Here is a 57,068-nt window from a genome sequence, read left to right as displayed (position 1 = left end):
GAGCAGGTGCAGCCGCGCGCCGGGCAGGTGGTGCAGCGCCGCGGCGAGCGTGTCGACGCCCTTGTAGGGCATGAACGAGCCCATGTAGACGAGCTCGATGCTCTCGGGACGGGTGCGCGGAGCGACGAATGCCGGCCGGTCTGCGGCGTTCGGTACGACCGTGATCGAGCGACGGGTGAGCCGGTGCTGCCGCATGAGCGCGCGCGTTGTCTCGCTCACCGTGACGACGGCGTCGGCGCGGTTCAGCAGCAGCCGCTGCGGCCACCACGCCAGGTGGTACAGCCGCCACCCGAGGCGCACGGCCCAGGGCAGATCGCGCGGCGGCGTGGGATGCGCGTAGTAGATGAGGTCGTGCAGCGTCAGCACGAGCGGGTAGCGCCGCCCCAGCGCCCCCATGGTCTGCATGGGGCTGAAGACGATGTCGGGGCGCACGCGATTGACCTGGCGGGCCACGAAGGGCTCACGCGGGCTCGTGGGGCCGCTCACGCGGTGCCAGGGCACCCCAGCGGGCAGCATGGCGAGCTGCCGCTCATCGCTGATCAGCAGCTCGAGCGACTCGCCGGGAGCGAGCAGCGGGCGCAGGGCATCCACGAGGCCCGCCGTGAATCGGCTGATGCCGTCGTGGCGCGGAAACCGCACGTAGCGGCAATCGACGACGATCTTCACGCGCTAGGCCAGGAACTCTCGAATGGCGGCGGCCGCCTCGACCGGCTTCTCGTAGTGCACGAGGTGGCCGACGCCCTCGATGATCTCGAGGCGGGCATCCGGGAACAGCGTCACGAGGTGCCGCTGCGCCTCCAGCGGCGTGATGTCGTCCTCGTCGGCGACGATCAGCAGTGTGCTCGGGGCGACGTCGGCGGCGTACTCCGAGACATCGTGCGAGACGGATGCCCGGAACGCCTCGAGCAGGCTGTCGCGATTCGCGAAGGCCGAGAAGTAGCGATCGTGCTCCTCGTGGATCCAGCGCAGCAGAGCCTTGTCGTCGGTCTTCGCCATCGTCACGCTCATGATGCGCGTGACCAGGCGGCTGCGCAGCACCGCGAAGCCGAGCGCCTCGGGCAGGGCGGCGCCCGCGCGGTAGAAGCCGACGGCGAGGCGCGTGAGCACCCCGCGCGGCCCCGCGAGCGCGTTCTGGCCGATGGGGTTCACGAGCACGACGCGCGGCGTCGGAACCCCGCTCGCCACGGCCGCTGCGACGACGATCGAGCCGAAGGAGTGGCCCAGCAGCACGGCCGTGCCGTGCACGCCCGCCGCGTGCAGGAAGGCGTCGAGCCAGGCGACGTAGCCCTCGATGTCGTGCGGCCGGTCGGCGAGCGGCTCGCTCGTGCCGAAACCGGGCAGGTCGGGAGCGAGAAAGCGGATGCCCGGCAACTGCGCCACGACCGGCCCCAGCCCGTGGTGGTCGCCCCGGAATCCGTGCACGAGAACGACCGTGCGGTCGGCGTCGAGCGGCCCGTACTCGACCAGGTGGGTCGAGACCCCGAGCACCTCGAGCGTGCGGTCGCGGGCGGGGATGCGCGCGAGGGCGTCGGCGTACGGAGAGGGGGCGGTCATCGTGATTAGTCTAGGCAGGTGTCGTTCACCGCCCCCATCACCCTGCCCGGACTCGCCCTCGACCCGCAGTGGCATCGCCGCAGCGTCTTCTACGAGGTCATGGTGCGCTCGTTCATGGATTCGAACGGCGACGGCATCGGCGATCTCGCCGGGTTGATCAGCAAGCTCGACTACCTGCAGTGGCTCGGCGTCGACGCCCTCTGGCTTCCGCCGTTCTTCCAGAGCCCGCTGCGCGACGGCGGCTATGATGTCGCCGACTACACGGCCGTGCTGCCCGAGTTCGGCACGGTCGAGCAGTTCCGCGAACTCGTGACGAAGGCGCACGAGCGCAACATGCGCATCGTCATCGACCTCGTCATCAATCACACGAGCGATCAGCACCCCTGGTTCCAGGCCTCGCGCGAAGACCCCGAGGGGCCCTACGGCGACTACTACGTGTGGAGCGACACCGACGAGAAGTACGAGAACGTGCGCATCATCTTCGTCGACACGGAGGAGTCGAACTGGGCGTTCGACCCCGTGCGCCGGCAGTTCTACTGGCACCGCTTCTTCTCGCACCAGCCCGACCTGAACTTCGAGAACCCGAAGGTGCACGACGAGATCTTCGACGTCGTGCGGTTCTGGGCCGACCTCGGCGTCGACGGCTTCCGGCTCGACGCGATCCCCTACCTCTACGAGTCCGACGGCGGTTCGGGCGAGAGCGAGCCCCCGACGCACCACTTCATCGCGAAGCTGCGGGCGATGATGGACCGCGAGTACCCCGGCCGTGTGCTCATCGCCGAGGCGAACCAGTGGCCCAATGAGGTGGCCGAGTTCTTCGGCACCGACGAGAGACCTGAATGCCACATGGCCTTCGACTTTCCCGTCATGCCCCGCATCTTCTACGCCCTCCGCTCGCAGCAGGCGACCGAGCTGCAGCGCCAGTTGAGCGAAGAAGTCGCGGCCCCCGAGGGCAGCGCGTGGGGCGTATTCTTGCGCAACCACGATGAGCTCACGCTCGAGATGGTGAGCGAGGAGTACCGGCAGGCGATGTACGGCTGGTACGCCTACGACCCGCGCATGCGCGCCAATATCGGCATCCGCCGCCGTCTCGCTCCGTTGCTCGACAACTCGCGGGCCGAGCTCGAGCTCGCACACGCGCTGCTGTTCAGCCTGCCCGGCAGCCCGTTCCTCTACTACGGCGACGAGATCGGCATGGGCGACAACATCTGGCTGCCCGACCGCGACAGCTCGCGCACGCCCATGCAGTGGACCCCCGACCGCAACGCCGGCTTCTCGCACGCCGACCCCGGCAAGCTCTACCTGCCGGTCGTGCAATCGCTCGTCTACCACTACAACCAGATCAACGTCGAGAGCCAGCTTGCCCAGTCGCGCTCGCTGCTGCACTGGATCCGCAATGTCATCCACGTGCGCAAGGCCCACCCGACCTTCGGGCTCGGCACGATGCGCGTGCTCGAGACCGACAACGAGTCGGTGCTGGCCTTCGTGCGCGAGTACAGCGGCACCGGCACCCACCTCGGCGATGCGCCCGAGCGCATCCTGTGCGTGTTCTCGTTCGCCCACAACCCGGTCGCCGCCCGCATCATCGCTCCCGGCCTCGAGGGCGCCGAGCTCCGCGACCTGTTCGGGGGCGCGCCGTTCCCGTCGGTCAACGACGACGGCAGTGTGACGCTCACGATGGGCACGCAGAGCTTCTACTGGCTGCACGTCGGCGACAGCGTCGTCGGGGCTGAGGCCTAGGCTGGCACGCGTGACCCTGCTGCAGCGCGACCTGGCCGTCTTCGACCTCGAGACGACGGGGGTGGATGTTCGCACCGCGCGCATCGTCACCGCCTGCATCGCCGTGCTCGACGCCTCCGGCGCGTTGGTATCTCGCCGTGACTGGCTCGCCGACCCCGGGGTCGAGATCCCGGAGGGTGCCGCGGCGATCCACGGCATCACGACGGAGCGCGCGCGGGCCGAGGGCCGCCCGGCCGCCGAGGTCGTGGCCGAGATCGTCGCCGAGCTCCGTGCCCAGTTGAGCGCGGGGCTCCCCCTCGTCGTCTACAACGCCCCCTACGACCTGTCGCTGCTGCGGTTCGAGGCCGAGCGGCACGCGGTCGCGCCTCTCGTCGACCCGGCTCCCGTCGTCGACCCGCTCGTCATCGACAAGGCCGTCGACCGCTACCGCAAGGGCAAGCGCACGCTCGAGGCCGCCGCCGCCCACTACGGGGTCGCCCTCGACGGCGCGCACGACGCGGGCGTCGACGCGATCGCGGCCGGCCACGTGGCCCGTGCGATCGTCGAGGCGCACGCCACGAAGGTGCCCGCGACGCTCGACGAGCTGCACTCCCAGCAGGCGGCGTGGCACGAGCAGCAGGCCAGCAGCTTCGAGGACTACATGCGCACCCAGCACGACCAGCACTTCACGGCCGATCGCGGTTGGCCCGTTCGGCACTGACGCAACGACCTCGAGGTCTGCCACACTGCCTGCATGACCGGCACGGCATCCATCTCGGTGAGTGGGCTCACGAAGCGCTACGGCGACCTTCTCGCCGTCGACGAGGTGTCGTTCGATGTGCAGGCTGGCAGCGTGTTCGCGTTTCTCGGCACGAACGGAGCGGGCAAGTCGACGACCATCGGGTGCATCACGACCCTGCTGTCCTACGACGCCGGAGTGATCGTCGTCGACGGTTACGACGCACGCCGAGACCCCGACTCTGTGCGGGAGCACATCGGCGTGGTCTTTCAAGACTCGATGCTCGACGCGCCCCTGACAGCTCGCGAGAACCTCACCACCCGAGCCCGCTTCTCCCTCGTCGATCGTTCGCAGATCGCGGCTCGCGTCGCCGAGCTGTCCGCTCTCATCGGCCTCGACGACTTTCTCGACCGCCGGTACGGATCCCTCTCGGGCGGTCAGCGCCGACGGGTCGACATCGCGCGTGCGCTCCTCCACTCGCCCTCGATCCTCTTCCTCGACGAACCGACGGCGGGTCTCGATCCCGCGAGCCGGGCGATCGTGTGGTCGACCATCAATGACCTGCGCGACGCGCACGGCTTGACGGTGTTCCTGACGACGCACTACATGGAGGAGACCGAGAACGCCGACCAGGTGAGCATCATCGAGCGCGGTCGGGTCATCGCGCACGGCTCCCCCGCACTGTTGCGGGCGCGGCACAGTTCGAGCGTGCTCTCAGTCGTCACGCGCGATCGGGCGGCGTTCGCAGCCCTGGCGTCGACGCGCGGGTTCAAGGTGCGCGAGCGCGGCGAGCCGCTCGAGGTGCGGGTGCCTGACGCTGCGGCCGCCCGAGGCCTGATCGTCGACCACGCCGACGACCTGCTCGACTTCGAGTTCCGACACGGATCGATGGACGACGTCTTCATCGCGCTCACGGGGCGCGAACCCGATCGAGGGAACGGCTGATGCGTCTCGTCCTCACGATCACGGCCCGCAACCTGCGTCTGTTCTTCCGTGACCGGGCCGGAGTCGTCTTCTCGCTGATGGGGGCGCTCATTGTCTTCCTTCTCTACGCGCTGTTCCTCTCCGACCTCCAGGTGCGCTCGATTGCGGCGTCCTTCCCTGACGCCGATCCCTCCGACGTCCGCGCATTCGTCGACACCTGGATGTTCGCGGGCATCATCGCCATGACATCGATCACGACGTCTCTCGGTGCGCTGGCGGTGTTCGTGGAGGATGTCGCGTCCGGCCGGTTCCGCGACTTCATGGTCTCGCCGATCCGCCGGTGGCAGCTCGTGCTCGGCTACCTGCTGGCCACCGTGGTCGTCGCACTCGCGATGACGACGGTGGTTCTCGTGGTGAGTATCGCGTACCTGTTCCTGCTCGACGGCGTGGTGATCGGCGTGCTCCCGCTCGCCATAACGATGGTCTGGATCGCCGTCTCGTGCGTCGCTTTCGCAGCGCTCTGGGCATTCGTCGTCTCGTTCATCCGAACGACGGCGGCGTTCTCGGCCCTCGCGACGGTCATCGGCACGCTGATCGGCTTCCTCGCCGGCGCGTTCATCGCCATCGGGCTGTTTCCGGCGGTCGTTCGCGACGTCGTCAATGCGCTGCCGTTCGCGCAGTCCGCGATGCTCATGCGGCAGCAGTTCACGGAAGAGAGCCTCCGTGCCCTCGTCGGCGATCAATTCGAGGCGATCGCACCGCTCAGCGAGTTCTACGGCATCACCGCCGTCGTCGGGGGCACTGTCGTTCCCGTGCCCCTCGCCGTCGCGCTTCTGCTCGTCTACGCCCTCGCGTTCACGGCGCTCGCGTCCTGGCGCATCCGTTCGCGGCTCGAATAGCGCGCCCGAGACGACGAAAGGCCCCGCTGATCAGCGGGGCCTTTCGTCGTGGCGCAGGGTTACTGGCCGAAGTTCTTGAAGCGCTGGTTGAACTTCTCGACGCGACCGGCCGAGTCCATGATGCGCTGCTTGCCCGTGTAGAACGGGTGCGAGGCCGACGAGATCTCGACGTCGATGACGGGGTAGGTCGTGCCGTCGAGCTCGATGGTCTTGTCGCTCGTGACGGTGGAGCGGGTGAGGAAGGTCTCGCCCGAGGCCAGGTCGCGGAACACGACGGCGGCGTACTCGGGGTGGATGTCAGTCTTCATGAGCGGATTCCTTGAAAGTTCGTGATGGGCGCACGTCACGCGTGCGCGACGAAGGGCCACGAGGCCCAGCGGTCAAGAATAGCAGAGGCCGGCCGAGTCGAGCGGCTCAGGCCGCCCGTGCGGCGAAGCGGTCGCCGTCGCGGGCGACCACGAGGTCGAGGCCGAATGCGTCGGTCAGATGCTCGCTCGTGATGACCTCGCCGAGCGCACCCGACGCGGCGATCTCGCCGCCCCGCAGCAGGAGGGCGTGGGTGAAACCGGCCGGGATCTCTTCGACGTGGTGCGTGACCATGACCATCGCGGGAGAGCTCGGCTCGCTCGCGTAGGCGCCGAGCAGCTGCAGCAGCTCTTCGCGCGCGCCGAGGTCGAGACTGGCAGCGGGCTCGTCGAGCAGCAGCAGCTCGGGGTCGGTCATGATCGCTCGGGCGATCTGCGCGCGCTTCTGCTCGCCGTCGCTCAGCGTGCCGAAGAGGCGGTCTTCGAAACCATCGAGGTGCCACTCGCGCAGCACGCGCTGCGCGCGGCGGACATCCACTTCGTCGTACTCCTCGTTCCAGCGCCCGGTGACCGAGTAGGAGGCCGTCATCACGACGTCGAGCACGCGCTCATTGCCGGGGATGCGGCGCGCGAGAGCGGTCGAGGCGAAACCGATGCGCGGCCGCAGCTCGAACACGTCCGTCGCCCCCAGCTGCTCGTCGAGCACGACCGCGCGACCCGAGCTGGGGTGCAGGAACGAGGCGGCGACCTGCAGCATGGTCGTCTTGCCGGCCCCGTTGGGCCCGAGCACGACCCAGCGCTGGTCGGAGTTCACCTGCCAGGTGACATGGCTGAGGATGGCCGAGCCATCGCGGGTCAGAGAGACATCGTCGAACTCGAGAAGACTGGCCATGGTCCCTCCAGCCTAGAGCACCGGCGCGGTGCCGATCAGAGCAGGAGACCCCGATAGAGCTCCGTCGTGCGGGCGGCGATGCGATCCCACGAGAACATCTGCTCGGCGCGAGCACGACCTGCGGCGCCCATGGAGAGGGCCGCATCGCGGTCGCTGACGACCTCGGTGAGGATCGCGGCGAGATCGGCGATGAAGCGCTCCGGGTCGAGGGGCGTGCCTGAGCCATCGTGCACCTGGTCGATCGGCACGAGGCGGCCCGTGACGCCGTCCTCCACCACCTCGGGGATACCGCCCGTGTCGGTGCCGACGACCGCCACTCCGCACGCCATGGCCTCGAGGTTCACGATGCCGAGCGGCTCGTAGACGCTCGGGCACACGAACGTGGTCGCGGCCGAGAGCACGGCCGACAGCTCGAGGGGCGAGAGCATGCGCTCGATCCAGACGACGCCCGTGCGCTCGGTCTGCAGGGCTGCGACGCCGTTCTGCACCTCGCGCAGGATCTCCGGCGTGTCGGGGGCGCCGGCGCACAGCACGAGCTGCACCTCGGGCGGCAGACGGCGGGCCGCCTGCAGCAGGTACGGCAGGCCCTTCTGCCGCGTGATGCGGCCGACGAACACGACCGAGGGCCGATCGGGGTCGATGCCGAGTGCGCGCACGGCATCGTGATCGATCGTGCGCTGCCAGCGCTCGAGGTCGATGCCGTTGTGGATGACGGTCACCCGCGACTCGTCGATCTCGGGGTAGTAGCGCAGAATGTCGCGCCGCATGCCGTCGCTCACGGCGATCACGGCATCCGCCGATTCGAACGCGTTCTTCTCGATCCAGCGCGAGACGCGGTAGCCGCCTCCGAGCTGCTCGGCCTTCCACGGGCGCAGCGGCTCGAGGCTGTGCGCCGTCACGACGTGTGGGATGCCGTGCAGCAGCTGGGCGAGCTGCCCCGCGGCGTTCGCATACCAGGTGTGCGAGTGCACGATGTCAGCGCCGTCGACGTCGTCCGCGATCGCAAGGTCGACGCCGAGGGTCGCGAGGGCGGGATTCGCCGAGCTCAGCGTGCCCGGCACGAGGTACGCGTGCGTGTCGGCCTCGTTGCGCGGGGCGCCGAAGCAGCGCACCCGCACGTCGAGATCGTTGCGCAGCGCACGCACCAGTTCGGCGACGTGCACCCCCGCTCCCCCGTAGACCTCGGGCGGATACTCACGGCTGATCACGTCGACGCGCATGCGCACGACGCTAGTACAGGCGAGCCTCTATCACCCCACCGGCTGCTCGCCTAGTGTGGGGCCATGTCGACTCCCAAGATCTTCGGAATCGTGCTCGCCGGCGGTGAAGGCAAGCGGCTCATGCCCCTCACGGTCGACCGGGCGAAGCCCGCGGTGCCTTTCGCCGGCGGCTACCGGTTGATCGACTTCGCCCTCTCGAACCTCATCAACTCGGGGCTGCGGCAGCTCGTCGTGCTCACGCAGTACAAGAGCCACTCGCTCGACCGGCACGTGTCGCAGACGTGGCGCCTGAGCGGCATGCTCAACGCCTACGTCGCCTCGGTTCCCGCCCAGCAGCGCCTCGGCAAGCGGTGGTTCTCCGGCTCGGCCGACGCCATCTTGCAGAGCCTCAACCTGATCCGCGACGAGAAGCCCGACATCGTCGTCGTGGTCGGCGCCGACCACGTCTACCGCATGGACTTCCGGCAGATGATCGACGCGCACATCGCCAACGGCGCCGGCGTGACCGTCGCGGGCATCCGGCAGCCGATCGGGCTCGCCGATCAGTTCGGCGTCATCGAGACCGACCCCGCCAATCGCCAGCGCATCGCCGCGTTCCACGAGAAGCCCACGAACGCGGTCGGTCTGGCGGATGCTCCGCACGAGATCCTCGCCTCGATGGGCAACTACGTGTTCGATGCCGATGTGCTCGTCGACGCCGTGACGCGCGACGGCGACGACCCCGACAGCGACCACGACATGGGCGGCGACATCGTTCCCGCCTTCGTCCGCGAGGGCAAGGCCTTCGTCTACGACCTCAACCTCAACGAGGTGCCCGGATCCACCGAGCGCGACCGCTTCTACTGGCGCGACGTGGGCACGATCGAGTCGTTCTTCGATGCTCACCAAGACCTCATCTCGGCCCTGCCCGTGTTTAACCTGTACAACACCGAGTGGCCGATCTACTCGCAGCAGCTCAACTCGCCGCCGGCCAAGTTCGTGCGCGACGCGGCAGGGGTGACCGGCAACGTCATCGATTCGATCGTCTCGCTCGGCACGGTGATCTCGGGCTCGCACATCGAGCGCAGCGTGCTGGGGCCGTGGGTCACCATCGAGTCGGCGACGATCACCGACACCGTCGTCTTCGAGCGCACCGTCATCGGCGCGGGCGCGGTCGTGCGCAGGGCTATTCTCGACAAGGAGGTCGTCGTGGCCCCCGGCGCCCAGGTCGGCGTCGACCACGACGCCGACCGTGCTCGCGGCCTGACGGTCACCGAGACGGGCATCGTGGTCGCCGGCAAGGGCGTCCGCATCGAATAGTCGTGCGGCTGAGGTCGCCCCGAGCAGCGCAGGAGCATCCCCGCCCATGGCCGCCGTTCTCGTCGTGCTCGACGTCGACTCCACGCTCATCGAGAACGAGGCCATCGAGCTGCTCGCCGACGAGGCGGGCTCCCTCGAACAGGTCGCGGCGATCACCGAGCGGGCCATGGCGGGCGAGCTCGACTTCGCGGACTCGCTCGCCCAGCGCGTCGCGACCCTCGCAGGGCTCGATACCGCAGCCGTGCAGCGTGTCGCGCCGCGCATCGAGTTGACGCGCGGCGCGCGCGAGCTCGTGGCGGGCATCCACGCCGCCGGCGGGCGGGTGGGTGTCGTGTCCGGGGGCTTCCACGAGCTGCTCGACCCGATCGCGGCCGACCTGCGGCTCGATGCCCACCGTGCGAACCGGCTCACCGTCGCCGACGGCCGCTTCACAGGAACCACGACCGGACCGGTCATCGATGCGGCCGCGAAGGCGGATGCCCTGCGCGAGTGGGCGCACCACTTCGACGTGCCCCTGCATCGCACGGTCGCGGTCGGCGACGGGGCGAACGACCTCGCCATGATGGCGACCGCCGGGCTGGCGATCGCGTTCGACGCGAAGCCCGTCGTGCGCGCGGCGGCGCACGTGAGCCTGCCCGAGCGCGACCTCTCGGCCGTGCTGTCGGTGCTGGGACTGCGCTGACCCGACGGCCGGGACGGCCGTCGGCGCTGGCGTCGCGGCGACGGCCAGAAATGGCCGTCGCTGTCAGCTCCAGCGCGGGTTAGTGCCCCATGCCGAGGCCGCCGTCGACGGGGATGACGGCGCCGCTGATGTACGCCGCGTCGTCGCTCGCGATCCACGTGACGACCCGCGCGACCTCGAGCGGCGTCGCGAAGCGGCCCGCGGGGATCGACTGCTGGTAGGCCTTCTGCTGGTCCTCGGGAAGCGACGCGGTCATGTCGGTCTCGATGAAGCCGGGAGCCACGACGTTGGCCGTTATGCCGCGCCCGCCGAGCTCGCGCGTGAGCGAGCGCGCCATGCCGACGAGGCCCGACTTCGACGCGCTGTAGTTGACCTGGCCGGCCGAGCCGTAGAGCCCGACGACGCTCGAGATCAGGATGATGCGGCCGAACCGCGCCTTCAGCATGCCCTTCGAGGCGCGCTTCACGGTGCGGAACGCCCCCGTCAGGTTCGTGTCGATGACGTCGGTGAAGTCGTCCTCCGACATGCGCAGCAGCAGGGTGTCGCGGGTGATGCCGGCGTTCGCCACGACCACCTCGACCGGGCCGAGCTCGGCCTCGACAGTCGTGAAGGCCGCGTCGAGCGATGCCGCATCGGTGACATCGGCGATGACGGTGAGCGCGCCCGCCGGCCCGGAGCCGGAACGGGCGGTGACGGCCACCTTGTGGCCCTGGGCCACGAACTCCTCGGCGATCGAGAAGCCGATGCCGCGGTTGCCGCCGGTGACGAGAACAGTGCGCTGAGAGGTCATGGCTCCCCAGCATATGCGCAACGTCGCGGGCTACCATCGCCCTGTGTCGAAGCCGCAATCCAGCGCCATCACGAGCCTGCCGACGTCTCCCGATGAGGAGCGCCGGGCTCGCATGGTGAAGTACGCCGCCGCGATGGGCGTGCGCATGGTGTGCATCGTCGCGTGCTTCTTCACCCCCGGCTGGTGGCTGCTCGTGCCCGCGCTCGGCGCGATCGCGTTGCCGTACTTCGCGGTCATCGCCGCCAATACCGTGGTGAACAAGGGCGGTTCCCGGGTCGAGCGGCCCGGAGCGCTGCTGCCGTACCGCACCGAGCCCTTCTCGAAAGACTCCGTGTGATCGACCTCCCGGGTTCGATCTCGAGCGTTCGCTGCTCGCGGGCAGGATGCCGCGCGGAGGCGACGTGGGCCGTCAACTGGCGCAACCCCCGCATCCACACGCCTGATCGTGTGAAGGTGTGGCTCGCGTGCGATGAGCATCGCGACTACCTGTACGACTACGTCGACGCCCGCGGGTTCCCCGTCACGATCACCCCGGCCGGCGTGGTCGTCGAGCGGGTGCCCGAGCCGGGAGAATAGCTCCTCGTGAGCATCCTCTCGCTGGCCCTCACGCGTCGCTGGCTCGGCTGGCTCGCGTTCACCACGCTCTTCGCGGTTGTCTGCGTCGGGCTCGCCCAGTGGCAGTGGGCCCGCCGTGTCGAGGCGGTCGCTGAGATCCGCGTCGTCGCCCAGAACTGGGATGCGGCCCCGGTCGCCCTGCGCGAGGTGCTGCCGGGCGACGCCCCGCTCGCCCCCGAGGCGGAGTGGACGCCCGTCGTGCTCGAGGGCGAGTACCTGCTCGACGAGCAGCTGCTCGTCCGCAACCGCCCGCTCACCGGCCGCCCGGGGTTCGAGGTGCTCACGCCGCTGCTGCTCGACACCGGCGAGGTGTTCATCGTCGATCGCGGGTGGGTGCCGACCGGCGAGGCCCAGGACTCCCCCGACGTCGTCCCCGCGGCGCCGCGCGGGCCCGTCGAGGTGATCGTGCGGCTCAAGCCCGGCGAGCCGACGATCGCCGGGCGCGGCGCGCCCGAGGGGCAGATCGCGACCATCCACCTGCCCGAGCTCGCGGAGCGCGTCGAGGGCGGGCCGGTCATCACCGGCGCGTACGGTCTGCTCGACTCCGAGTCCCCGGCGCCGGCCGAGCGCCCCACCGCGGCACTCCGGCCTGCGCCCGACGAGGGGCCGCACCTGAGCTACACGTTCCAGTGGTACCTCTTCGCCCTCCTGGGCTTCATCGGCTACGGCTGGGCGCTGCGGCAGGAGCACCGGAGCCTGCGCGAAGACGAATCCGGCGAGCCCGCGCGCCGGCGCGAGCGCCGGTCAGGGCCGACCGACGACGAGGTGGAGGACGCGATCGTCGAGCGTCAGGCGAGCGAGATCAGTTCGGCGTAGTCGGCCGTCCAGAGGTCTTCGACACCGTCGGGCATGATGAGCACGCGCTCGGGGTTGAGCGCTTCGACCGCGCCCTCGTCGTGGCTCACGAGAATCACGGCGCCGGCGTAGTTGGCGAGCGCACCCAGGATCTCCTCCCGGCTCGCCGGGTCGAGGTTGTTGGTGGGTTCGTCGAGCAGCAGGAGGTTGGCTTTCGAGACGACGAGGGTCGCGAGCGACAGGCGCGTCTTCTCGCCGCCGGAGAGCACGCCGGCGGGCTTCTGAACGTCGTCGCCCACGAACAGGAACGAGCCGAGAACGCTCCGGGCTTCGCGCTCGGTGATCGCCTCGCTCGCGCTCATCATGTTCTCGAGCACCGAGCGCTTCACATCGAGTGTCTCGTGCTCCTGGGCGTAGTATCCGATCCGGAGCCCGTGGCCGGGCTCGATGATGCCGGTGTCGGGCTGGTCGACTCCGGCGAGGATGCGCAGCAGCGTGGTCTTGCCCGCTCCGTTGAGCCCCAGGATGACGACGCGCGACCCGCGGTCGACGGCGAGGTCCACGGCCGTGAAGATCTCGAGCGAGCCGTAGCTCTTCGAGAGGTTGTGCGCCTGCAACGGGGTCTTGCCGACCGGAGCCGGCTCGGGGAACCGCAGCTTGGCGACCCGATCGACCGACCGCACCTCTTCGAGACCGGCGAGCATCCGCTCGGCGCGCGCGACCATCTGGTGCGCGGCGGCCGCCTTCGAGGCCTTCGCACCGAACCGGGCCGCCTGCAGTTGCAGCGAGGTCGCCTTCTTCTCGACGTTGACGCGCTCCTTCTTCCGGCGCTCCTCGTCGGCCTCGCGCTGCCGCAGGTAGTTCTTCCAGCCCATGTTGTAGATATCGATGACGGTTCGGTTGGCATCGAGGTAGAACACGCGGTTAACGGTCTCCTCGACGAGCTGCACATCGTGACTGATGACGATGAAGCCGCCCTGGTAGGCCTTCAAGAAGTCGCGCAGCCACACCACCGAGTCGGCGTCGAGGTGGTTGGTCGGCTCGTCGAGGATCATCGTCTCGGCATCGCTGAACAGGATGCGGGCCAGCTCGATGCGGCGCCGCTGACCGCCCGAGAGCGTGCTCAGCGGCTGGCTGAGGATGCGGTCGGGAAGGCTCAGGTTGCTCGCGATCGCGGCCGCCTCGGCCTCGGCGGCGTATCCGCCGAGCGCGTGGAACCGGTCGGTGAGCCGCCCGTACGCCGTCATCGCCTTCTCGGCGACAGCCGGGTCGGTGCTGCCCATGTCGATCGAGGCGCGCTCCATGTCGATGACGATCTGGCCGAGCCCCCGAGCGTCGAGGATGCGGGTGCGCGCGAGCTGCTCGGGGTCACCGGCGCGAGGGTCTTGCGGCAGGTACCCGATCTCACCCGTGCGCGTGATCGTGCCGCCCGTGGGCTGCCCCTCGCCCGCGAGCGCGCGGGTCATCGTCGTCTTGCCGGCGCCGTTGCGGCCGACGAGGCCCACCTTGTCGCCCTTGTCGACGCGGAACGCGACGTTCTCCATGAGCAGGCGCGCCCCGACGCGGATCTCGAGGTCTTGCACAGCGAGCACAGCGATCGTCCGTTTCTTTGGTGGGTTTCGACCAGCCCGGTGACGGGGGGCCAGCCCGATAGTCTAACGCTGTCCCCCGCACCCGACTTCTCGTGAGGAAGCCACCGTGTCGATCGCCACCACTCCCCTCGTCCGCCCCACTCTCGTCGACCGCGTCGTCACCCGCACGTGGGCGAGCGACATCGCCCTCGTCGTTGCCGGCACCGCCCTCGTCGCTGTGCTCGCGCAGGTCGCCATTCCGCTGTGGCCGGTACCCGTCACGGGCCAGACCCTCGCGGTGCTGCTCGTCGGCGCGGGTCTCGGCGCGGCGCGCGGTGCCGCATCGCTCTCGCTCTACGCCCTGCTCGGAGCGATCGGGCTGCCGATCTACAGCGACGCGTCGTCGGGGTGGTCTGTGCTGCTGGGCCCGACGGGTGGGTACATCATCGGCTTCATCGCCTCCGCCGCGATCGTCGGCTGGGCCGCCGAGCGTGCGTGGGATCGCGGCTGGTACAAGCCCATCATCACCTTCGTGGGTGGCTCGCTCGTGGTCTTCGCCTTCGGGCTCCCCTGGCTCGCCGTCTCGCTCGGTCAGCTCGGCCTTCCGAACGACCTGCAGTCAGTGCTCGTGGCGGGCTTCTACCCGTTCATCATCGGCGGGCTCATCAAGGCGGCGATCGCGGCGGCGCTGCTTCCGGCCCTGTGGGCCGCGGCCGAGCGCTCTCAGCGCGGAAAGTAGCGCATGAACGACGAAGGGCCCCTGCCGGATGGCGGGGGCCCTTCGTCGTAGAACTTCTCAGATGCTGAAGCCCAATGCGCGCATCATGTCGCGACCGTCGTCGGTGATGCGCTCGGGGCCCCACGGCGGCATCCACACCCAGTTGATGCGGAACTGCTCGACGATGCCGTCGAGCGCGTTGGCGATCGACTCCTCGATGACGTCAGTCAGCGGGCAGCCGGCCGACGTGAGGGTCATGGAGATGATCAGCGCGTCGCTCTCCTCGTCCCAGGCGAGGTCGTAGACGAGACCCAGGTCGACGATGTTGACCCCCAGCTCGGGGTCGACGACGTCCTTGAGGCCTTCCTCGACCTGGTCGAAGAGCTTCGGCTCGAGTGCGGTGGGCATGCGACTAGCCTACGGTCGTGCCGGTCAGGTAGCGGTCGTAGCCCTCGTTCTCCAAGCGTTCCGCCAGCTCGGGGCCGCCCTCCTCGGCGACGCGGCCGTCGACGAACACGTGCACGAAGTCGGGCGTGATGTACCGCAGGATGCGCGTGTAGTGCGTGATCAGCAGCACGCCGAGACCGGTGTTCTCCTTCACTCGGTTGACGCCCTCCGACACGATCTTGAGCGCGTCGACGTCGAGGCCTGAGTCGGTCTCGTCGAGCACGGCGATCGTCGGCTTGAGCAGCTCGAGCTGCACGATCTCGTGCCGCTTCTTCTCGCCACCCGAGAAGCCCTCGTTGACATTGCGCTCGGCGAACGACGAGTCCATGCGCAGGGCCTCCATCGAGCCGCGCAGATCCTTGATCCACGACCGCAGGGCCGGAGCCTCGCCATCGAGGGCGGTCTTCGCCGTGCGGAGGAAGTTCGAGACCGTGACGCCCGGGATCTCGACCGGGTACTGCATGGCGAGGAAGAGGCCGGCGCGGGCGCGCTCGTCGATGCTCATCTCGAGCACGTCGGCGCCGTCGAGCGTGATCGAACCGCTGTCGACGGTGTACCGGGGATGCCCGGCGATCGTGTAGGCGAGCGTCGACTTCCCCGAGCCGTTCGGCCCCATGATGGCGTGGGTCTCGCCCGAGTTGATGGTCAGGTTGACGCCGCGCAGGATCTGCTTGGTGCCCTGATCGGTCTCGATGCTGACGTGCAGGTCACGGATCTCAAGAGTGGACATTGTGCGGTTCTTCCTTAGGAGGCGGTCGCCGGGTCGGCGATGTTCTGGGTCACGTCGACGAGCACGTCGGTGCCCTCGATCGTCACGGCGTAGACGGGAACCGGCTCGTAGGCCGGGAAGTTGCGGGGCTTGCCGGTGTCGAGGGCGAACTTCGAGCCGTGCGCCCAGCACTCGATGGCGTCGTCCTCGACGAAGCCCTCGCTGAGCGAGATCTCGCCGTGGGTGCAGGTGTCGCCGAGGGCGTGCACCGCGCCGGAGGAGTCCATGACGACGGCGATGGCCTTCCCCTCGACGACGACCTTCTTGGCCGAGGCGGGGCTGAGCTCGTCGAGAGCGCAGACGCGGGTCGCCGACATCTCACACCACCTCCACGGCGTCGAGCTCTGCCTCGATCGCGGCGATCAGGCGCTGCTCGAGCTCGGGTGCGCCGATCTTCTGCACGACGTCGATCAAGAAGCCGAGCACGACGAGGCGCCGCGCCTCCTGCTCGTCGATGCCCCGCGAGCGAAGGTAGAACAGCTGCTCGTCGTCGAAACGCCCCGTCGCGCTCGCGTGACCGGCGCCGGCGATGTCGCCCGTCTCGATCTCGAGGTTGGGGATGGAGTCGGCGCGGGTGCCGTCGCTGAGCACGAGGTTGCGGTTCTGCTCGTAGGAGTCGGTGCCCGTCGCCTCACGGCCGATGAGCACGTCGCCCACCCACACGGTGCGAGCCCCGACGCCGTTCAGCGCACCCTTGTAGGTCACGCGACTGATGGTCTGCGGGGCGATGTGGTGCACGTAGACGCGCTGCTCGAGGTGCTGGCCGGCGTCGGCGAAGTAGAGGCCGAGCAGCTGGCCGTCGGCACCCGTTCCCGCCAGGTGCACGGAGGGGTTCACCCGCACGATCGCACCGCCGAGCGAGACGACGACGTGCTTCAGTCGAGCATCCTTGTCGACGCGCGCGAACTGGCTGGAGAGGTGCACCGACTCGTCGTCCCACTCCTGCAGGCTCACCATGGTGATGTCGCTGCCCGACTGGGCGACGATCTCGACGTTCTCGGTCAGCCGTGCGCTGCCCCGGTTGTCGATGACGACGAGCCCGCGGGCGTTCGGGGCGGCGGTGATGACGGTGTGCGCGGCGCGCTGCGCTCGATCGGCGCCGGTGCGGTCGATCGTGACCGTCACGGCCTCCTCGCTCGTGAGCGTGACAGCGAGCGCCTGCGCCGTGCTCGACCATGCATTGGCGGCGGCGCGCTCCTCGGCCAGGCCGGCGGAGCCGACGCGCGGGTCGTCGAGGGCGACCCACTCGACAGTCACGCCGGGTGCGCTCGACACCTCGGCCGGGAACGCCGAGCCGTCGAGCTCACCGTCGATGAGGTCGCGGATCTTCTCGACCGGCGTGAGCTTCCACTCGAGCTCGCGGCCCGTGACGGCCGGGAAGTCGTCGTGCGCGGCCGACGCGAAGCGCTCATTGCGCGTCTGCACGGGCACGGGCGAACCGGGGCCGTGCGCGTGCTGCTGGGTCTCGACCGTCGGTGCGTGCGGTGCGGGGGCGGAACTCATCTAGCCGACGCTGCCTTCCATGCTCATCTCGATGAGCTTGTTCAGCTCAAGGGCGTACTCCATGGGCAGCTCGCGCGCGATGGGCTCGATGAAGCCCCGCACGATCATGGCCATGGCCTCGTCTTCGGGCAGCCCGCGCGACTGCAGGTAGAACAGCTGCTCCTCGCTCACGCGCGAGACCGTCGCCTCGTGCCCCAGCTGCACGTCGTCGACGCGGATGTCGATCGCCGGATAGGTGTCGGAGCGCGAGATCGTGTCGACGAGCAGCGCGTCGCAGCGCACCGTGTTGGCCGAGTGGTGGGCGTTCGCGTCGACGCGCACCTCACCGCGGTAGCCCGCACGGCCGCCTCCACGGGCGATCGACTTCGAGACGATCGACGACGTCGTGTACGGCGCCATGTGGATCATCTTCGCGCCCGCGTCCTGGTGCTGACCAGGGCCGGCGAAGGCCACCGACAGGGTCTCGCCCTTGGCGTGCTCGCCCATGAGGAAGATCGAGGGGTACTTCATCGTCACCTTCGAGCCGATGTTGCCGTCGATCCATTCCATGGTGGCGCCCTCGTGCGCGACCGCGCGCTTGGTCACGAGGTTGTAGACGTTGTTCGACCAGTTCTGGATGGTCGTGTAGCGCACGCGGGCATTCTTCTTGACGATGATCTCGACGACGGCCGAGTGCAGCGAGTCGCTCTTGTAGATCGGCGCCGTGCAGCCCTCGATGTAGTGCACGTACGAGCCCTCGTCGGCGATGATGAGCGTGCGCTCGAACTGGCCCATGTTCTCGGTGTTGATGCGGAAGTAGGCCTGCAGGGGGATCTCGACGTGCACGCCCGGCGGCACGTAGACGAACGACCCGCCCGACCACACGGCGGTGTTGAGGGCCGCGAACTTGTTGTCGCCGGCCGGGATCACGGTGCCGAAGTACTCGGTGAAGAATTCGGGATGCTCGCGCAGGGCCGTATCGGTGTCCATGAAGATGACGCCCTGGGCCTCGAGGTCTTCGCGGATCTGGTGGTAGACGACCTCGGACTCGTACTGCGCGGCGACGCCCGCGACGAGGCGCTGGCGCTCGGCCTCAGGGATGCCGAGCTTCTCGTAGGTGTTCTTGATCTCCTCCGGCAGCTCCTCCCACGTGGTGGCCTGCTTCTCGGTGGAGCGGACGAAGTACTTGATGTTGTCGAAGTCGATGCCCGACAGGTCGGCGCCCCAGAGCGGCATGGGCTTCTGGCCGAAGAGCTTGAGGCCCTTCAAGCGCAGGTCGAGCATCCACTGCGGTTCGTCCTTGAGAGCCGAGATGTTGCGCACGACGCTGTCGTCGATGCCACGGCGAGCGGTCGCGCCCGCGGCGTCGGAGTCGGACCAGCCGAACTCGTATTGGCCGAGGCCTTCGAGCTCCGGGCGGTCGATGAGCACGTCAGACATGCGTTTCCTCTTCTCTACTTCCGAACCCAACCGTGGCGGGTGCGGGGACATTCCGGCGACATCGTCCGGTGCGGCGACCTTCGGCAGACGCTCAACGAGCGTGAATACACTGTGGCCGAACGAGATGTCGTGAGCTCGTGCCACCCAGCAGCTCTGCGCGGGGTAGCCCGCGGTCGACACTGACGATGAGCTGCCGTGATTCTACCGTGCGCAGCCTGAAAGAGGAGGAAGCAGACCGTGAATCGGCTGTGGCAGTGGCTGCCCGTCTCGACCGCCGACCGTCGTGTGCGCGTCATCGCGTGGGCGTCCCTCGTCAGCCAGACCCTCATCGTGGGCACCGGCGGCGCCGTGCGGCTCACGGGTTCAGGGCTCGGATGCCCCACCTGGCCGCGGTGCACGGAGGACTCGTTCGTCGCGACACCCGAGATGGGCATCCACGGCATCGTCGAGTTCGGCAACCGCCTGCTCACGTTCGTTCTCGTCATCATCGCGATCCTCGCGTTCCTGGCGGTGGTGCGGATGCGCCGCGAGCGCCCGGAACTGCTGCGCCTCACCGTCGCGCTCGGTCTCGGTATCCCGGCCCAGGCGGTGATCGGGGGCATCACGGTGCTCACCGAGCTGAACCCGTGGGTCGTCGGGTTCCACTTCGTGGTGTCGGCGGTGCTCGTCGCCCTCGCCGTGGTGTTCGTGCAGCGGGTGTACCGCGGACGGACCACCGGAGAACTCGCGGTACCCCCGCCGGTGCGCGCGCTCGCGCTCACCATGGCAGTCGGCGCGTGGATCACGGTGCTCGTCGGCATCGTCGTGACCGGCTCCGGACCGCACGCGGGTGACGGCGGCGCCGCGAGGAACGGGCTCGACAGCGAGCTGCTGCAGCACGTGCACTCCTGGCCCGCCTACATCACCTTCGGTCTCAGCGTGCTGCTGCTCGTCGTAGCCATCCGCATCGGTCGTGCCCCGTTGCGCCGGGCACTCGTGGGGCTGCTGGCCGTCGAGGTCGTGCAGATCGCGGTCGGCATCGTGCAGGCCCGCCTGGGGCTGCCCGAGATTCTGGTCGGCATCCACATGGTGCTCGCGTGCGTGCTCATCGCGCTCGTGACGCTCGTGCTGCTCGCCCTGCGTCGCAGCGAGAGCGAGGCTCTCTCGTCGGTCGATCACGACGAGCGCGCAGTCGTCGCCGCCTGACGGGGCGCATCGCGGCGCGACTAGAACGGCAGCAGCGGATCGATGCCGACGGCTACGAAGAGCAGCGTCAGATACGTGATGCTCGCGTGGAACACGCGCATCGGAGCCGCCTCGAGACCGCGCACGGCGCGGCCGTACAGTCGGTGGCTCTCGACGATGAACCAGCCGCCAGACAGCAGCGCGACCGCGGTGTAGAGCGCGCCCATGGGGGCGACGGGGATGAGGATCAGCGAGGCGACGACGGTCGCCCACGCATAGAGCACCACCTGCACGCCGACCGTCGCCCGGTCGCGCATGACGGCGAGCATCGGCACCTCGGCGGCGGCGTAGTCGTCGCGGTACTTCATCGACAGCGGCCAGTAGTGCGGCGGGGTCCAGAGGAAGACGACGAGGAAGAGGATGAACGGCGGCCAATCGAGCGAGCCCGTGACGGCGGTCCAGCCGATGAGCACCGGGAAGCAGCCGGCGATGCCGCCCCAGATGATGTTCTGCTCCGTGCGCCGCTTCAGCACGAGCGTGTAGATGACGACGTAGAACAGGATGGCGCCGAGCGAGAGTGACGCGGCGAGCCAGTTGGTCGTGAGGCCGAGCCACACGATCGAGATAACGCCGATCGTGTAGGCGAACACGAGCGCCGCGCGATCCGAGACCTCTCCGGTCACGAGGGGCCGGTTCTGCGTGCGGTTCATGAGGCGATCGATGTCGCGGTCGATGTACATGTTGAACGCGCCGGCGGAGCCGGCCGACAGCGCTCCGCCCACGAGGGTCGCGAGAACCAGGCCGATGCTCGGCAGCCCGTCGGCAGCGAGGATCATGACCGGTGCGGTCGTGACGAGCAGCAGCTCGATGACGCGCGGCTTGGTCAGTGCGATATAGGCCGAGAGGGTGCGTCGGATGCTTCGCGGTCGCGTCGTGACGGCGTGATCGAGAGCAGTATCCATGGCTCCTTCTTCGTGGCGCGGGAATGGCGTCAGTCTACGGGAGCGTTGTTGTGCACGAGCCCGTGCGCACCCGCCGCGGCATACGAGCCTCTCTATACTGGCGAGGGCCGACGACGCCCTGCACGCAGACGTTCGTGCAGGACCGGGCGAGGCCCGCATCCGTCTGAAGAAAGGGCAGTACCGACGCCATGACCGACCTGACCTGGGATGACCTGGACCGCCGTGCCGTCGATACCGCCCGGTTGCTCGCCGCCGACGCTGTCGAGAAGGTCGGCAACGGCCATCCCGGCACGGCGATGTCGCTGGCGCCCGTCGCGTACCTTCTGCACCAGAAGGTCATGCAGCACGACCCGAGCGATCCGCACTGGCTGGGACGCGACCGCTTCATCCTGTCGGCAGGCCACAGCTCGCTGACGCAGTACGTGCAGCTGTACCTGGGCGGATACGGGCTCGAACTCGACGACCTCAAGGCGCTGCGCACCTGGGGTTCGAAGACTCCCGGCCACCCCGAGTACGGCCACACCGACGGGGTCGAGATCACCACCGGCCCCCTCGGCCAGGGTCTTGCGTCGGCCGTCGGCTTCGCCTACGCCGCCCGCTTCGAGCGCGGCCTGCTCGACCCCGGCACCCCCGCGGGCGAGAGCGTCTTCGACCACCACGTCTACGTGATCGCGGGCGACGGCGACATCCAGGAGGGCGTGACGAGCGAGGCGGGTTCGCTCGCGGGTCACCAGCAGCTCGGCAACCTCATCGCGATCTACGACTCGAACCAGATCTCGATCGAGGACGACACCAACATCGCCTTCACGGAAGATGTCGCGGCGCGCTACGAGGCGTACGGCTGGCACGTGCAGACCGTCGACTGGAAGAAGACGGGCGAGTACGTCGAGGATGTCCACGCGCTGCACGCGGCGATCGAGGCCGCCCAGGCCGAGACCTCGCGGCCGAGCCTCGTGATCGTCAAGACGATCATCGGCTGGCCCGCCCCGACGAAGCAGAACACGGGCAAGATCCACGGCTCGGCCCTCGGCGGGGACGAGCTGGCGGCGACGAAGCGCGTCATGGGCTTCGACCCGGAGGAGCACTTCGCCGTGAGCGACGAGGTGATCGCGCACACCCGACGTGCGGTCGACCGCGGCCGCGAGCGCCGGGCTGCGTGGGACACGCGATTCGAGAGCTGGGCCGCCGCGCACCCCCAGAAGAAGGCACTGCTCGATCGGATGCTCGCGGGCGAGCTGCCCGAGGGCCTCGACGCCGCTCTGCCGGTCTTCGAGGGCGGCACGAGCGTCTCGACCCGTGCCGCCTCGGGCAAGGTCATCAACGCCATCGCCGGCGTGCTCCCCGAGTTCTGGGGCGGCTCGGCCGACCTTGCCGAGTCGAACCTGACGACGATCGCCGGCGGCGGCTCGTTCGCGCCCACCGAGCACTCCACGCACGAGTGGTCGGCGAACCCCTACGGTCGCGTGCTGCACTTCGGCATCCGCGAGCACGCGATGGGGGCCATCCTCAACGGCATCGCCCTGCACGGGCGCACGCGCGTATTCGGCGGCACCTTCCTGATCTTTAGCGACTACATGCGTCCGGCGGTGCGCCTCGCGGCGCTGATGCACGTGCCGGTCACCTACGTCTGGACCCACGACTCGGTCGCTCTCGGAGAAGACGGCCCGACGCACCAGCCGATCGAGCAGCTCGCCTCGTTGCGGGCCATCCCCGGTCTCGCGATCGTGCGACCGGCTGATGCCAACGAGACGGCCCACGCGTGGAAGGCGGTGCTCGAGCGCCGCTCCCCCGCAGGAATCGCGCTGACCCGTCAGAACATCCCCGTGTTCGCGCGCGGCGCCGACGTGGCCTCGGGCGACGAGCTCGCCGCGGCGCACCACGTCGCGAAGGGCGCCTACGTGCTCGCCGAGGCGGCCAACGGGTCGCCCGACGTGATCCTCATCGCGACGGGCTCCGAGGTCGCGGTGGCGATGGATGCTCGCACCCAGCTCGGGGAGCAGGGCATCCACGCCCGCGTCGTGTCGGCGCCCTGCCTCGAGTGGTTCGACGAGCAGAGCCCCGAATACCGCGAGTCGGTGCTCCCCTCCTCGGTGACGGCGCGCGTCTCCGTCGAGGCCGGTCTCGCGCTCAGCTGGCACCGCTACGTCGGCGACCGCGGTCGCACCGTGTCGATCGAGCACTTCGGAGCCTCCGCCGACTACCAGACGCTCTTCCGCGAGTTCGGCATCACGCCGGAGGCCGTCGTCGCGGCCGCTCGCGAGAGCATCGCGGCGCACTGACCGCCATCTCCCTCTCCGTCCGTCACCACTCCACCACCCACGATTGAGGACACCATGAGCTCGACCCCCACCGCCCAGCTGAGCGACCTCGGCGTCAGCATCTGGCTCGACGACCTGTCGCGCGACCGCATCACCTCGGGCGGCCTCGCCGCGCTCATCACCGACCGGAACGTCGTGGGCGTGACGACCAACCCGACGATCTTCGCCGCGGCGCTCGCGACCGGCACCACCTACGACGCCCAGGTGCGCGAGCTCGCCGCCGCCGGTGCCGATGTCACGCAGGCCGTCTTCGAGATCACGACGGATGACGTCGCTGCCGCGAGTGACATCTTCGCGTCCGTCTACGGCTCAACCGCCGGTCAGGACGGTCGAGTGTCGATCGAGGTCGAGCCCGGTCTCGCACACGATGCGGCCGGCACGATCGCGCAGGCGCAGCAGCTCTGGAAGAAGGTCGGGCGCCCCAACGCCATGATCAAGATCCCCGCGACGATCGAGGGTCTCGAGGCCATCACCGAGACGATCGCGGCGGGCATCAGCGTCAATGTGACGCTCATCTTCAGCCTCGAGCGCCACCGCGCGGTCATCGACGCCTACCTCGCCGGTCTCGAGAAGGCCCACGCCGCCGGCATCGACCTGTCGACCATCCACTCCGTCGCCTCGTTCTTCGTCTCGCGCGTCGACACCGAGATCGACAAGCGCCTCGTCGAGATCGGAACCCCCGAGGCGCTCGCCCTCAAGAGCAAGGCCGGCATCGCCAACGCCCGGCTCGCCTACGAGGTCTTCGAGCAGGCCTTCGCGACCGACCGCGCGCAGGCTCTGCTCGCTGCCGGTGCCCATGCCCAACGGCCTCTCTGGGCCTCGACCGGCGTGAAGGACCCGAGCCTGCCCGACACGCTCTACGTGACCGAGCTCGCTGTCGGTCGCACGGTCAACACGATGCCCGAGAAGACGCTGCAGGCAACGTTCGACCACGGGGTGATCACGGGCGACGCCGTCACGGGTTCCTACGACGAGGCACGCGCCGTGCTCGCCGCGCTCGACGCACTCGGCATCTCGTACGACGAGGTCACCGCGCTGCTCGAGAAGGAGGGCGTCGAGAAGTTCATCGTCAGCTGGAACGAGCTGCTCGATACCGTGAGCGCGGCGCTCGAGGCCGCCCGATGACTCTGACCGTCGCCGCGCGCGGCGATGCCCAGCGCGCCATCGACACCCACGTGCCCGCGCTCGTCGAGCAGCTCGTCGCGAGCCGCATCACGGCGGGCGACAGCACGCTCTGGGGTGCGGCGGCCGAGGCCGAGGCGAGCATCCGCCTGGGCTGGACGCAAGCGGTGTCGGTCTCGCGGCCTCTTGTCGCCGAGATCGTCTCCCTGCGGGATCAGCTCACTGAGCGCGGAATCTCGCGCATCGTGCTGTGCGGCATGGGCGGGTCATCGCTCGCGCCCGAGGTGATCACGCGCACGGCGGGCGTGCCGCTCGTCGTGCTCGACTCGACCGACCCCGGGCAGGTCGCGACCGCCCTCGGCGAGCACCTCGGCCACACGGCCGTCGTCGTCTCGTCGAAGTCGGGATCGACGGTCGAAACCGACAGCCAGAAGCGCAGCTTCGAAGCCGCGTTCCGCGACGCCGGCATCGACCCGGCCGAGCGCATCATCATCGTCACCGACCCCGGCTCACCGCTCGAGCAGGCCTCGCTCGCCGCTGGCTACCGGGTGTTCACCGCCGACCCCACGGTCGGGGGCCGCTACTCGGCGCTCACCGCGTTCGGCCTCGTGCCCTCCGGCTTGGCGGGCGTCGATCTGGATGCCCTGCTCGATGAGGCAGAAGCCGCGAGCCTGCCGCTCGCGGTCGACAGCGCCTCGAACCCCGGCCTGCAGCTCGGAGCGGCTATCGCCGGCACCGCACCGTTGCGCGACAAGCTCGTGATCGTCGCCGACGGCACCCACATCGTCGGCCTCGGCGACTGGATCGAGCAGCTCATCGCCGAGTCGACCGGCAAGGACGGCATCGGGATCCTGCCCGTCGTGGTGGGCATCGACGCGCCCGAGCTGGCGAGCGGTGCCGCCGACGTGCAGGTCGTGCGCCTCGTCGCCGACGCGCGCGCGACGCGCGAGGTGGCCGACGGCGAGATCGAGCTGTCGGGCTCGCTCGGCGCGCACCTGTTGACATGGCAGTACGCCACGGCCGTGGCAGGCATGCTGCTCGGCATCAACCCCTTCGACCAGCCCGATGTGGAATCCGCCAAGATCGCCGCGCGGGGTCTTCTCGACGCCCGTCCCGAGCCTCTGCCGGCGCAGTTCGTCGACAGCGGCATCGAGGTCGTCGCGCCCGCGGGGCTGCTCGGCTCCGCATCCACCGTTCGCGACGCGGTGCGGGCGCTCGAGGCGGCGCTCCCCGACGGCGGCTACGTCGCCGTGCAGGCCTACCTCGACCGACTCGCCCACCCCGAGCTCGAAGCGGTGCGGCACCTGATCGCCGCGCGCACCGGGCGGCCTGTCACGTTCGGCTGGGGACCGCGGTTCCTCCACTCGACCGGCCAGTACCACAAGGGCGGCCCGGCACGCGGCGTCTTCCTGCAGGTGACCGGCACGCTCGTCGACGATCTGGAGATCCCGGACCGCCCCTTCAGCTACGGGCAGCTCATCGCCGCCCAGGCCGCGGGCGACGCGGCTGTGCTGACCGAGAAGGGGATGCCCGTCGTCACCCTGCGCGTTCGCGACGCCCACGGCATCGCCGCGATCATCGCCGCGCTCTCCTGACCCGCTCCGCCACCACGAGGAGAACCATGGCCCCGGTCGCCATCGCCCGCGACAGCAACCCGCTGCGCTCCCCCGATGATCGTCGGCTCAACCGCATCGCGGGCCCGAGCGGACTGATCATCTTCGGCGTGACAGGAGACCTGTCGCGCAAGAAGCTCATGCCAGCGGTCTACGACCTCGCCAACCGCGGCCTGCTGCCGCCGGGCTTCGCGCTCGTGGGCTTCGCTCGCCGCGACTGGGAGACGCAGGACTTCGAGCAGGTCGTGCACGACGCCGTGAAGCAGTATGCGCGCACGCCCTTCCAGGAGGACGTCTGGAAGCAACTGGCGTCGGGCATCCGGTTCGTCTCCGGCGACTTCGACGATGACGATGCGTTCGCGCGGTTGTCGTCCACGCTGGCGGAGCTCGATCGCGAACGTGGCACGATGGGCAACCACGCGTTCTACCTGTCGATCCCGCCCAAGTCGTTCCCGCTCGTGACCGAGCAGCTGCGCCGCAGCGGCCTCGCGGAGGCCGAAGCCGGCGAGTGGCGCCGCGTGGTCATCGAGAAGCCGTTCGGCAGCGACCTCGCCAGCGCGCGCGAGCTGAACGATGTGGTCGAGTCGGTGTTCCCCCCCGACTCGGTGTTCCGCATCGACCACTACCTCGGCAAAGAGACGGTGCAGAACATCCTGGCGCTGCGCTTCGCCAACATGATGTACGAGCCGATCTGGAACGCGAACTACGTCGATCACGTGCAGATCACGATGGCGGAAGACATCGGTGTCGGAGGGCGCGCCGGCTACTACGACGGCATCGGCGCGGCGCGCGACGTCATCCAGAACCATCTTCTGCAGCTGCTCGCGCTCACGGCGATGGAGGAGCCCGTGTCGTTCGACGCCGCCGACCTGCGCGCCGAGAAGGAGAAGGTGCTCTCCGCCGTCCGGCTGCCGAAGGACCTCGCGACCGGCACCGCACGAGGCCAGTACTCGAGCGGCTGGCAGGGTGGGGAATGGGTTCCGGGCTTCCTCGAGGAAGAGGGCATGAACCCGGACTCCGTCACCGAGACGTACGCGGCCATGCGGCTCGACATCAACACTCGTCGGTGGGCTGGCGTGCCGTTCTACCTCCGCGCCGGGAAACGGCTCGGCCGCCGGGTCACCGAGATCGCGGTCGTGTTCAAGCGCGCACCCCAGTACCTCTTCGCGGACGACCAGACGTCGGCCCTCGGTCAGAACGCGCTCGTGATCCGCGTGCAGCCCGACGAAGGCGTGACGATCCGGTTCGGCTCGAAGGTGCCGGGTGCCGGCATGCAGGTGCGCGACGTCACGATGGACTTCGGCTACGGCCACGCGTTCACGGAGGCGAGTCCCGAGGCCTATGAGCGGCTGATCCTCGACGTGCTGCTCGGCGACCCTCCCCTGTTCCCCCGGCACGAGGAGGTCGAGCTCAGCTGGAAGATCCTCGACCCGATCGAGGAGTTCTGGGCCACGCAAGGAGCCCCGGAGCTCTACGCTCCCGGCACCTGGGGGCCCCAGTCGGCAGACGATCTTCTGGCGCGTGACGGACGAGTGTGGAGACGCCCATGATCATCGACCTTCCCGACACGACCGCGAGCCAGGTCTCGAAGACTCTCGTTCGCATCCGCGACGAGGCCGGAGCCGTCGCTCTCGGCCGCGTGCTCACCCTCATCATCACGAGCGTGATCGGCGAGGAGGAGGACGTGATCGCGGCCGCCAACGAGGCCTCGCGCGAACACCCCATGCGGATCATCGTGGTGTCGACCGATGCCGCCGCCGCCACGGCCCGTCTCGACGCCGAGATCCGCGTCGGTGGCGACGCCGGGGCGAGCGAAGTGATCGTGCTCCGCGCCCACGGCGACACGGCGACCGACCTTCGCGGTCTCGTCACGGGCCTCCTGCTGCCGGACGCCCCTGTCGTGTCGTGGTGGCCGGGCGAGTGCCCGGATGCGGTCTGCGAGACGCCGCTCGGACGCCTGGCCCAGCGTCGGATCACCGACTCGGCGTCGACCTCCGATCCGCGCGCAACGCTCGCCCGTATCGCGGCGGGCTACCGCCCGGGCGACACCGACTTCGCCTGGACCCGGCTGACGCTCTGGCGGGCGCAGCTCGCGGCGGCGCTCGACCAGCCGCCCTACGAGCCGATCACGCACGTGGAGGTCGCAGGCGCTCCCGACAGCCCGTCGACAGCGCTGCTCGCCGCGTGGCTCGGGCTCCGCCTGGAGGTGCCGGTGGAGGTCGACGTCGCCGACGGCAACCCCTCGTCGGGCATCCACCGGGTCGTGCTGCATCGCGCCAGCGGTGAGATCCGTCTCGAACGCACGCGTCTCGGCATCGTCGAGCTGAGCCAGGCGGGCCAGCCGACGCACGAGCTCGCCCTGCCACGCCGTGGGCTGCGCGAGTGCCTCGCCGAAGAACTGCGTAGGCTCGACCCTGACGACGAGTTCGGTGCCGTTCTCGCGAGCGGGTTCGGCACTGCTTCTGCCGCCTGAACCCGGCGCGCGACGCGCCACCGCTGCTCCAGAGAGGCTCCACCGTGACCACCGAACGCCGCGTGCTCGTGCACGCCGACCGGGCAGCGCTCGCCGGATCGGTCGCCGCCCGCTTCCTCACGAAGATGATCGATCTTCTCGACGAGCGTCCCGAGGTGCACATCGTGCTCACGGGCGGCAGCGTGGGCATCGAGGTTCTCGCGGCGATCGCCGCCCACCCCGGGCGCGACCAGATCGATTGGCACCGGGTGCAGGTGTGGTGGGGTGACGAGCGGTGGGTGCCGACAGGTCATGCCGATCGCAACGAGCAGCAGGCTCGCGATGCGCTGCTCGACCAGATCGCGATCCCGGCGGCCAACGTGCATCCCTTCCCGGCGTCGGACGAGGGCATCGATCTGGAAGCCGGGGCGCAACGCTATCGCGACGAGCTGCTCGCGGCGGGCGGAGGAGAGTTCCCGGCCTTCGCGATCACGTTCCTCGGTGTCGGGCCCGACGGCCACATCGCGTCGCTCTTCCCCGAGCGGGAGGGTCCCCGCGCGACGGAGGCCGGCGTGATCGCCGTGCACGACTCGCCCAAACCGCCGCCCGGGCGTCTCTCTCTCACCCTGCCGCTCATCAACCGGTCCGAGCGGATCTGGCTCGTGCTCGCCGGGGCGGACAAGGCTGCGGCTCTGGGGCTGGCGCTCGCCGGCGCCGCGGTCGCCGATGTGCCGGTCGGCGGAGTGCTCGGCACCAAGCGCACCGTGTTCTTCATCGACGAGGAGGCCTCATCGGAGGTTCCCGAGTCGCTCATCGCGCCGACGAGCTACTGGACGGGCGCTATGGACCAGGCCGAGTGGATGCTCGGAGAGGACTAATCCGTCACCGAGACGGCACGCGAGGCGCGACGGTCAGGCGGAGCCTCGACGCTGCCGGAGCTTGAGCAGCGCCTCGTCGAGGATCTGCGCGGCCTCTTCGTCGGTCCGGCGCTCTTTCACATAGGCCAGATGCGTCTTGTAGGGCTCGTTCTTGGCGACCTGCGGCGGGTTGTTCTTGTCGCGACCCGCCGGGAGCCCGGTCGACGGGGAATCGATCGTCTCGGGGATCTCCTCTTCCGGGAGGTTCGCCGCGAAGTGACGAACCGTCTCGTTGCCCATCGCATCCCAGTAGGAGATGGAGATGCGGTCCGCGTGGACGCCGCGGTCCTGCTCGCCCATGGGGCCGGAGCCGACCCGCGAGCCGCGGATGGCGCTACCGCCTGAGACCATGGTGTGCTCCTTAAGCCGCGTTGAAACGCGTGATGAGACCGAGGACGACGATCGAGCTGACCCAAACGAGCGCGAGGATGATCGTGATGCGGTTGAGGTTGCGCTCGGCGACCCCGGACGCGCCGAGGTTCGACGTGACACCGCCTCCGAACATGTCGGAGAGCCCGCCACCGCGACCGCGGTGCAGCAGGATCATCAGGGTCAGCAGAAGGCTCGTGATGCCCAGGATGACCTGGAGCACGACCTGAAGGATTTCCACGGATTGGACCTCTCGCGCGTTTCGAACAGTCTCCTACCCTACCGGACGGCGGGCGGGGCAGGGATCAGGCGGTGCCGACGTGCTTCGGGAAGCGCGCGATGCTCGAGAACTCGTCGACGTCGAGGCTGGCACCGCCGACGAGGGCGCCATCGACGTCCTTGTGCTTCATGAAGCCCGCGATGTTCGCCGCCTTGACCGAACCGCCGTACAGGATCCGTGTGCGCGCGGCCGCCTCGTCTCCGAGCGTCGCAGAGATGACGTCGCGCAGTGCGGCGCAGACCTGCTGCGCCTGCTCCGGCGTGGCCGCCTGGCCGGAGCCGATCGCCCAGACGGGCTCGTAGGCGACGACGATCTCGGCGTCGGCAGCGAGCCCCTGGAGTACGGCCGTCAGCTGCGCGACGGGCACCGCTGAGGGGCCATGCTGCTCCAGATCGTCGGCTGTCTCCCCCACGCAGATCACCGGAACGAGGCCGTGCCGCAGTGCCGCCGCGGTCTTGTCGGCCACGACCTGGTCGGTCTCGGCGTGGTACTGCCGGCGCTCGCTGTGCCCGATGATCACGTAGCGGCAGTCGAGCGCCGCCAGGAAGGCACCGGAGATCTCGCCCGTGTAGGCGCCGCTGTCGTGCACCGAGAGGTCTTGGCCGCCGTACCGGAGCTCGAGCTTGTCGGCCGTCACGAGCGTCTGAACGCTCCGGAGATCGGTGAAGGGCGGGAACACCGCGACCTCCACCTGGCCGTAGTCGTGCTTCGCATCGCGCAGGCTCCACGCCAGCTTCTGCACGAACGCGATCGACTGCAGGTGGTCGAGGTTCATCTTCCAGTTGCCCGCGATGAGCGGGGTGCGTGCTACAGCCATCCGAGGACCTCCAGGCCGGGAAGCTTCTTGCCCTCGAGGAACTCGAGGCTGGCGCCGCCTCCGGTGGAGACGTGACCGAAATCGTCATCAGTGAACCCGAGTGCGCGCACGGCGGCAGCGGAGTCGCCTCCGCCCACGACCCCGAGGCCCGACACCCGCGTGAGCGCTTCGGCGACCGCACGGGTGCCTCCCGCGAACGCGGGGAACTCGAAGACGCCCATCGGCCCGTTCCAGAAGACGGTGGTCGATGAGGCGACGAGGTCGGCGAAGGCAGCGGCCGTCTCCGGCCCGATATCGAGCCCGATCCCGGATGCTCCTGCCGGACCCTCCTCGAGCGCGTCGGCCCGCTGCACGGTGTGCGGAGCATCCGCCGCGAAACGCTCGGCGACGACGACGTCCGTGGGCAGCACGATCTGCACGCCGCGCCGCTCGGCCTCGGCGAGGTAGCCCCGCACCGTGTCGAGCTGGTCGGCCTCGAGCAGGCTCGCGCCCACCTTCCGGCCCTGCGCGGCGAGGAACGTGAACAGCATGCCCCCGCCGATGAGCAGACGGTCGACCCGCGGCAGCAGGTGAGCGATGACCCCGAGCTTGTCGCTCACCTTCGAGCCGCCCAGCACGACCGTGTACGGCCGCTCTGGGCGCTCGGTGAGGCGGTCCAGCACATCGGTCTCCGCGGAGATCAGGGAGCCGGCCGCGCTCGGCAGCGTGAGCGCGAGCTCGTACACGCTGGCTTGCTTGCGGTGCACCACGCCGAAGCCGTCGGAGACCATCGCGTCGCCGAAGCGGGCGAGCTCGTCGGCGAAAGCCTGCCGCTCGGCGCCGTCTTTCGACGTCTCGCCGGGATTGAAGCGCAGGTTCTCGAGAACCGCGATCCCGCCGTCGGCGAGACCGGCCACGGCATCCGCCGCCGATGCGCCCACGGTGTCGCTCGCGAACGCGACGGGCGCCCCGAGCAGCTCGCTCAAGCGCTGCGCGACGGGACGCAGGCTGTAGCGCTCATCGGGGGCTCCTTCGGGCCGCCCGAGGTGCGACACCACCACGACCTTCGCGCCCCGGTGCAGGAGCGCGTTGAGGGTCGGCAACGACGCACGGATGCGCCCGTCATCGGTCACGACACCGTCGGCGAGCGGCACGTTGAGATCGCACCGCACGATGACGCGCCGGCCCGTGAGGTCGCCGAGGGACTCGATCGTACGCAGGGCCACGAGGGCTCCTCTTCTCGACCCGCGCCTACAGGCGGGCGCCGACGTATTCGGTGAGGTCGACGAGGCGGTTCGAGTAGCCCCACTCGTTGTCGTACCAGGCGGAGACCTTCACGAGGGTGCCGCTGACGTTCGTGAGCTCCGAGTCGAAGATCGCCGAGTGCGGGTTGAGCTGGATGTCGCTCGACACGATCGGGTCCGCCGTGTACTCGAGGTAGCCCGCGAGTCGACCCTCGGACGCGGCGGCCTTGTAGGCGGCATTGATCGTCTCAGCGGTGAGGCCCTCGGTCGGCGTCACGATCGTGAGGTCGACGATCGAGCCGGTCGGCACGGGCACGCGGTAGGACGAGCCGCTCAGCTTGCCGTTGAGCTCGGGCAGCACGTGGCCGATGGCCTTGGCTGCTCCGGTGGACGCGGGCACGATGTTGATCGCCGCGCCGCGGGCACGACGGAGGTCGCTGTGCGGGCCATCCTGAAGGTTCTGGTCGGCGGTGTAGGCGTGGGCCGTCATCATGAAGCCGCGCTCGATCCCGAAGGCGTCGTTGAAGACCTTCGCGAGCGGGGCGAGGCAGTTGGTCGTGCACGAGGCGTTCGAGATGATGACGTCGGTGGCGGGGTCGTACGTCTCCTCGTTGACACCCATGACGATCGTCGCGTCGTCGCCGGTCGCGGGCGCGGAGATGAGAACCTTCTTGGCGCCGCCGGCGATGTGCTTCTTGGCGTCCTCCGCCTTCGTGAACCGCCCGGTCGACTCGATGACGATATCGACGCCGAGGTCGCTCCAGGGCAGCGCCGCCGGGTCTCGCTCCTCGAACACCCGGATACGGCGGCCGCCGACCGTGATCGAGTCGCCGTCGTGCGAGACATCGTGGGCGAGCACGCCGCCGACCGAGTCGTACTTCAGGAGGTGCGCGAGCGCCGCGTTGTCGGTCAGGTCGTTGACCGCGACGATCTCGAGGTCGCTGCCCTGGGCGAGAGCCGCCCGCAGGTAGTTGCGGCCGATGCGGCCGAATCCGTTGATGCCGACTTTCACGCTCACGCGATCTCCTGTTGCTCAGGCGCCCACGGCGCCATTGGTGGTGGTAGAGGTGGTGGTTCAGGGGTGAAAAGACGATGGCCGGGGCCTCAGCCCCGGCCGCGACGCCTGTTACGACAGTAGCAGGAGCCCGTCGGTGTGCGAGCGTGCCGCCGCGAAGCGATCAGCGACGTTCTGCCAGTTCACGATGTTCCAGAACGCCTTCACGTAATCGGCTTTCACGTTGACGTAGTCGAGGTAGAACGCGTGCTCCCACATGTCGAGCTGCAGCAGGGGAACGGTCGCCTGCGCGGTGTTGCCCTGCTGGTCGAAGAGCTGCTGGATGATGAGCCGACGCCCGATCGGATCCCACGACAGCACGCCCCAGCCCGAGCCCTGGATGCCCATCGATGCGGCCGTGAAGTGGGCGACGAACTGGTCGAACGAGCCGAAGAACTCATCGATCGCCGCGGCGAGGTCGCCGGTCGGCTTGTCGCCGCCGTCCGGGGAGAGGTTCGTCCAGAAGATCGAGTGGTTGATGTGGCCACCGAGGTGGAACGCGAGGTCTTTCTCGAGGCGGTTGATGTTCGCGAACGAGCCGCTCTCGCGCGCCTCGGCCATCGCCTCGAGGGCGCCGTTGGCGCCAGCGACGTAGGCGGCGTGGTGCTTCGAATGGTGCAGCTCCATGATGCGGGCGCTGATGTGCGGCTCGAGGGCCGCGTAGTCGTAACCGAGCTCGGGAAGCGTGTAGACGGACATGGGAGCGTTTCTCTCCTCCTGATAGGGCGTCCGGCCGCCGGAACATCGACGACCGCGCTGACGGTGCGTCAGTCTACCGAGGGCAACCGGCCAGCGGGCCCGTCTGTTCCCGCGGCTCCGCCCTAGTCGAGGTCGATGTCGGGGGGCAGGTTCGCGTCGGTACCGGGGATGCCGAGCTGCTCGGCCCGCTTGTCGGCCATCGCCAGCAGGCGCCGGATGCGCCCGGCGACGGCGTCTTTGGTCATGGGCGGGTCGGCGTGGTGGCCGAGTTCGTCGAGGCTCGAGTCGCGATGGTCGAGACGCAGCTGGCCGGCGTACCGCAGGTGCTCGGGAAGGTCGTCGCCGAGGATCTCGAGCGCGCGCTCGACACGAGCGCAGGCGGCCACGGCTGCCTGCGCCGAGCGTCGCAGGTTCGCGTCGTCGAAGTTCACGAGCCGGTTGGCGGTCGCGCGCACCTCGCGCCGTGCCCGCAGCGCTTCCCAGTCGCTGACCGTCGACTCGGCCCCCATGAGCCGGAGCATCTGACTGATCTTCTCGCCGTCACGGATCACCACACGGTGAACGCCGCGCACCTCGCGGGCCTTCGCCGCGATGCCCAGGCGCCCCGCAGCACCCACCAGGGCCATCGCCGATTCGTTGCCCGGGCAGGTGATCTCGAGCGCCGCCGACCGGCCGGGGTCGGTGAGGGAGCCGTGAGCCAGGAACGCTCCGCGCCACACCGCGGCGAGCTCCTCCTGCGACCCGGTCGTGAGGCGGTTCGGGAGGCCGCGCACGGGTCGTCGCCGGGCATCCAGCAGACCGGTCTGGCGGGCGAGGGTCTCGCCGCCGTCGAGGACGCGGACGACATAGGCGGGGGTCTTGCGGATACCCCCGGGCGAGAGCATCGCAGCATCGCTGCGCATGCCGTAGAGCTCGACGAGGTCTCGGCGCACCCGTCGTGCGATCTCCGGGGTGTCGAGCTCAACCTCGACGGCGACACGGCCGGAGATGAGGTGCAGCCCTCCCGCGAAACGCAGGACGGTCGCGAGCTCTGCTGCGCGCACCGTGGTCTTGGTGACCGCCAACTGCGAGAGCTCGTGCTTCACATCAGCGGTCAACGCCACAGTTGTCGTCCTCTCGAAGGGCTCGGATGCGGGGGTACGGCATTCGACCCTACTCGCGTCCGAGGTCGCGGTGCTTCACCGTGACGCTCACCTCGGGCTGCAGGTGCAGTCGCTCGCCCAGCTCGCGGATGAGCGCGACAGAGCGATGCTTGCCGCCGGTGCAGCCGATCGCGATGGTCGCATGCCGCTTGTTCTCGCGTGCGTACCCGGCGAGCACCGGTCGGAGCATGGCCTCGAACGCGTCGAGGAACTCGGTGGCGCCCTCCTGCGCGAGCACATAGCTGCTGACGGAGGAATCCAGGCCCGTCGCGGCACGCAGCTCGGGCTGCCAGAACGGGTTCGGCAGGAATCGGGCATCGGCCACGATGTCGGCATCGGTGGGGGTGCCGTACTTGAAACCGAAGCTCTCGAGGGTCACCTTGACACCAGGGCTGCCTTGCGGGGAGAACACCTCGGTGACCGTCGTCGCGAGCTGATGGATGTTGAACTCGGTCGTGTCGATGATGATGTCGGCCAGTTCGCGCACTTCGAGCATGCGCTCCCGTTCGCGCGCGATGCCGTCGAGCAGCGTGCCGTCCTCTTGAAGAGGATGCGGCCGGCGCACCTGTTCGAAACGCCGCACCAGTGCGGCGTCCGTCGCCTCGAGGAACACCACGCGGACGGTGTCGCGCGACCGCAGCTCGGCGATGATCGTCGCGAGGTCGGCGAACAGTTTGCCACCGCGCACGTCGACGACCGCCGCGATGCGGGGCAGGGCACTACCCGGATGCACCGCGAGGTCGACGAGCGGGCGCAGCATCTGCGGCGGGAGGTTGTCGACGACGTACCAGCCGAGGTCCTCCAGGGCGTTCGCGACGGTCGACCGACCCGCACCGGACATGCCGGTGACGATGAGCACATCGTGCGGAACGGTGTCGGGCATGAGTCCTCGCGAGTCGACCGGACGGCGGATCTCCAGCCTAACCGTCGGAGCGCAGAGCCCGGTGTACGAGCTGGGCGGTCGCGGGGCCGATGCCGCCCACCGCCGTGAGGTCGTCGACGCTGGCGGCCCGAAGGCGCGAGACCGAGCCGAAGTGCTTCAGGAGTTCGGAGGTGCGCGCAGGGCCGAGGCCCGAGATGCTCGACAGCCGCGTGCGGATATCGCGCGAGCGCGTCGTGCGCTGGTACCGCAGCGCGAAGCGGTGCGCTTCGTCGCGCAGCCGCTGGAGCAGGAACAGGGCGTCGGAGGACCGGGGCAGGATGACGGGGAATTCGTTGCCGGGCAGCCAGACCTCCTCGAGCCTCTTGGCGATGCCGCACACGGCGATGTCGTGGAGACCTTCGTCGCGCAGCGCACGCGCAGCCGCCGCGACCTGCGGCTGACCACCGTCGATGACGAGGAGCCCCGGGCGGTAGTGGAACGACTTGCGCGTCGCCGCTCCCCCGCCCTCTGCCTCCGCCGCGCTCGGCTGGGTCGCGGCATCGTCGTGCAGGTACGCCAGACGGCGGCGGAGCACCTGGTACACCGCGTCGGTGTCGTCGCGGGCATCCGCGATCGCGAACTTGCGGTACTGGTCTTTGCGCGGCAGGCCGTCCTCGAACACGACCATCGAGGCCACGGGGTTGCTCCCCCCGAAGTGCGAGACGTCGAAGCACTCGAGACGCAGCGGGGCCTCGGCGAGGCCGAGCGCTTCCTGGATGTCCGCGAGCGCTTGCGAGCGGGCCGTGAAGTCGCCGCTGCGCCGGGTCTTGTACTGCACGAGAGCGCCGAGCGCGTTGGTCGCGACCGTCTCGGCGAGGGCGGCCTTCTCGCCGCGCTGAGCGGTCTTCACGACCACCGCGCCGCGCTCCCCCGCTGCCCGTCGCCGCTCGGTCAGCACGGTCTGCAGCGCCTGGACATCATCGGGCACCGCCGGCACGATGATCTCGCGAGCCGGTGCAGAGTCGGCGTCGTAGGCGTTCTGCAGCACCGAGTCGACGAGGTCGGCCATCGTGACGTCGAGCTCGGTGTCGACGACCCAGCCCCGCACACCGCGGATGCGGCCGCCGCGGACGATGAACAGCTGCACCGCGGCGGCGAGCTCGTCGTAGGCGATGCCGAAGACGTCGGCATCCGTGTCGTCGTCGAGCACGACAGCGCTCTTCGCGAGCACCGTCTCGAGCGCTCCGATCTGATCGCGGATGCGCGCGGCCGTCTCGTAGTCCAGCTCGCGCGCCGCGTCCGCCATCGCCGACTTCAGGTGACGCACGTAGCCCACATCGTTGCCCGCCATGAAGGAGGCGAAGTCGAGCGCGATGCCCCGATGCTCCTCGGGCGTCACGCGCCCGACGCACGGTGCGGCGCACTTGCCGATGTCGCCGAGCAGGCAGGGCCGGTTGGTCGACTGCGCCCGCTTGTAGGTGCTCTCGGAGCAGGAGCGCATCGGGAACGCCTTGAGCATGAGATCGACCGTCTCGCGCACCGCCCACACCTTCGTGTAGGGCCCGAAGTAGCGCGCTCCGCTGATGCCGCGCGTACGGGTGACCATCACTCGGGGGACGCGATCGGCGAGCGTGATCGCCACGTAGGGGTAGGTCTTGTCGTCACGGAACTTGACGTTGAAGGGCGGTGCGAACTCCTTGATCCAGGTGTACTCCAGCGAGAGCGCCTCCAGCTCGCTGCCCACGACGGTCCACTCCACGCCGTGGGCGGTCGTCACCATCCGCCTCGTGCGGTCGTGCAGGCTGTGCAGGGGCTGGAAGTAGTTGCTCAGACGGCTGCGGAGACTCTTCGCCTTGCCCACGTAGAGCACGCGCCCCGTGGCGTCGGTGAAGCGGTACACGCCGGGCTCGGTGGGAATCTCGCCGCGCTTCGGACGCCATTCCTCTCGTGCCGCCATGTCAGCGTCTCGCGGCACCGGTCGTGGTCGTCGCGCCGGCGGATTCGGCGCCGTGCTCACGGAGCAGCTCGCGCAAGAAGCGGCCGGTGTGGCTGCCGTCGACGCTCGCGACGTGCTCGGGGGTGCCCGTCGCGAGCACCTGCCCACCGCCCGACCCGCCCTCGGGCCCAAGGTCGATGAGCCAGTCGGCGGCGCGGATCACGTCGAGATTGTGCTCGATGACGATGACGGTGTTGCCCTTGTCGACGAGCCCGTTGAGCACGAGCAGCAGCTTGCGCACGTCTTCGAAGTGCAGACCGGTCGTGGGCTCATCGAGAACGTAGACGCTGCGGCCGTTCGACCGCTTCTGCAGCTCGGTGGCGAGCTTGACGCGCTGCGCCTCACCGCCCGAGAGGGTCGTCGCGCTCTGCCCGAGCCGCACGTAGCCGAGGCCCACATCGACGAGGGTCTTCAGATAGCGGTGGATGGCCGAAATGGGCTCGAAGAACTCTGCGGCCTCCTCGATCGGCATGTCGAGCACTTCGGCGATGTTCTTGCCCTTGTAGTGCACCGTCAGCGTGTCGCGGTTGTAGCGCGCACCGTTGCACACCTCGCACGCGACGTAGACGTCGGGGAGGAAGTTCATCTCGATCTTGATCGTGCCGTCGCCGGCGCAGTTCTCGCAGCGACCGCCCTTGACGTTGAAGCTGAAGCGCCCCTGCAGGTACCCGCGCGCCTTCGCCTCGGTGGTCTCGGCGAACAGCGCCCGGATGCGATCGAACACCCCGGTGTAGGTCGCGGGGTTCGACCGGGGCGTGCGCCCGATGGGCGCCTGATCGACGTGCACGACCTTGTCGAGGTGCTCGAGGCCGCGCACGCGGACGTGCTTGCCGGGCACCTGGCGAGCGCCGTTGAGCTTGTTGGCGAGCACCTTGTACAGGATGTCGTTGACGAGCGACGACTTGCCCGAACCGCTGACACCCGTCACGGCGACGAAGGCGCCGAGAGGGAAGTCGACGGTGACATCGCGCAGGTTGTTGGCCTTCGCCCCCTCGACCGTGAGCATGCGGGCGGGATCGATCGGGCGCCGCGTCATGTGGTCGACGACCTGGCGGCGGCCGGCGAGGTAGTCGCCCGTGATCGACGCGGGGTTCTCGATGAGCCCGGCGTACGAGCCGGAGTGGACCACCCGACCGCCATGCTCTCCCGCGCCCGGCCCGATGTCGACAACCCAGTCCGCGGTGCGGATGGTGTCTTCGTCGTGCTCGACGACGATCAGGGTGTTGCCGAGGTTCTTGAGCTTGACGAGCGTGTCGATCAACCGCCGGTTGTCGCGCTGGTGCAACCCGATCGAGGGCTCGTCGAGCACGTAGAGCACCCCGGTGAGCCCGGAACCGATCTGCGTGGCGAGGCGGATGCGCTGCGCTTCGCCGCCCGAGAGCGTGCCGGCGGCGCGCGCCATGCTCAGGTAGCCCAGCCCGACCTCGAGCAGGAACTCGAGTCGCGCCCGGATCTCGCGCAGCACCGCCGCGGCGATGGCGGCCTCGCGGTCAGTGAGCGTGATCGTCTGCATGAAGGCGTAGGCATCCTGCAGGCTCAACTCGGAGACGGCCGAGATGCTGCGACCATCGACCGTGACGGCCAGCACCTCGGGCTTCAGACGGGCTCCGTTGCACTCGGGGCACGGAACCTCGCGGAGGTACTCAGCGAAGCGCTGCTGAGACCAGTCGCTGTCGGCCTCGGCGTACTTGCGCTCGATGTAGGGGATGACGCCCTCAAACCCGGTGGAGTAGGTGACATCGCGGCCGTAGCGGTTGCGCCACTTGACGCGCACCTCGAAGTCGTTGCCCTGCAGGATGGCCTCCTGCGTGCTCTGCTCGAGCTCGCCCCACGGGGTGTCGAGCGAGAAGTCGAGATCGCGGCCGAGACCGGCCAAGAGCTTCTGGAAGTAGCTGTACAGGCCCTTGCCCTGCTGATTCCAGGGCAGGATGACGCCGTCGTTGAGGCTCAGCGACGGGTCGCCGATGAGGAGGTCAACGTCGACGGCCATGCGCGTGCCGAGGCCCGAGCAGACCGGGCAGGCACCGAAGGGGGCGTTGAACGAGAAGGTGCGGGGCTCGATCTCGGTGAGCTGCAGCGGGTGCCGGTTCGGGCAGCTGAGCCGTTCGCTGAAGGTGCGGGTGCGATCGGCGGCCCCCGGATCGCGATCGACGAAGTCGATGACGACAAGGCCCTCGGTGAGGCCGAGAGCCGTCTCGAGCGAATCGGTGAGACGGGTGAGCGCCTCGTCGTTCGCCACCAGCCGGTCGACGACGACCGCGATGTCATGCTTGATCTGCTTCTTGAGCTCGGGCGGATCGCTGAGCTGGATGAGCTCGCCGTCGACGACCGCGCGTGCGTAGCCCGAGGCCGCGAGCTCGCGGAACAGGTCGACGAACTCGCCCTTCTTCTGGCTCACGACCGGGGCGAGCACCTGGAATCTCGTGCCGGTCTCGAGCGTCATCAGCTCATCGGCGATCTGCTGCACGGTCTGGCGCTGGATGCGCTCGCCGCAGACCGGGCAGTGCGGGATGCCCACGCGCGCCCAGAGCAGCCGCATGTAGTCGTAGATCTCCGTGATCGTGCCGACCGTCGACCGCGGGTTGCGGTTCGTCGACTTCTGATCGATCGAGACGGCCGGGCTCAGACCCTCGATGAAGTCGACATCGGGGCGATCGACCTGGCCGAGGAACTGGCGTGCGTACGCGGAGAGCGACTCGACGTAGCGCCGCTGCCCTTCCGCGAAGATCGTGTCGAACGCGAGCGAGCTCTTGCCCGAGCCCGACAGGCCCGTGAACACCACGAGCGCGTCGCGTGGGATGACGAGGTCGACATCGCGCAGGTTGTGCACGCGCGCACCGCGAACGCTCAGATGGGGCGCTGACTCAAGGGGGGTTGCCGACACTCTGCTCATTCTAGGTGGGGCTCCCGACAGTCCCCCGTGCGCCGGAGTCAGCGCACGTGACCCGCGTCGACCATCCCGCGCAGGTCTTTCTTGAGGTCTTGCACTTCGTCGCGCAATCGGGCGGCGAGCTCGAACTTCAGCTCCTCCGCGGCCGTGAGCATCTGGGCCGTGAGGTCGGCGATGATCGACTCGAGCTCAGCGGCCCCCTCGGCCGCGAGGCCCTCGCGACGGATCGCTGGGGTCGCGGCGCGCTTGCCGCCGCGACCCGCCTGACGACCAGCGAGCAGCTCAGCGGTGTCGGCGCCCTCTCGCACGAGCTGATCAGTGATGTCGGCGATCTTCTTGCGCAGCGGCGTCGGATCGATGCCGTGCTCGGTGTTGTAGGCGATCTGCCGGTCACGACGCCGTGTCGTCTCATCGATGGCCTGCGCCATGGACGGAGTGACGACGTCGGCGTACATGTGCACCTCGCCCGAGACGTTGCGCGCAGCGCGCCCGATGGTCTGGATGAGCGAGGTCGCGGAGCGCAGGAATCCTTCTTTGTCGGCGTCGAGGATCGCGACGAGCGAGACCTCGGGCAGGTCGAGGCCCTCGCGCAGCAGGTTGATGCCGACGAGGACGTCGTAAACGCCCTGGCGGAGCTCGCTCAGCAGCTCGACCCGGCGCAGCGTGTCGACATCCGAGTGCAGGTACCGCACGCGCACGCCCGCCTCGGTGAGGAACTCGGTGAGCTCCTCCGCCATCTTCTTGGTGAGCGTCGTCACGAGCACGCGCTCATCGCGTTCGGACCGCTGCCGGATCTGCTCGAGCAGGTCGTCGATCTGCCCCTTGCTCGGCTTGACGACGATGCCCGGGTCGACGAGACCCGTGGGGCGGATGATCTGCTCGACGACCGAATCGGTGATGCCGAGCTCGTACTTGCCGGGGGTCGCCGAGAGGTACACCTTCTGGCCCGTGCGGTCGAGAAACTCCTCCCAGCGCAGCGGGCGGTTGTCGAGCGCGCTCGGCAGCCGGAACCCGTGCTCGACGAGGGTGCGTTTTCGGGAGGCATCGCCCTCGTACATCGCGCCGATCTGGGGCACCGTCACGTGGCTCTCGTCGATGACGACGAGGAAGTCTTCGGGGAAGTAGTCGAGCAGGCAGTTGGGCGGCTCCCCCGGCGCTCGGCCGTCGATGTGCCGCGAGTAGTTCTCGATGCCGTTGCAGAAGCCGATCTGCTCCATCATCTCGATGTCGAAGGTCGTGCGCATGCGCAGCCGTTGCGCTTCGAGGAGCTTGCCCTGGCGCTCGAGCTCGGCGAGCCGCAGCTCGAGCTCCTCCTTGATCGTCACGATCGCGCGCTGCATGGTGTCGGGCGAGGCGGCGTAGTGGGTCGCCGGGAAGACCGAGACGGCGTCGAGCGACCGCACGACATCGCCCGTCAGCGGATGCAGCGCGTACAGCGCCTCGACCTCGTCGCCGAACATCTCGATGCGGATCGCGAGCTCTTCGTACATCGGGATGATCTCGATCGTGTCGCCGCGAACCCGGAACTTGCCGCGCGAGAAGTCGACGTCGTTGCGCTGGTACTGCATGCCGACGAACTTGCGGATGAGCTGATCGCGCGGGATGCTCTGGCCCACCTGGAGGGCGACCATCGCCTCGAGGTACTCCTCAGCAGCGCCGAGGCCGTAGATGCACGACACGGTCGAGACGACCACGACATCACGGCGGCTCAGCAACGAGTTCGTCGTCGAGTGCCGCAGCCTCTCGACTTCGGCGTTGACCGAGCTGTCTTTCTCGATGAAGGTGTCCGTCTGCGGCACGTAGGCCTCGGGCTGGTAGTAGTCGTAGTACGAGACGAAGTACTCGATGGCGTTGTGCGGCATGAGATCGCGGAACTCGGTCGCGAGCTGCGCCGCGAGCGTCTTGTTGTGGGCGAGCACGAGTGTCGGGCGTTGCACCTGCTCGATGAGCCAGGCGGTCGTCGCCGACTTGCCCGTGCCGGTCGCACCCAGCAGCACGATGTCGGTCTCGCCGGCATTGATGCGCGCCGCGAGCTCGGCGATCGCCTGCGGCTGGTCGCCGCTCGGGCGGTAGTCGCTGACGACCTCGAAGGGTCGCACCGACCGCGTGGGTTCCATGGTCCCAGCCTACGAGAGGGGGTCTGACACTCCGGTGTGACGAGCGCGCTCGGCGACGAGGCGCTCCCACAGCGCATCCACCTGCTCGAGAGTGTGCGTCAGCGTGCCGCTCGAGTCGATGACCACGTCGGCGGCGGCGAGTCGCTCCGCGTCGCTCGCCTGGGCGGCGACGCGATCCTCGGCGGATGCCCGCTCCATGCCGCGCAGGGCGACGAGCCGCTCGACCCGCTGCTCCGCAGGCGCGTGCGCGACCACGACGGTCGCGAACTCGTCGGCCGACCGCGCCTCGACGAGCAGCGGCACGTCGTAGACGACGATCGCCCGGGGGTCGTCGGCCTCGATGCGGGCGAGCCGCTCGCGGTACAGCCTCTGCACCTCGGGGTGCACGATCGCGTTGAGAGCGGCGCGCGCCTCGGGGTCGGAGAACACGCGGGCGCCGAGAGCGGGGCGGTCGAGGGAGCCGTCGGGCGCGAGCACGGCATCCCCGAATCGATCACGGATGGCGGCCAGACCCGGTGAGCCCGGGGCGACCGCCTCGCGAGCCAGCACGTCGGCGTCGATCACGATGGCGCCGAGCGCCGCGAGCCGCGCGGCGATCGCCGACTTCCCCGCGGCGATGCCTCCCGTGAGCCCGATCACATCCACGAGCCGACCCTACCCCGTCGCCCCGCGAGCGACCGGGTAGCATGACTCGCACGCGCCCCGATGGAGGTATCCCGTGCTCGAACTGCTCACCGGTACCGGGCTCGCCGTGGCCGCGGGGCTCAACGCCTACGTACCGATGCTCGTCCTCGGGCTCGCGGGGCGCTTCCTCGACTTCGTCGAGCTCCCCAGTGCGTGGGCCTGGCTCGAGAACGAGTGGGTCCTGCTCATCCTCGGCGCGCTGCTCCTGATCGAGCTCGTCGCCGACAAGATCCCTGCCGTCGACTCGATCAACGACGTCGTGCAGTCGATCGTGCGCCCCGCCGCTGGGGGCATCGTCTTCGGCACGGGCGCATCGACGACCACTGCGGCCGTGACCGACCCGGCGGCGTTTTTCGAGTCGAGCGCCTGGGTGCCCGTCGTGACAGGCATCGTCATCGCGCTCGTCGTGCACGGCGCGAAGATGTTCGTGCGCCCCGCTGCGAACGCGCTCACCGCAGGGGCCGCGGCGCCTGTGCTGTCGACGGGCGAGGACATCGGCTCGCTGCTGTTCAGCCTGTTCGCGATCCTCATCCCGATCCTGGTGATCGTGGCGCTCATCGGGCTCGTCGTGCTCGTCATCTCGGTGTTCCGCCGGCTCCGGAAGCAGCGGCGATCCGTGGCACCGGCGTAAGCCCCACCCCGCGCGCGCTCATGACGAACGGGCCGCCCCCCGGAGGGTGCGGCCCGTTCGTCGTCAGCGCGGTGCGCTGATCAGCTGTTGCTCGAGAGCTTCTCGCGCAGAGCGGCGAGCGACTCGTCGTCGGCGAGAGTGCCGCCCGCGTTCGAGTCGGACGAGAAGCTCGACCCGCCGGCGGCGGGCAGCTCGAGGGTCTCCTCCTCGACGAGCGCGGTGGCGACCTGCTTCTTGTGGGCCTCCCAGCGGGCCTGGGCGGCAGCGTAGTCCTGCTCCCACTTGGCGCGCTGCTCCTCGAAGCCGTCCTTCCACTCGCCCGACTCGGGGTCGAAGCCCTCGGGGTACTTGTAGTTGCCGGCCTCGTCGTACTCGGTCGGCATGCCGTAGACGGCGGGGTCGAACTCGACACCCTCGGGGTCGACGCCCTCGTTGGCCTGCTTGAGGCTCAGCGAGATGCGACGGCGCTCGAGATCGATGTCGATGACCTTGACGAACACCTCGTCGCCGACCGAGACGATCTGCTCGGCGAGCTCGACGTGCTTGGCCGAGAGCTCCGAGATGTGCACGAGGCCCTCGATGCCGTCCGCGACGCGCACGAAGGCGCCGAACGGGACGAGCTTCGTGACCTTGCCCGGTGCGACCTGGCCGATCGCGTGGGTGCGGGCGAAGACCTGCCACGGGTCCTCCTGGGTCGCCTTGAGCGAGAGCGACACGCGCTCGCGCTCGAGGTCGACCTCGAGGATCTCGACCGTGACCTCCTGGCCCACCTCGACGACCTCGCTGGCGTGCTCAATGTGCTTCCAGCTGAGCTCGGAGACGTGGACGAGGCCGTCGACGCCGCCGAGGTCGACGAAGGCGCCGAAGTTGACGATCGACGACACGACGCCCTTGCGAACCTGGCCCTTGGCGAGGTTGTTGAGGAAGGTCGAACGGCTCTCCGACTGCGTCTGCTCGAGCAGGGCACGGCGCGAGAGCACGACGTTGTTGCGGTTCTTGTCGAGCTCGAGGATCTTCGCCTCGATCTCCTGCCCAAGGTAGGGCGTGAGGTCGCGGACGCGACGCAGCTCGATGAGGGACGCGGGGAGGAAGCCGCGGAGACCGATGTCGACGATGAGGCCGCCCTTGACGACCTCGATGACGGTGCCGGTCACGACGCCGTCGGCGTCCTTGATCTTCTCGACATCGCCCCAGGCGCGCTCGTACTGCGCACGCTTCTTGGAGAGGATCAGACGCCCCTCCTTGTCCTCCTTCTGGAGGACGAGCGCCTCGACGGTGTCGCCGACAGCGACGACCTCTTCGGGGTTGACATCGTGCTTGATCGACAGCTCGCGCGAGGGGATGACACCCTCGGTCTTGTAGCCGACGTCGAGGAGGACCTCGTCGCGGTCGATCTTGACGACCGTGCCTTCGATGAGGTCGCCGTCGTTGAAGAACTTGAGGGTCAGTTCGACCGCGGCCAGGAAGTCTTCAGCAGAGCCGATGTCGTTGATGGCGATCTGCTTGGGGGCCTGGGTCGTTGCGGGGGTCATGTAGTGGGTGCTCCGATGCGGACAGGAATCAGGCCGGGACGACGAGGATCTGATGAGTCGCCCGGGCATGCGGACAGGATTGCCGTCAATTCGACGACTCTCCAGCTTAGCGCGGCCCCTCCGGCACCGGCAACTCGTGGGGATCGCGCAGGAATCGTCGCTTCGCCAGCTCGTTGGCGGCCAAGTAGAGCGCTGTCAGGCCGATGAGGGTGAGGATCACCGGCAGCGGAACCGGCGCGAGGCCCAGCGCTCCGGCGGCGATCGGAACGTACGGAAGCGCGAGGGTGACGAGGGCGACGACCGCGCTGGCGATGATGAGCGCTCGTCCTGGCCGCGACCGCCAGACCGGTCGCGCCGTGCGCAACGACAGCAGCACGGCGATCTCCGTCAGTGTCGACTCGATGAACCAGGCGCTCTGGAACAGGGTCGCATCCGACCCGAAGGCTCCGAGCAGAATGCCGAACGTCGCGAGGTCGAAGACCGTCGAGAGCAGTCCGAACACGATCATGAAGCGCCGGATCCCCCGGACATCCCACGTGCCGGGTCGACGCGACTGCTCGGGATCAACCGCATCGCCGGCGATCGCCATGGCCGGGATATCGCTGAGGAAGTTGATCAGCAGGATCTGACGCGGGAGGGTTCCACGCCGACGATGGTCGACGAGGCCCTCCCGCCCGATCTCCTCGCCCGTGGCACGACCATGGCCGAGAGACTAGACCCGGCTCAGCCCGGCGACTACGTGAGGAGCGCGGTCTTGAGCGTGTCGAGACCGACCCCGCCGAGGTCGAGGGCCTTCTTGTGGAAGACCTTGTTCGAGAACGCGGCACCCTCCTTGGCCTTGTAGGCGTCGCGGATCTGCTCCCAGATGCGCTGACCGACCTTGTACGAGGGCGCCTGCCCAGGCCAGCCGAGGTATCGGTTGACCTCGAAGGTCACGAAGCCGTCATTCATGTTGACGTTCTTGCGCAGGAAGGCGAATGCGTCGTCGCTCGTCCAGACCTGGCCGGTCTCGGGGTGGATCTTGCCGAGGTGCACACCGATGTCGAGCACCACGCGCGCGGCGCGCATGCGCTGGCCGTCGAGCATGCCGAGCCGGTCGGCCGGGTCGTCGAGGTACCCGAGCTCCTCCATGAGGCGCTCGGCGTACAGCGCCCAGCCCTCGGCGTGCCCGCTCGTGCCCGCGAGCAGACGGCGCCACGAGTTCAGCTGCGCACGGTTGTAGACGGCCTGGCCGATCTGCAGGTGGTGGCCGGGAACGCCCTCGTGGTACACCGTCGTCGTCTCGCGCCAGGTGTCGAACTCGTCGACGCCCTCGGGGATGCTCCACCACATGCGGCCCGGTCGCGAGAAGTCGTCGGTCGGGCCGGTGTAGTAGATCGCTCCGCCGGGCGTGGGGGCGATCATGCACTCGAGCCGCTTCACGGGTTCGGGGATCTCGAAGTGCGTGCGCGAGAGCTCGTCGACGGCAGTGTCGCTGAGCTTCTGCATCCAGGCCTGCAGCGCCTCGCGGCCGTGCAGCTTGCGCGACGGATCCTTCTCGAGGAAGGCGATGGCCTCCTCGACGCTCGCGCCGGGCAGGATCTCGCCCGCGATCCGCGTCTGCTCGTCGACCATGCGCGCGAGCTCCTCGATGCCCCACTCGTAGGTCTCGTCGAGGTCGATCGTCGCGCCGAGGAATCGACGCGACATGAGGCTGTAGAGCTCGCGGCCCACGGCGTCGTGCTCACGCGCGGCCGGCGCGATCTCGGTCTCGAGGAAGTCGGCGAACGCCCCGTAGGCCGCCGCTGCCGCCTGGGCGTTGCGTGCCAGGTCGTCGTGCAGCGAGTCGGGCAGACCGGATGCGTCGACCTGCGCGCTCAGGGCGAACTCGGGGAAGAACCCGTCGGCGGCGGCGTTGCGGCGCGCCTGCTCGAGCACCTCGACGACCTGACGGCGCGCGGGGGTGTTGCCCGCCGCGATGCCCTCGCGCAGCGTCTCGGTGTAGCCCTCGAGAGCGCTCGCGACGTTGCCCATCTTGCGGGCGATGATGCCCCAGTCCGATTCCGTTGCGGTGGGCATGAGGTCGAAGATCTCGCGGATGCCCTGCGCGGGCGAGGCGAGCACGTTGAGGTCGCGCTGATCCCAACCGGCCTCGGCCAGGTCGAGGTCGAGCCGCAGCTCGGCCGACAGATCGGTGATCGTGACACGGTCGGTGTCGTCGACCGGAGTGGCGGCCTCGAGCTGAGCGAGCGTGGCGCGCGCTGCCTCCTCGTAGCGCGCCCGTCCCACGGGCGAGAAGTCCTGGTACTCGTCGAGCCGTCCGGCCGCGCCGATGTACGTCGCGGTGTCGGGGCTCAGCTCCACGAGCGTGGCGACCCACTGCTCGGCGATGGCGTCAACGGGAGTGGGAGTGCGGTCGGCTGCGCTGTCAGACATGCGCTCGAGCCTAGTGCGCCGCCTCGTTCCAGTCGCGGCCCACGCCGACCTGCACGTCGAGCGGTACGGCGAGGTCGGCCGCCGAGCCCATGCGCGCGCGCACGATCGACTCGAGGGCCTCGCGCTCGCCAGGAGCGACCTCGAACACGAGCTCGTCGTGCACTTGCAGCAGCATGCGCGACCGGAGGGCATCCCGCGCCATGTCGGCGGCGACGCCGTTCATCGCGATCTTCATGATGTCGGCCGCGGAGCCCTGGATGGGGGCGTTGAGGGCCTGGCGCTCGGCGTTCTCGCGCAACACCCGGTTGGGGCTCTTCAGGTCGGGGAACGGGCGACGGCGGCCGAAGATCGTCTCGGTGTAACCGTCGGCGCGCGCCTGCTCGACGACGCTGCGCAGGTAGTCGCGCACGGCACCGAACCGCGCGAAGTAGTCGGCCATGAGCTGCTTCGCCTCGGCGGTGTCGATCCGCAGCTGCTTGCTCAGGCCGAAGGCGCTGAGCCCGTACGCGAGCCCGTAGCTCATGGCCTTGACCTTCGTGCGCATGTCACTCGTCACCTCGGCCGGGGCGACACCGAAGATGCGCGCGCCGACGAACCGGTGCAGGTCCTCCCCCGACCGGAACGCCTCGATGAGCCCCTCGTCGCCCGAGAGGTGCGCCATGATGCGCATCTCGATCTGCGAGTAGTCGGCCGTCAGCAGGCTCTCGAAGCCTTCGCCCGCCGTGAAAGCGGCGCGGATGCGGTGGCCCACCTCGGTGCGAACGGGGATGTTCTGCAGGTTCGGGTCGGTCGAGGAGATGCGGCCCGTCGACGTGCCGGTCTGATCGTAGGTCGTGTGGATGCGCCCGTCGGACCCGATCGCGGTCGTGAGGGTCTCGACGATCTGCCGCAGCTTCGTGGCGTCGCGATGCTGCAGCAGCAGACCGAGGAACGGGTGCGGATGCGCCTCCTGCAGATCGGCCAGCGCTGCGGCGTCGGTCGAGTAGCCCGTCTTCGTCGCGCGCGTCTTCGGCATGCCGAGCTCGTCGAACAGCACCTCCTGCAGCTGCTTGGGCGACCCCAGGTTGACCTCGCGACCGATCTCGGCGAAGGCCTGCTGCGCGAGCTGCGCCGTCGTGTCGCCGAGCTCGGTGTTGAGCGCGTCGAGCGCAGCGCGATCGACCGCGATGCCCGTGCGCTGCATGAGCGCGAGCACGGGCGCGCTCGGCAGGTCGATCTCGGCCAGCACCCGCTCGCTCGTCTCGGGCAAGGACTCCCGCTGCTCGGCGACGAGGCGGTGCAGGAACCAGGCGACCGTCGCGGGACTGATGCTCTCGGTGTCCGGCACGAGCTGATTCGGGTCGGCCTGCGGCATCGCCTCGCCGAGCGCGTCGTGAACGAGGTCGGCGAGGTCGTACGACTTCGCACCCGGGCGCTCGAGCCAGGCGGCCAGACGGGAATCCCAGACGACCCCGGCGAGCGGGATGTCGAGAGCGGCGAGCACGCTCGAGGCCGTCTTGGCGTCGGCGAGCAGCTTGGGGGCGTCGCTCGACAGCCAGGCCTCGAGCGCGGCGTAGTCGGGACGATGCGCGGCCCAGTTGACCTGCACCGACTCCGTCGCCGTGGCCAGCCCGAAGGCCGCGAGCTCGCCCTGGGGAGCATCCACGATGACGGCGACCTCGGCTCCGGCGGTCGCGGTGATCCAGTTCGCGAGCTCCTCGTCGACGAGGACGCGCACGACGGGCAGATCGGTGCGCGGGGCGGCCTGCTCGGGCGTTCCCATGTCGGCGCCCTCGGCCTCGGCGATCTTCAGCACGCGCTCGGTGAGCGTGCGGAACTGCAACCGTTCGAAGACGTGCTTGACGGCGGCGACATCCATCGGACGCCGGTCGAGATCGTGGGCCGTGACGGGCAGGTCGAGGTCGGTCACGAGACGGTTGAGGCGGCGATTGCGCTCGGCGCGGTCGCGCTGCTCGCGCAGGTTCGCGCCGACCACTCCCCCGATCTCGTCGATGTGCTCGAAGATGCCCTCAAGCGATCCGTACTGGGTGATCCACTTCACGGCGGTCTTCTCGCCCACCTTGTCGACACCCGGGAGGTTGTCGCTCGTCTCGCCCACGAGGGCGGCGATCTCGGGGTACTGCTCGGGGTTGATGCCGTAGCGCTCGCGCACCGCGTCGGGGTCGTAGCGCTTCAGCTCGGAGACGCCGCGCGCGTTCGGGTACAGCAGGGTGACGTCGTCGGTGACGAGCTGGATCGTGTCGCGATCGCCCGAGACGACGAGCACGCGGAACCCGTCGGCGGCTCCTTGCGTGGCGAGGGTTGCGAGGATGTCGTCGGCCTCGTAGTCCTCTTTCGTGATCGTGGGGATGCTCATCGCCGCGAGCGCCTCCTGCAGCAGCGGCACCTGCCCCACGAACTCCGGAGGAGTCTCGCCGCGCGTGCCCTTGTACTCGGGGTACTCGCGCGTGCGGAACGAGTAGCGGGAGATGTCGAAGGCGACGGCCACGTGCGTCGGCTTCTCTTTCGCCAGCAGGCTCAAGAACATCGACAGGAAGCCGTGGATGGCGTTCGTGTGCTGGCCGTCGCGCGTGACGAAGCTGTCGATCGGCAGCGCGTAGAAGGCCCGGAAGGCCAGCGAATGGCCGTCGACGAGCAGAAGGGTAGGCTTTGCGGAGTCCGTCACGGGGCCAGCCTAGCGAGGCGCCCCGACCCGCTCCCGGGCCCCTGCCGCCCGGCCCCGATGAGGATACCGATGACCCTCCTGCCCCCCGACCTCGACCTCGACCCCGAGCTCGTCGAGCGCCTCGTCGGCACCGGTGGCGGCGCCCTGTGCCGCCGTATGGGCATCGAGTTCCTCGAGCTGTCGGCCGAGCGCTCGGTCGCCACGATGCCCGTCGAGGGCAACACCCAGGTGATCGGGCTGCTGCACGGCGGCGCGCATGTCGTGCTCGGGGAGAGCCTCGGCTCGATTTCCTCGGCGATCCACGCCGGTCCGGGTCGCTATGCGGTCGGCATCGAGATCAACGCCACGCACAGCCGGTCGATTACCGAGGGCCTCGTGACCGGAACCTGCACGGCGCTCGTGCTCGGCCGCACTCTCGCGACGCACGAGATCGTCATGACCGACGAGGCCGGGCGTCGGCTGTCGACCGTGCGGATGACGAACATCCTGCGCGACCGCTGACGCGGCGCCGCAGCGCGGGGCTACTCCCCCGCGTCGGCCGTGCCATCGGCGGGCGCGGCCGCCTTCTTCGGAGCATCCTTCTTGGCGCCCAGCTGGTCGATGATGGCCTGCGCGACGGCCTGCATGGTGGTGCGGCGGTCCATCGACGCCTTCTGGATCCAGCGGAACGCCTCGGGCTCGGTGAGCCCCATGCGCTCGTTGAGCAGCCCTTTCGCCCGATCGACGAGCTTGCGGGTCTCGAAGCGCTCCACGAGGTCGGCGACCTCCGCCTCGAGGGTGAGGATCTGCTGGTAGCGGCTGAGCGCCACCTCGATCGCCGGGAGCAGGTCGTTCGGCGTGAACGGCTTGACGACGTAGGCGAGCGCTCCCGCCTCGACCGCCTGCTCGACGAGCTCTTTCTGGCTGAAGGCCGTGAGCAGCACGACCGGAGCGATGTGGTTCTCGCTGAGCCGCTTGGCGGCCTCGATGCCGTCGAGCTGCGGCATGCGGATATCCATGATGACGAGGTCGGGGCGGAGCTCGGTGGCGAGCGCGACGGCGGTCTCGCCATCGCCGGCCTCCCCCACCACGTCGAAGCCGTTGTCGCGCAGGATCTCGACGATGTCCATGCGAATGAGCGACTCGTCCTCGGCGACGACGACGCGACGGGGGGCTGATGCAGTCTGATCCTGGTCACTCACGCCAGAGAGCCTACGGTATCGTCGAGGCCCGAGGGTCGTGACGACCCGAGCCGGCTTGGCGGAATGGTAGACGCGGCGCACTCAAAATGCGTTGTCCGAGAGGACGTGTGGGTTCGAGCCCCACAGCCGGTACAAAGACGACGAGGGTCCGCATCCTGATGGATGCGGACCCTCGGTCGTTGCGACGAACGCTCAGTCGGCGTGCTCGCCGCTCTCCCAGACCGGGGCGGCCGCGTTGATCGCGTCGCCGACGACGTGCACGCGCAGGTCGTTCGTCGAACCCGAGATTCCGGGAGGCGAACCGGAGATCACCACGACCTTGTCGCCCACGTCGGCGAGCCCCTCGCGCAGCAGCACCTCGTCCACCTGGCGGTACATCGCGTCGGTGTGCGTGACACGGTCGACGAGGAACGTCTCGATGCCCCAAGTGAGCGACATGCGGCGCTGGATCGACTCGAGGGGGGTGAAGGCCTTCATGGGAACGCGGAACCGCAAGCGCGACATGCGCCGAGCCGAGTCGCCCGACTCGGTGAACACGCAGACGAACTTGGCCTCGACGAAGTCGGCGACCTCTGCGGCGGCGAGCGTGATCGCCCCGCCCTGCGTGCGCGGCTTCGTTCCGAGCGGCGGGATGCGCTCGAGGCCGTGCTCCTCGGTCGACGCGATGATGCGAGCCATGGTCGACACGGTGATCACGGGGAACTCTCCGACGCTCGTCTCACCACTCAGCATCACCGCGTCGGCGCCATCGAGCACCGCGTTGGCGACGTCGGAGGTCTCGGCGCGCGTCGGGATCGGGTTGCTGATCATCGACTCGAGCATCTGGGTGGCGACGATGACTGGCTTGGCCATGCGGCGCGCCAGCTCGACGGCGCGCTTCTGCACGATCGGCACGGCCTCGAGCGGCAGCTCGACCCCGAGGTCTCCGCGCGCCACCATGATGCCGTCGAAGGCCTCGATGATCTCCTCGAGGGCATCCACCGCCTGGGGCTTCTCGATCTTCGCGATGACCGGCACGGTGCGTCCCTCCTCGCGCATGATCTGGTGCACCCGGTTGACGTCGGAGGCGTTGCGCACGAACGACAGGGCGATGTAGTCGGCGCCGAGCTTCAGACCCCACCGCAGGTCGTCCTCGTCCTTCTCCGACAGGGCAGGAACGTTGACGGCGACGCCGGGCAGGTTGATGCCCTTGTTGTTCGAGACCGGTCCGGCCACGACCACCTCGGTGCGGACCCGGATGCCGTCGGTGTCGATGACACGCACCTTCACCTTGCCGTCGTCGATGAGCAGGAAGTCGCCCGGGTTGACGTCGGCGGGGAGGCCCTTGAAGGTCGTGCTGCAGATCTCTTTCGTGCCGAGGATGTCTTCGGTCGTGATCGTGAAGATGTCGCCTTCGGCGAGCTCATGCGGGCCGTTCTCGAACTTGCCGAGGCGGATCTTGGGGCCCTGCAGGTCGACGAGCACGGCGACGGCGCTGCCGGCGTCGGCGGCGGCCTTCCGCACGTTGCGGTAGACCTCCTCGTGCACCTCGTACGTGCCGTGGCTGAGGTTCATCCGGGCGACGTTGACGCCCGCCTCGATGATGGCCCGGATGTTCTCATAGCTGGCGGTCGCCGGGCCGAGGGTGGCGACGATCTTTGCGCGTCTCATGGTGTCCTTCAGATGGGGTGGTGGTGGTGGTGGTAGAGGTGGTGCAGGTCTCGACGCGTCGACGCGCTCAGACGGTGAGCGGGCGGTCGGTCGCGCGCACAGGCGCGGGCAGGTCGCTCTCGCCCTGGAGGTAGGTGTCGACCGCCGCGGCGACCGCTCGGCCCTCGGCGATCGCCCAGACGATGAGCGAGGCTCCACGACCAGCGTCGCCGGCCACGAACACACCGGCCTCACCGGTCGTGTAGTCGGCCTGGCGGGTGATCGCGCCGCTGGTCTCGAACGGCAGCCCGAGCTGGTCGTTGAGCGTGCCGCGCGCGGCCCCCGTGAACCCGAGGGCGAGCAGAACCAGATCGGCGGGGATCTCGCGCTCGGTACCGGCCTTGGGAACCCGGCGCCCGTCGAGGTACTCGGTCTCGGCCACGCGCAGCGCCCGCACCTCGCCGGCATCGGTGGTCAAGAACTCGACCGTCGAAGCGAGGTACATGCGGTCGCCACCCTCCTCATGGGCGCTCTGCACCTCGAAGAGGGTGGGCTGCAGCGGCCAGGGCTGCGACTCGGGCCGCTCGTGCGGCGGCTGCTTGCCGATCGCGAGGTTGGTGACGCTCACGGCGCCCTGGCGGTGAGCCGTGCCGATGCAGTCGGCACCGGTGTCCCCTCCGCCGAGCACGACGACGTGCTTGCCCTCTGCCGTGATCTGGTCAGCGACCTGATCGCCCGCCTGCACGCGGTTCGACTGCGTCAAGTACTCCATGGCGAAGTGGATGCCCAGGGCGTCGCGCCCCGGGATCGCGAGGTCGCGCGGTTCCGGAGCACCCGTGGCGATCACGACCGCGTCGTAGCGCGTCCGTAGCTCGTCCCAGGTGATGTCGACGCCGATCTCGACGCCGGCGCGGAACCGCGTGCCCTCCGCCTGCATCTGCGTGAGGCGGGCATCCAGATGCCGCTTCTCCATCTTGAAATCGGGGATGCCGTACCGCAGCAGGCCGCCGATGCGGTCGTCCTTCTCGAACACGGCTACGGTGTGCCCGACCCGCGTCAATTGCTGAGCTGCGGCGAGGCCGGCCGGGCCGGAGCCGACGACGGCGACCGTCTTGCCCGTGAGCCGCTCCGGCGGCACGGGCTGCACCCAGCCGTTGTTCCACGCCTGCTCGATGATCGAGGCCTCGACCTGCTTGATCGTCACGGCCGGCTGGTTGATGGCGAGCACGCACGACGACTCGCACGGGGCCGGGCAGAGCTTGCCCGTGAACTCGGGGAAGTTGTTCGTGGCGTGCAGCCGTTCGATGGCCTGCCGGCCTTCGCCGCGCCAGGTGAGGTCGTTCCACTCGGGGATCAGGTTGCCGAGCGGGCAACCCTGGTGGCAGAACGGGATCCCGCAGTCCATGCAGCGGCCGGCCTGCCGGCGGAGCACACCGGGGTCGCCCTGCTCGTAGACCTCTTTCCAGTCCATGAGCCGCAGGGGAACGGGCCGCCGCGGCGGCAGCTCGCGCTCGGGAACGTTGATGAAGCCGCGGGGATCAGCCACCGGTCACCTCCAGGATGCGGCCCCACACGACGTCGCCGTCGGGGTCGAGGCCTTCGTCGAGCGCGGTCTGACGCGTCGCCAGCACGGCCGCGAAGTCACGCGGCAGAACCTTGACGAAGCGATCGAGAGCGGCATCGCCATCGGCGAGCAGGCGCGCAGCGAGAGCCGACTCCGTCTCATCGTGATGACGCCGCAGCAGGTCGGTGACGAGCACGCGGTCGTCGGCGTCGAGGGCCGACAGCACGAGCTCGCCCGTGGCGATCGCATCGCTGTTCACCCGCTCGCGACGCAGGTCGTACACGTAGGCGGTGCCCCCCGACATGCCGGCGCCGAGGTTGCGACCCGTGGCACCGAGGATCATCGCCGTCCCCCCGGTCATGTACTCGAGCGCGTGGTCGCCCACGCCCTCCACGACCGCGGTCGCGCCGGAGTTGCGCACGAGGAATCGCTCGCCGACGATCCCGCGGATGAACATCTCGCCGCTCGTGGCTCCGTAGCCGATGACGTTGCCCGCGATCACGTTCCGCTCGGCGGGGAACACGGCGTCGCGACTGGGCCGCACGATCACCCGCCCGCCCGAGAGCCCCTTGCCGACGTAGTCGTTGCTGTCGCCATACAGTCGGAGCGTGATGCCGCGCGGCATGAAGGCACCGAGGCTCTGACCGGCGGAGCCCGTGAGCGTCACGTCGATCGTGTCAGGTGCGAGACCGTGCTCACCATGCCTCGTGGTGACCTGGTGGCCGAGCATCGTGCCGACCGCGCGCTCGGTGTTGCGGATGGGCAGGTCGATGCGCACCGGCGATCCGTGCTGCAGGGCGTCGGCGCTGAGCCGGATGAGCTCGTTGTCGAAGTGCTCGTCGAGCTCGTGATCCTGCTCCTCGTTCTTCGTCCGCGGTGCGTCCTCCGCAAAGGACGGGCCGTGCAGGATGGGCGCGAGATCGAGACCGTCGGCCTTCCAATGGCGCACGGCGCGATCGACATCGAGCAGGTCGGCACGGCCGATCGCCTCCTCGAGCGACCGGAACCCCAGCTCGGCGAGGTACTCCCGCACCTCCTGCGCGAGGAACTCCATGAAGGTGATGACGAACTCGGGGGTTCCCGTGAAGCGCTTGCGCAGTTCGGGGTTCTGCGTCGCGACGCCGACGGGGCAGGTGTCGAGGTGGCAGACCCGCATGAGGATGCACCCGGAGACCACCATCGGAGCGGTGGCGAAGCCGTACTCCTCCGCGCCCAGAAGAGCCGCGATGATCACGTCGCGACCGGTCTTCATCTGACCGTCTGCCTGCACCGTGACGCGTCCGCGCATGTTGTTGAGCATGAGCGTCTGCTGCGCCTCCGCAAGCCCGAGCTCCCACGGCGTGCCCGCGTGCTTGAGCGAGTTGAGCGGGCTCGCTCCCGTGCCACCATCGTGGCCCGAGATCAGGACGACGTCGGCCTTGGCCTTGGCGACGCCAGCCGCGACCGCGCCGATTCCCGATTGGCTCACGAGCTTGACGTGCACGCGCGCACCGGGGTTCGCGCGCTTGAGGTCGAAGATGAGCTGCTTGAGGTCTTCGATCGAGTAGATGTCGTGATGGGGCGGAGGCGAGATGAGCCCGACGCCCGCCGTTCCGTGACGGAGGCGCGCGATCCAGGGGTAGACCTTGTTCGCCGGCAGCTGGCCGCCTTCGCCGGGTTTTGCCCCCTGCGCCATCTTGATCTGGATGTCGTCGGCGTGCGTCAGGTAGAGGCTGGTGACCCCGAAGCGGCCGGATGCCACCTGCTTGATCGCACTGCGCTTCTCCGGATCGAGCAGCCGCTCGGGGCTCTCGCCGCCCTCGCCCGTGTTGCTGCGGCCCCCGATGCGGTTCATCGCGATCGCGAGGGTCTCGTGCATCTCGGGGCTGATCGCGCCCATGCTCATCGCGCCGGTCGTGAAGCGCCGGATG

The 57,068-nt window shown here is 69.1% G+C and carries 52 protein-coding genes and 1 tRNA gene (1 of these 53 running past the window's edge); 20 read left to right on the top strand and 33 right to left on the bottom strand.

The genetic code is table 11. The annotated features are described in order from the left end of the window. Together ACTIE9_RS01370 and ACTIE9_RS01365 are read right to left on the bottom strand one after the other, a co-directional pair. A protein-coding gene (locus ACTIE9_RS01370; RefSeq protein WP_439563783.1) for a glycosyltransferase family 4 protein crosses the window boundary here: on the bottom strand, positions 1-666 show its 5' portion. It extends 423 nt beyond the left edge of the window; only the first 666 of its 1,089 coding nucleotides appear in the window; the start codon lies at positions 664-666; the stop codon falls past the left edge of the window. 3 nt (positions 667-669) lie between these two features. Beyond that, entirely contained in the window at positions 670-1,554 is an 885-nt protein-coding gene (locus ACTIE9_RS01365) for an alpha/beta fold hydrolase (protein ID WP_439563782.1), read from the bottom strand. A gap of 18 nt (positions 1,555-1,572) precedes the next feature. Between ACTIE9_RS01365 and treS the strand changes: the two genes are divergently transcribed. The 4 genes from treS to ACTIE9_RS01345 are packed head-to-tail and all read left to right on the top strand — an operon-like array spanning position 1,573 to position 5,835. Next, a complete protein-coding gene (gene treS, locus ACTIE9_RS01360) occupies positions 1,573-3,294 on the top strand; it encodes a maltose alpha-D-glucosyltransferase (protein WP_439563781.1) in 1,722 nt (573 codons plus the stop codon). Between the two features lie 10 nt (positions 3,295-3,304). Next, complete coding sequence (locus tag ACTIE9_RS01355; RefSeq protein ID WP_439563780.1) at positions 3,305-3,994, top strand: 3'-5' exonuclease; 690 nt, start codon at positions 3,305-3,307, stop codon at positions 3,992-3,994. Positions 3,995-4,027: 33 nt separating this feature from the next. Continuing rightward, the gene (locus ACTIE9_RS01350; RefSeq protein ID WP_439563779.1) at positions 4,028-4,957 is read left to right on the top strand and encodes an ABC transporter ATP-binding protein; all 930 of its coding nucleotides are present in this window, start codon (positions 4,028-4,030) and stop codon (positions 4,955-4,957) included. Beyond that, positions 4,957-5,835 (top strand): ABC transporter permease, encoded by an 879-nt coding sequence (locus ACTIE9_RS01345; protein WP_439563778.1) that lies wholly within the window; start codon positions 4,957-4,959, stop codon positions 5,833-5,835. Before ACTIE9_RS01350 ends, ACTIE9_RS01345 begins: the two co-directional genes overlap by 1 nt. Positions 5,836-5,894: 59 nt before the next feature. Here the strand turns inward: ACTIE9_RS01345 and ACTIE9_RS01340 are convergent, their stop codons facing one another. The 3 genes from ACTIE9_RS01340 to glgA form a co-directional block, all read right to left on the bottom strand. After that, positions 5,895-6,143 carry a type B 50S ribosomal protein L31 gene (locus ACTIE9_RS01340; protein WP_439563777.1) on the bottom strand — a complete coding sequence of 83 codons (249 nt, stop codon included), beginning with the start codon at positions 6,141-6,143 and terminating at the stop codon, positions 5,895-5,897. A 106-nt stretch (positions 6,144-6,249) separates the two neighbouring features. Continuing rightward, positions 6,250-7,032, bottom strand: coding sequence for an ABC transporter ATP-binding protein (locus ACTIE9_RS01335; RefSeq protein ID WP_439563776.1), 783 nt, complete (start codon positions 7,030-7,032; stop codon positions 6,250-6,252). Positions 7,033-7,067: 35 nt separating this feature from the next. Next, a complete protein-coding gene (gene glgA / locus ACTIE9_RS01330) occupies positions 7,068-8,252 on the bottom strand; it encodes a glycogen synthase (RefSeq protein WP_439563775.1) in 1,185 nt (394 codons plus the stop codon). A gap of 63 nt (positions 8,253-8,315) precedes the next feature. Here glgA and ACTIE9_RS01325 point away from each other — a divergent pair, with 63 nt between their 5' ends. Next, entirely contained in the window at positions 8,316-9,551 is a 1,236-nt protein-coding gene (locus ACTIE9_RS01325) for a glucose-1-phosphate adenylyltransferase (RefSeq protein WP_439563774.1), read from the top strand. Positions 9,552-9,597: 46 nt separating this feature from the next. Beyond that, a complete protein-coding gene (gene serB, locus ACTIE9_RS01320; protein ID WP_439563773.1) occupies positions 9,598-10,233 on the top strand; it encodes a phosphoserine phosphatase SerB in 636 nt (211 codons plus the stop codon). Positions 10,234-10,312: 79 nt separating this feature from the next. Here serB and fabG read toward each other — a convergent pair whose 3' ends face one another. Then, complete coding sequence (fabG, locus tag ACTIE9_RS01315; RefSeq protein ID WP_439563772.1) at positions 10,313-11,023, bottom strand: 3-oxoacyl-ACP reductase FabG; 711 nt, start codon at positions 11,021-11,023, stop codon at positions 10,313-10,315. A 43-nt stretch (positions 11,024-11,066) separates the two neighbouring features. Between fabG and ACTIE9_RS01310 the strand changes: the two genes are divergently transcribed. Genes ACTIE9_RS01310 through ACTIE9_RS01300 form a run of 3 tightly spaced genes read left to right on the top strand, consistent with a single transcriptional unit; the run spans position 11,067 to position 12,454 of the window. Further along, complete coding sequence (locus tag ACTIE9_RS01310; protein WP_439563771.1) at positions 11,067-11,360, top strand: DUF3099 domain-containing protein; 294 nt, start codon at positions 11,067-11,069, stop codon at positions 11,358-11,360. After that, positions 11,357-11,599, top strand: a complete 243-nt coding sequence (locus tag ACTIE9_RS01305) for a hypothetical protein (RefSeq protein WP_439563770.1) — start codon at positions 11,357-11,359, stop codon at positions 11,597-11,599. The genes ACTIE9_RS01310 and ACTIE9_RS01305 overlap by 4 nt, the downstream gene beginning before the upstream one ends. Positions 11,600-11,605: 6 nt before the next feature. After that, positions 11,606-12,454 (top strand): SURF1 family cytochrome oxidase biogenesis protein, encoded by an 849-nt coding sequence (locus ACTIE9_RS01300; RefSeq protein WP_439563769.1) that lies wholly within the window; start codon positions 11,606-11,608, stop codon positions 12,452-12,454. On the opposite strand, the gene ACTIE9_RS01295 is transcribed toward ACTIE9_RS01300, so the two are convergent. Further along, positions 12,427-14,025, bottom strand: coding sequence for an ABC-F family ATP-binding cassette domain-containing protein (locus ACTIE9_RS01295; protein WP_439563768.1), 1,599 nt, complete (start codon positions 14,023-14,025; stop codon positions 12,427-12,429). The genes ACTIE9_RS01300 and ACTIE9_RS01295 overlap by 28 nt on opposite strands. 106 nt (positions 14,026-14,131) lie before the next feature. Here ACTIE9_RS01295 and ACTIE9_RS01290 point away from each other — a divergent pair, with 106 nt between their 5' ends. After that, entirely contained in the window at positions 14,132-14,743 is a 612-nt protein-coding gene (locus ACTIE9_RS01290; RefSeq protein ID WP_439563767.1) for a biotin transporter BioY, read from the top strand. Positions 14,744-14,800: 57 nt separating this feature from the next. Here ACTIE9_RS01290 and ACTIE9_RS01285 read toward each other — a convergent pair whose 3' ends face one another. The 5 genes from ACTIE9_RS01285 to sufB are packed head-to-tail and all read right to left on the bottom strand — an operon-like array spanning position 14,801 to position 18,860. Continuing rightward, positions 14,801-15,130 (bottom strand): metal-sulfur cluster assembly factor, encoded by a 330-nt coding sequence (locus ACTIE9_RS01285; RefSeq protein ID WP_439563766.1) that lies wholly within the window; start codon positions 15,128-15,130, stop codon positions 14,801-14,803. Between the two features lie 4 nt (positions 15,131-15,134). Then, positions 15,135-15,899 carry a Fe-S cluster assembly ATPase SufC gene (gene sufC / locus ACTIE9_RS01280; protein ID WP_439563765.1) on the bottom strand — a complete coding sequence of 255 codons (765 nt, stop codon included), beginning with the start codon at positions 15,897-15,899 and terminating at the stop codon, positions 15,135-15,137. Positions 15,900-15,913: 14 nt separating this feature from the next. Then, complete coding sequence (locus tag ACTIE9_RS01275; protein ID WP_439563764.1) at positions 15,914-16,255, bottom strand: non-heme iron oxygenase ferredoxin subunit; 342 nt, start codon at positions 16,253-16,255, stop codon at positions 15,914-15,916. A 1-nt stretch (position 16,256) separates the two neighbouring features. Further along, complete coding sequence (gene sufD, locus ACTIE9_RS01270) at positions 16,257-17,441, bottom strand: Fe-S cluster assembly protein SufD (protein WP_439563763.1); 1,185 nt, start codon at positions 17,439-17,441, stop codon at positions 16,257-16,259. Further along, positions 17,442-18,860: a Fe-S cluster assembly protein SufB gene (gene sufB / locus ACTIE9_RS01265; RefSeq protein WP_439563762.1), complete on the bottom strand. Its 1,419-nt coding sequence runs from the start codon at positions 18,858-18,860 to the stop codon at positions 17,442-17,444. It abuts the gene before it with no gap. A 237-nt stretch (positions 18,861-19,097) separates the two neighbouring features. Here sufB and ACTIE9_RS01260 point away from each other — a divergent pair, with 237 nt between their 5' ends. Then, positions 19,098-20,045 (top strand): COX15/CtaA family protein, encoded by a 948-nt coding sequence (locus ACTIE9_RS01260; RefSeq protein ID WP_439563761.1) that lies wholly within the window; start codon positions 19,098-19,100, stop codon positions 20,043-20,045. Positions 20,046-20,065: 20 nt separating this feature from the next. Here ACTIE9_RS01260 and ACTIE9_RS01255 read toward each other — a convergent pair whose 3' ends face one another. Beyond that, positions 20,066-20,986, bottom strand: coding sequence for a heme o synthase (locus ACTIE9_RS01255; protein ID WP_439563760.1), 921 nt, complete (start codon positions 20,984-20,986; stop codon positions 20,066-20,068). Positions 20,987-21,174: 188 nt separating this feature from the next. Between ACTIE9_RS01255 and tkt the strand changes: the two genes are divergently transcribed. The 6 genes from tkt to pgl are packed head-to-tail and all read left to right on the top strand — an operon-like array spanning position 21,175 to position 29,369. After that, positions 21,175-23,265 (top strand): transketolase, encoded by a 2,091-nt coding sequence (gene tkt / locus ACTIE9_RS01250; protein WP_439563759.1) that lies wholly within the window; start codon positions 21,175-21,177, stop codon positions 23,263-23,265. A 54-nt stretch (positions 23,266-23,319) separates the two neighbouring features. After that, positions 23,320-24,429, top strand: a complete 1,110-nt coding sequence (gene tal / locus ACTIE9_RS01245; RefSeq protein ID WP_439563758.1) for a transaldolase — start codon at positions 23,320-23,322, stop codon at positions 24,427-24,429. Continuing rightward, positions 24,426-26,021, top strand: coding sequence for a glucose-6-phosphate isomerase (locus ACTIE9_RS01240; RefSeq protein WP_439563757.1), 1,596 nt, complete (start codon positions 24,426-24,428; stop codon positions 26,019-26,021). The genes tal and ACTIE9_RS01240 overlap by 4 nt, the downstream gene beginning before the upstream one ends. 26 nt (positions 26,022-26,047) lie before the next feature. Next, the gene (gene zwf / locus ACTIE9_RS01235; RefSeq protein ID WP_439563756.1) at positions 26,048-27,589 is read left to right on the top strand and encodes a glucose-6-phosphate dehydrogenase; all 1,542 of its coding nucleotides are present in this window, start codon (positions 26,048-26,050) and stop codon (positions 27,587-27,589) included. Continuing rightward, positions 27,586-28,512 (top strand): glucose-6-phosphate dehydrogenase assembly protein OpcA, encoded by a 927-nt coding sequence (locus tag ACTIE9_RS01230; protein WP_439563755.1) that lies wholly within the window; start codon positions 27,586-27,588, stop codon positions 28,510-28,512. The genes zwf and ACTIE9_RS01230 overlap by 4 nt, the downstream gene beginning before the upstream one ends. A 44-nt stretch (positions 28,513-28,556) precedes the next feature. Beyond that, positions 28,557-29,369 (top strand): 6-phosphogluconolactonase, encoded by an 813-nt coding sequence (gene pgl / locus ACTIE9_RS01225; protein WP_439563754.1) that lies wholly within the window; start codon positions 28,557-28,559, stop codon positions 29,367-29,369. Positions 29,370-29,402: 33 nt separating this feature from the next. Here pgl and ACTIE9_RS01220 read toward each other — a convergent pair whose 3' ends face one another. From ACTIE9_RS01220 to coaE, 12 genes are all read right to left on the bottom strand, one after another. Beyond that, complete coding sequence (locus ACTIE9_RS01220) at positions 29,403-29,759, bottom strand: RNA polymerase-binding protein RbpA (protein ID WP_439563753.1); 357 nt, start codon at positions 29,757-29,759, stop codon at positions 29,403-29,405. Positions 29,760-29,769: 10 nt separating this feature from the next. Continuing rightward, entirely contained in the window at positions 29,770-30,018 is a 249-nt protein-coding gene (gene secG / locus ACTIE9_RS01215) for a preprotein translocase subunit SecG (RefSeq protein WP_439563752.1), read from the bottom strand. A gap of 64 nt (positions 30,019-30,082) precedes the next feature. Continuing rightward, the gene (gene tpiA / locus ACTIE9_RS01210; RefSeq protein ID WP_439563751.1) at positions 30,083-30,874 is read right to left on the bottom strand and encodes a triose-phosphate isomerase; all 792 of its coding nucleotides are present in this window, start codon (positions 30,872-30,874) and stop codon (positions 30,083-30,085) included. Next, positions 30,865-32,079 carry a phosphoglycerate kinase gene (locus tag ACTIE9_RS01205; protein WP_439563750.1) on the bottom strand — a complete coding sequence of 405 codons (1,215 nt, stop codon included), beginning with the start codon at positions 32,077-32,079 and terminating at the stop codon, positions 30,865-30,867. The genes tpiA and ACTIE9_RS01205 overlap by 10 nt, the downstream gene beginning before the upstream one ends. A gap of 25 nt (positions 32,080-32,104) precedes the next feature. Further along, entirely contained in the window at positions 32,105-33,115 is a 1,011-nt protein-coding gene (gene gap / locus ACTIE9_RS01200; protein WP_439563749.1) for a type I glyceraldehyde-3-phosphate dehydrogenase, read from the bottom strand. Between the two features lie 108 nt (positions 33,116-33,223). Next, positions 33,224-33,850, bottom strand: coding sequence for a superoxide dismutase (locus ACTIE9_RS01195; protein ID WP_439563748.1), 627 nt, complete (start codon positions 33,848-33,850; stop codon positions 33,224-33,226). 122 nt (positions 33,851-33,972) lie between these two features. Then, a complete protein-coding gene (gene whiA / locus ACTIE9_RS01190; protein ID WP_439563747.1) occupies positions 33,973-34,953 on the bottom strand; it encodes a DNA-binding protein WhiA in 981 nt (326 codons plus the stop codon). 49 nt (positions 34,954-35,002) lie between these two features. Next, a complete protein-coding gene (rapZ, locus tag ACTIE9_RS01185; protein WP_439563746.1) occupies positions 35,003-35,875 on the bottom strand; it encodes an RNase adapter RapZ in 873 nt (290 codons plus the stop codon). A gap of 37 nt (positions 35,876-35,912) precedes the next feature. Further along, on the bottom strand, positions 35,913-37,811 hold the full coding sequence (uvrC, locus tag ACTIE9_RS01180) for an excinuclease ABC subunit UvrC (protein ID WP_439563745.1): 1,899 nt from the start codon (positions 37,809-37,811) through the stop codon (positions 35,913-35,915). 1 nt (position 37,812) lies between these two features. Further along, positions 37,813-40,743, bottom strand: coding sequence for an excinuclease ABC subunit UvrA (gene uvrA, locus ACTIE9_RS01175; RefSeq protein WP_439563744.1), 2,931 nt, complete (start codon positions 40,741-40,743; stop codon positions 37,813-37,815). 38 nt (positions 40,744-40,781) lie between these two features. Further along, entirely contained in the window at positions 40,782-42,857 is a 2,076-nt protein-coding gene (gene uvrB / locus ACTIE9_RS01170) for an excinuclease ABC subunit UvrB (RefSeq protein ID WP_439563743.1), read from the bottom strand. A 9-nt stretch (positions 42,858-42,866) separates the two neighbouring features. After that, a complete protein-coding gene (gene coaE, locus ACTIE9_RS01165; RefSeq protein WP_439563742.1) occupies positions 42,867-43,502 on the bottom strand; it encodes a dephospho-CoA kinase in 636 nt (211 codons plus the stop codon). 73 nt (positions 43,503-43,575) lie between these two features. On the opposite strand from coaE, the gene ACTIE9_RS01160 reads away from it, so the two are divergent. Then, positions 43,576-44,172: a DUF4126 domain-containing protein gene (locus tag ACTIE9_RS01160; protein WP_439563741.1), complete on the top strand. Its 597-nt coding sequence runs from the start codon at positions 43,576-43,578 to the stop codon at positions 44,170-44,172. An 80-nt stretch (positions 44,173-44,252) separates the two neighbouring features. Here the strand turns inward: ACTIE9_RS01160 and rpsA are convergent, their stop codons facing one another. From rpsA to polA, 4 genes are all read right to left on the bottom strand, one after another. Beyond that, positions 44,253-45,704, bottom strand: a complete 1,452-nt coding sequence (gene rpsA, locus ACTIE9_RS01155) for a 30S ribosomal protein S1 (RefSeq protein ID WP_439563740.1) — start codon at positions 45,702-45,704, stop codon at positions 44,253-44,255. 106 nt (positions 45,705-45,810) lie between these two features. Next, entirely contained in the window at positions 45,811-46,326 is a 516-nt protein-coding gene (locus tag ACTIE9_RS01150; protein ID WP_439563914.1) for a cation transporting ATPase C-terminal domain-containing protein, read from the bottom strand. A gap of 113 nt (positions 46,327-46,439) precedes the next feature. Then, entirely contained in the window at positions 46,440-48,119 is a 1,680-nt protein-coding gene (locus ACTIE9_RS01145) for a DUF885 domain-containing protein (RefSeq protein ID WP_439563739.1), read from the bottom strand. A 10-nt stretch (positions 48,120-48,129) separates the two neighbouring features. Next, a complete protein-coding gene (polA, locus tag ACTIE9_RS01140; protein ID WP_439563738.1) occupies positions 48,130-50,784 on the bottom strand; it encodes a DNA polymerase I in 2,655 nt (884 codons plus the stop codon). Positions 50,785-50,853: 69 nt separating this feature from the next. Here polA and ACTIE9_RS01135 point away from each other — a divergent pair, with 69 nt between their 5' ends. After that, positions 50,854-51,285, top strand: coding sequence for a hotdog fold thioesterase (locus tag ACTIE9_RS01135; RefSeq protein ID WP_439563737.1), 432 nt, complete (start codon positions 50,854-50,856; stop codon positions 51,283-51,285). 20 nt (positions 51,286-51,305) lie between these two features. Here the strand turns inward: ACTIE9_RS01135 and ACTIE9_RS01130 are convergent, their stop codons facing one another. Continuing rightward, a complete protein-coding gene (locus ACTIE9_RS01130) occupies positions 51,306-51,965 on the bottom strand; it encodes an ANTAR domain-containing response regulator (protein WP_439563736.1) in 660 nt (219 codons plus the stop codon). A 49-nt stretch (positions 51,966-52,014) separates the two neighbouring features. Here ACTIE9_RS01130 and ACTIE9_RS01125 point away from each other — a divergent pair. Next, positions 52,015-52,097 (top strand) — tRNA-Leu (locus tag ACTIE9_RS01125). Positions 52,098-52,157: 60 nt separating this feature from the next. Here the strand turns inward: ACTIE9_RS01125 and pyk are convergent. The 3 genes from pyk to ACTIE9_RS01110 all read right to left on the bottom strand — a co-directional run. Further along, positions 52,158-53,615, bottom strand: coding sequence for a pyruvate kinase (gene pyk, locus ACTIE9_RS01120; RefSeq protein WP_439563735.1), 1,458 nt, complete (start codon positions 53,613-53,615; stop codon positions 52,158-52,160). A 67-nt stretch (positions 53,616-53,682) separates the two neighbouring features. Further along, positions 53,683-55,140, bottom strand: coding sequence for a glutamate synthase subunit beta (locus ACTIE9_RS01115; protein ID WP_439563734.1), 1,458 nt, complete (start codon positions 55,138-55,140; stop codon positions 53,683-53,685). Then, a partial coding sequence (locus tag ACTIE9_RS01110) for a glutamate synthase-related protein (RefSeq protein ID WP_439563733.1) occupies positions 55,133-57,068 on the bottom strand: 1,936 nt, incomplete at its 5' end. The genes ACTIE9_RS01115 and ACTIE9_RS01110, both read right to left, overlap by 8 nt.

This window comes from Microcella sp. (assembly GCF_051860105.1).
Classification (GTDB): Bacteria; Actinomycetota; Actinomycetes; order Actinomycetales; family Microbacteriaceae; genus Microcella.
This window is presented reverse-complemented; position numbering and strand designations above follow the sequence as displayed.

What these genes read in the sequence shown, in the direction of transcription:
- glgA (WP_439563775.1), bottom strand. Translation starts at nt 8,252, where the DNA reads ATGCGCGTCGACGTGATCAGCCGTGAGTATCCGCCCGAGGTCTACGGG.
- ACTIE9_RS01285 (WP_439563766.1), bottom strand. Translation starts at nt 15,130, where the DNA reads ATGCCCACCGCACTCGAGCCGAAGCTCTTCGACCAGGTCGAGGAAGGC.
- tal (WP_439563758.1), top strand. Translation starts at nt 23,320, where the DNA reads ATGAGCTCGACCCCCACCGCCCAGCTGAGCGACCTCGGCGTCAGCATC.
- ACTIE9_RS01240 (WP_439563757.1), top strand. Translation starts at nt 24,426, where the DNA reads ATGACTCTGACCGTCGCCGCGCGCGGCGATGCCCAGCGCGCCATCGAC.
- pyk (WP_439563735.1), bottom strand. Translation starts at nt 53,615, where the DNA reads ATGAGACGCGCAAAGATCGTCGCCACCCTCGGCCCGGCGACCGCCAGC.
- ACTIE9_RS01325 (WP_439563774.1), top strand. Translation starts at nt 8,316, where the DNA reads ATGTCGACTCCCAAGATCTTCGGAATCGTGCTCGCCGGCGGTGAAGGC.
- ACTIE9_RS01195 (WP_439563748.1), bottom strand. Translation starts at nt 33,850, where the DNA reads ATGTCCGTCTACACGCTTCCCGAGCTCGGTTACGACTACGCGGCCCTC.
- ACTIE9_RS01275 (WP_439563764.1), bottom strand. Translation starts at nt 16,255, where the DNA reads ATGTCGGCGACCCGCGTCTGCGCTCTCGACGAGCTCAGCCCCGCCTCG.
- sufD (WP_439563763.1), bottom strand. Translation starts at nt 17,441, where the DNA reads ATGAGTTCCGCCCCCGCACCGCACGCACCGACGGTCGAGACCCAGCAG.
- rapZ (WP_439563746.1), bottom strand. Translation starts at nt 35,875, where the DNA reads ATGCCCGACACCGTTCCGCACGATGTGCTCATCGTCACCGGCATGTCC.
- rpsA (WP_439563740.1), bottom strand. Translation starts at nt 45,704, where the DNA reads ATGACCCCCGCAACGACCCAGGCCCCCAAGCAGATCGCCATCAACGAC.
- uvrC (WP_439563745.1), bottom strand. Translation starts at nt 37,811, where the DNA reads ATGGCGGCACGAGAGGAATGGCGTCCGAAGCGCGGCGAGATTCCCACC.
- ACTIE9_RS01350 (WP_439563779.1), top strand. Translation starts at nt 4,028, where the DNA reads ATGACCGGCACGGCATCCATCTCGGTGAGTGGGCTCACGAAGCGCTAC.
- ACTIE9_RS01345 (WP_439563778.1), top strand. Translation starts at nt 4,957, where the DNA reads ATGCGTCTCGTCCTCACGATCACGGCCCGCAACCTGCGTCTGTTCTTC.
- ACTIE9_RS01230 (WP_439563755.1), top strand. Translation starts at nt 27,586, where the DNA reads ATGATCATCGACCTTCCCGACACGACCGCGAGCCAGGTCTCGAAGACT.
- serB (WP_439563773.1), top strand. Translation starts at nt 9,598, where the DNA reads ATGGCCGCCGTTCTCGTCGTGCTCGACGTCGACTCCACGCTCATCGAG.
- fabG (WP_439563772.1), bottom strand. Translation starts at nt 11,023, where the DNA reads ATGACCTCTCAGCGCACTGTTCTCGTCACCGGCGGCAACCGCGGCATC.
- uvrB (WP_439563743.1), bottom strand. Translation starts at nt 42,857, where the DNA reads ATGGAACCCACGCGGTCGGTGCGACCCTTCGAGGTCGTCAGCGACTAC.
- sufC (WP_439563765.1), bottom strand. Translation starts at nt 15,899, where the DNA reads ATGTCCACTCTTGAGATCCGTGACCTGCACGTCAGCATCGAGACCGAT.
- ACTIE9_RS01335 (WP_439563776.1), bottom strand. Translation starts at nt 7,032, where the DNA reads ATGGCCAGTCTTCTCGAGTTCGACGATGTCTCTCTGACCCGCGATGGC.
- tkt (WP_439563759.1), top strand. Translation starts at nt 21,175, where the DNA reads ATGACCGACCTGACCTGGGATGACCTGGACCGCCGTGCCGTCGATACC.
- ACTIE9_RS01220 (WP_439563753.1), bottom strand. Translation starts at nt 29,759, where the DNA reads ATGGTCTCAGGCGGTAGCGCCATCCGCGGCTCGCGGGTCGGCTCCGGC.
- tpiA (WP_439563751.1), bottom strand. Translation starts at nt 30,874, where the DNA reads ATGGCTGTAGCACGCACCCCGCTCATCGCGGGCAACTGGAAGATGAAC.
- ACTIE9_RS01255 (WP_439563760.1), bottom strand. Translation starts at nt 20,986, where the DNA reads ATGGATACTGCTCTCGATCACGCCGTCACGACGCGACCGCGAAGCATC.
- zwf (WP_439563756.1), top strand. Translation starts at nt 26,048, where the DNA reads ATGGCCCCGGTCGCCATCGCCCGCGACAGCAACCCGCTGCGCTCCCCC.
- ACTIE9_RS01135 (WP_439563737.1), top strand. Translation starts at nt 50,854, where the DNA reads ATGACCCTCCTGCCCCCCGACCTCGACCTCGACCCCGAGCTCGTCGAG.
- ACTIE9_RS01145 (WP_439563739.1), bottom strand. Translation starts at nt 48,119, where the DNA reads ATGTCTGACAGCGCAGCCGACCGCACTCCCACTCCCGTTGACGCCATC.
- uvrA (WP_439563744.1), bottom strand. Translation starts at nt 40,743, where the DNA reads ATGAGCAGAGTGTCGGCAACCCCCCTTGAGTCAGCGCCCCATCTGAGC.
- ACTIE9_RS01340 (WP_439563777.1), bottom strand. Translation starts at nt 6,143, where the DNA reads ATGAAGACTGACATCCACCCCGAGTACGCCGCCGTCGTGTTCCGCGAC.
- ACTIE9_RS01365 (WP_439563782.1), bottom strand. Translation starts at nt 1,554, where the DNA reads ATGACCGCCCCCTCTCCGTACGCCGACGCCCTCGCGCGCATCCCCGCC.
- sufB (WP_439563762.1), bottom strand. Translation starts at nt 18,860, where the DNA reads ATGTCTGACGTGCTCATCGACCGCCCGGAGCTCGAAGGCCTCGGCCAA.